The organism is Paenibacillus lacisediminis, assembly GCF_046567315.2.
The window spans coordinates 403146-460816 of sequence record NZ_JBKIAX020000001.1; the positions used below are offsets into that span (position 1 = coordinate 403146).

At 54.2% G+C, this 57671-nt stretch carries 43 protein-coding genes (2 of these 43 cut by a window edge); 34 read left to right on the forward strand and 9 right to left on the reverse strand.

Features of this window, described 5'->3' with window-relative positions:
• The 3 genes in view from ACLD72_RS01750 to pgmB are tightly spaced (at most 60 nt apart) and all read left to right on the forward strand, a layout consistent with a single transcriptional unit that may run on beyond the window.
• On the forward strand, positions 1-671 hold the 3' end of the coding sequence (locus ACLD72_RS01750) for a sulfatase (protein WP_410994891.1). Its footprint begins 880 nt before the window's first position; 671 of the gene's 1551 nt are visible here — the last part of the coding sequence; its start codon lies beyond the left edge, outside the window; it ends in the stop codon at positions 669-671.
• Between the two features lie 60 nt (positions 672-731).
• The gene (locus ACLD72_RS01755) at positions 732-2438 is read left to right on the forward strand and encodes a glycoside hydrolase family 3 protein (RefSeq protein WP_410994890.1); all 1707 of its coding nucleotides are present in this window, start codon (positions 732-734) and stop codon (positions 2436-2438) included.
• A gap of 41 nt (positions 2439-2479) precedes the next feature.
• Positions 2480-3121 carry a beta-phosphoglucomutase gene (pgmB, locus tag ACLD72_RS01760; protein WP_410994889.1) on the forward strand — a complete coding sequence of 214 codons (642 nt, stop codon included), beginning with the start codon at positions 2480-2482 and terminating at the stop codon, positions 3119-3121.
• A 21-nt stretch (positions 3122-3142) separates the two neighbouring features.
• Here pgmB and ACLD72_RS01765 read toward each other — a convergent pair whose 3' ends face one another.
• Complete coding sequence (locus tag ACLD72_RS01765; protein ID WP_410994887.1) at positions 3143-4258, reverse strand: GerAB/ArcD/ProY family transporter; 1116 nt, start codon at positions 4256-4258, stop codon at positions 3143-3145.
• 172 nt (positions 4259-4430) lie between these two features.
• On the opposite strand from ACLD72_RS01765, the gene ACLD72_RS01770 reads away from it, so the two are divergent.
• From ACLD72_RS01770 to ACLD72_RS01780, 3 genes are read left to right on the forward strand one after another with little or no spacing between them, the layout of a single operon-like run.
• On the forward strand, positions 4431-5957 hold the full coding sequence (locus ACLD72_RS01770) for a spore germination protein (protein WP_410994886.1): 1527 nt from the start codon (positions 4431-4433) through the stop codon (positions 5955-5957).
• Positions 5954-7168, forward strand: a complete 1215-nt coding sequence (locus tag ACLD72_RS01775; RefSeq protein WP_410994884.1) for a Ger(x)C family spore germination protein — start codon at positions 5954-5956, stop codon at positions 7166-7168. Before ACLD72_RS01770 ends, ACLD72_RS01775 begins: the two co-directional genes overlap by 4 nt.
• A 6-nt stretch (positions 7169-7174) precedes the next feature.
• On the forward strand, positions 7175-7408 hold the full coding sequence (locus ACLD72_RS01780; RefSeq protein ID WP_410994882.1) for a hypothetical protein: 234 nt from the start codon (positions 7175-7177) through the stop codon (positions 7406-7408).
• A gap of 13 nt (positions 7409-7421) precedes the next feature.
• On the opposite strand, the gene ACLD72_RS01785 is transcribed toward ACLD72_RS01780, so the two are convergent.
• Complete coding sequence (locus tag ACLD72_RS01785; RefSeq protein WP_410994881.1) at positions 7422-8612, reverse strand: ROK family protein; 1191 nt, start codon at positions 8610-8612, stop codon at positions 7422-7424.
• Between the two features lie 297 nt (positions 8613-8909).
• Here ACLD72_RS01785 and ACLD72_RS01790 point away from each other — a divergent pair, with 297 nt between their 5' ends.
• The gene (locus ACLD72_RS01790) at positions 8910-9521 is read left to right on the forward strand and encodes a chromate transporter (protein WP_458475498.1); all 612 of its coding nucleotides are present in this window, start codon (positions 8910-8912) and stop codon (positions 9519-9521) included.
• 13 nt (positions 9522-9534) lie between these two features.
• Complete coding sequence (locus ACLD72_RS01795) at positions 9535-10068, forward strand: chromate transporter (protein WP_410994878.1); 534 nt, start codon at positions 9535-9537, stop codon at positions 10066-10068.
• Positions 10069-10447: 379 nt separating this feature from the next.
• Here the strand turns inward: ACLD72_RS01795 and ACLD72_RS01800 are convergent, their stop codons facing one another.
• Genes ACLD72_RS01800 through ACLD72_RS01810 form a run of 3 tightly spaced genes read right to left on the reverse strand, consistent with a single transcriptional unit; the run spans position 10448 to position 12644 of the window.
• The gene (locus ACLD72_RS01800; protein ID WP_410994877.1) at positions 10448-11887 is read right to left on the reverse strand and encodes an erythromycin esterase family protein; all 1440 of its coding nucleotides are present in this window, start codon (positions 11885-11887) and stop codon (positions 10448-10450) included.
• A 19-nt stretch (positions 11888-11906) separates the two neighbouring features.
• Positions 11907-12107, reverse strand: coding sequence for a helix-turn-helix transcriptional regulator (locus ACLD72_RS01805; RefSeq protein WP_128632848.1), 201 nt, complete (start codon positions 12105-12107; stop codon positions 11907-11909).
• Between the two features lie 36 nt (positions 12108-12143).
• A complete protein-coding gene (locus ACLD72_RS01810) occupies positions 12144-12644 on the reverse strand; it encodes a DUF6773 family protein (RefSeq protein WP_328272350.1) in 501 nt (166 codons plus the stop codon).
• A 338-nt stretch (positions 12645-12982) separates the two neighbouring features.
• Between ACLD72_RS01810 and ACLD72_RS01815 the strand changes: the two genes are divergently transcribed.
• The 5 genes from ACLD72_RS01815 (at position 12983) to ACLD72_RS01835 (ending at position 18494) form a co-directional block, all read left to right on the forward strand.
• Positions 12983-14320 (forward strand): PTS sugar transporter subunit IIC, encoded by a 1338-nt coding sequence (locus tag ACLD72_RS01815; RefSeq protein WP_410994876.1) that lies wholly within the window; start codon positions 12983-12985, stop codon positions 14318-14320.
• A gap of 42 nt (positions 14321-14362) precedes the next feature.
• Positions 14363-14674 (forward strand): PTS lactose/cellobiose transporter subunit IIA, encoded by a 312-nt coding sequence (locus ACLD72_RS01820; RefSeq protein ID WP_410994874.1) that lies wholly within the window; start codon positions 14363-14365, stop codon positions 14672-14674.
• Positions 14675-14980 (forward strand): PTS sugar transporter subunit IIB, encoded by a 306-nt coding sequence (locus ACLD72_RS01825; RefSeq protein WP_410994872.1) that lies wholly within the window; start codon positions 14675-14677, stop codon positions 14978-14980.
• A gap of 173 nt (positions 14981-15153) precedes the next feature.
• Positions 15154-16611, forward strand: coding sequence for a sulfatase-like hydrolase/transferase (locus ACLD72_RS01830; RefSeq protein ID WP_458475499.1), 1458 nt, complete (start codon positions 15154-15156; stop codon positions 16609-16611).
• A 17-nt stretch (positions 16612-16628) separates the two neighbouring features.
• A complete protein-coding gene (locus ACLD72_RS01835) occupies positions 16629-18494 on the forward strand; it encodes a BglG family transcription antiterminator (protein WP_410994870.1) in 1866 nt (621 codons plus the stop codon).
• Positions 18495-19072: 578 nt separating this feature from the next.
• Here ACLD72_RS01835 and ACLD72_RS01840 read toward each other — a convergent pair.
• Positions 19073-20341 carry a helix-turn-helix domain-containing protein gene (locus tag ACLD72_RS01840; RefSeq protein WP_410994868.1) on the reverse strand — a complete coding sequence of 423 codons (1269 nt, stop codon included), beginning with the start codon at positions 20339-20341 and terminating at the stop codon, positions 19073-19075.
• Between the two features lie 136 nt (positions 20342-20477).
• On the opposite strand from ACLD72_RS01840, the gene ACLD72_RS01845 reads away from it, so the two are divergent.
• From ACLD72_RS01845 to ACLD72_RS01865, 5 genes are all read left to right on the forward strand, one after another.
• Positions 20478-22748, forward strand: coding sequence for a glycoside hydrolase family 3 C-terminal domain-containing protein (locus ACLD72_RS01845; RefSeq protein ID WP_410994867.1), 2271 nt, complete (start codon positions 20478-20480; stop codon positions 22746-22748).
• A gap of 429 nt (positions 22749-23177) precedes the next feature.
• Positions 23178-27155 (forward strand): hypothetical protein, encoded by a 3978-nt coding sequence (locus tag ACLD72_RS01850; protein ID WP_410994866.1) that lies wholly within the window; start codon positions 23178-23180, stop codon positions 27153-27155.
• Between the two features lie 25 nt (positions 27156-27180).
• Entirely contained in the window at positions 27181-29694 is a 2514-nt protein-coding gene (locus ACLD72_RS01855) for a Hint domain-containing homing endonuclease (protein WP_410994864.1), read from the forward strand.
• 529 nt (positions 29695-30223) lie between these two features.
• On the forward strand, positions 30224-31738 hold the full coding sequence (locus ACLD72_RS01860; protein WP_410994863.1) for a peptide MFS transporter: 1515 nt from the start codon (positions 30224-30226) through the stop codon (positions 31736-31738).
• Complete coding sequence (locus tag ACLD72_RS01865; protein ID WP_410994862.1) at positions 31738-31950, forward strand: hypothetical protein; 213 nt, start codon at positions 31738-31740, stop codon at positions 31948-31950. The genes ACLD72_RS01860 and ACLD72_RS01865 overlap by 1 nt, the downstream gene beginning before the upstream one ends.
• A 71-nt stretch (positions 31951-32021) precedes the next feature.
• Here the strand turns inward: ACLD72_RS01865 and ACLD72_RS01870 are convergent, their stop codons facing one another.
• The gene (locus tag ACLD72_RS01870) at positions 32022-32879 is read right to left on the reverse strand and encodes a helix-turn-helix domain-containing protein (protein ID WP_410994860.1); all 858 of its coding nucleotides are present in this window, start codon (positions 32877-32879) and stop codon (positions 32022-32024) included.
• Between the two features lie 144 nt (positions 32880-33023).
• Between ACLD72_RS01870 and ACLD72_RS01875 the strand changes: the two genes are divergently transcribed.
• Positions 33024-35312, forward strand: a complete 2289-nt coding sequence (locus tag ACLD72_RS01875; RefSeq protein ID WP_410994858.1) for a beta-L-arabinofuranosidase domain-containing protein — start codon at positions 33024-33026, stop codon at positions 35310-35312.
• A 67-nt stretch (positions 35313-35379) separates the two neighbouring features.
• Positions 35380-35604 (forward strand): aminopeptidase P family N-terminal domain-containing protein, encoded by a 225-nt coding sequence (locus ACLD72_RS01880; RefSeq protein WP_410994857.1) that lies wholly within the window; start codon positions 35380-35382, stop codon positions 35602-35604.
• A gap of 572 nt (positions 35605-36176) precedes the next feature.
• On the opposite strand, the gene ACLD72_RS01885 is transcribed toward ACLD72_RS01880, so the two are convergent.
• Positions 36177-37079: a transposase gene (locus ACLD72_RS01885; protein WP_458475500.1), complete on the reverse strand. Its 903-nt coding sequence runs from the start codon at positions 37077-37079 to the stop codon at positions 36177-36179.
• A 317-nt stretch (positions 37080-37396) separates the two neighbouring features.
• On the opposite strand from ACLD72_RS01885, the gene ACLD72_RS01890 reads away from it, so the two are divergent.
• Positions 37397-37618, forward strand: a complete 222-nt coding sequence (locus tag ACLD72_RS01890) for a hypothetical protein (RefSeq protein WP_411003796.1) — start codon at positions 37397-37399, stop codon at positions 37616-37618.
• A gap of 78 nt (positions 37619-37696) precedes the next feature.
• On the opposite strand, the gene ACLD72_RS01895 is transcribed toward ACLD72_RS01890, so the two are convergent.
• On the reverse strand, positions 37697-39235 hold the full coding sequence (locus tag ACLD72_RS01895; protein WP_411003795.1) for a sulfatase: 1539 nt from the start codon (positions 39233-39235) through the stop codon (positions 37697-37699).
• 124 nt (positions 39236-39359) lie between these two features.
• On the opposite strand from ACLD72_RS01895, the gene ACLD72_RS01900 reads away from it, so the two are divergent.
• The 13 genes from ACLD72_RS01900 to pdxA form a co-directional block, all read left to right on the forward strand.
• Entirely contained in the window at positions 39360-40220 is an 861-nt protein-coding gene (locus ACLD72_RS01900; protein ID WP_411003794.1) for an AraC family transcriptional regulator, read from the forward strand.
• A 69-nt stretch (positions 40221-40289) separates the two neighbouring features.
• On the forward strand, positions 40290-42089 hold the full coding sequence (locus tag ACLD72_RS01905) for a sensor histidine kinase (RefSeq protein ID WP_411003793.1): 1800 nt from the start codon (positions 40290-40292) through the stop codon (positions 42087-42089).
• A gap of 3 nt (positions 42090-42092) precedes the next feature.
• On the forward strand, positions 42093-43697 hold the full coding sequence (locus ACLD72_RS01910; RefSeq protein ID WP_411003792.1) for a response regulator: 1605 nt from the start codon (positions 42093-42095) through the stop codon (positions 43695-43697).
• 111 nt (positions 43698-43808) lie between these two features.
• Entirely contained in the window at positions 43809-45380 is a 1572-nt protein-coding gene (locus ACLD72_RS01915) for an extracellular solute-binding protein (RefSeq protein ID WP_411003791.1), read from the forward strand.
• A 35-nt stretch (positions 45381-45415) separates the two neighbouring features.
• Positions 45416-46375 carry an ABC transporter permease gene (locus tag ACLD72_RS01920; protein ID WP_411003790.1) on the forward strand — a complete coding sequence of 320 codons (960 nt, stop codon included), beginning with the start codon at positions 45416-45418 and terminating at the stop codon, positions 46373-46375.
• Positions 46376-46389: 14 nt separating this feature from the next.
• Positions 46390-47295, forward strand: a complete 906-nt coding sequence (locus ACLD72_RS01925) for a carbohydrate ABC transporter permease (RefSeq protein ID WP_411003789.1) — start codon at positions 46390-46392, stop codon at positions 47293-47295.
• A gap of 53 nt (positions 47296-47348) precedes the next feature.
• Positions 47349-49373: an alpha-L-arabinofuranosidase C-terminal domain-containing protein gene (locus ACLD72_RS01930; RefSeq protein ID WP_411003788.1), complete on the forward strand. Its 2025-nt coding sequence runs from the start codon at positions 47349-47351 to the stop codon at positions 49371-49373.
• Positions 49370-51133: a glycoside hydrolase family 2 protein gene (locus tag ACLD72_RS01935; protein WP_411003787.1), complete on the forward strand. Its 1764-nt coding sequence runs from the start codon at positions 49370-49372 to the stop codon at positions 51131-51133. The genes ACLD72_RS01930 and ACLD72_RS01935 overlap by 4 nt, the downstream gene beginning before the upstream one ends.
• Positions 51134-51570: 437 nt before the next feature.
• Positions 51571-53346, forward strand: coding sequence for a PrpR N-terminal domain-containing protein (locus ACLD72_RS01940; protein WP_411003786.1), 1776 nt, complete (start codon positions 51571-51573; stop codon positions 53344-53346).
• Between the two features lie 174 nt (positions 53347-53520).
• Complete coding sequence (dapA, locus tag ACLD72_RS01945; protein WP_411003798.1) at positions 53521-54402, forward strand: 4-hydroxy-tetrahydrodipicolinate synthase; 882 nt, start codon at positions 53521-53523, stop codon at positions 54400-54402.
• Positions 54403-54437: 35 nt separating this feature from the next.
• Positions 54438-55622, forward strand: a complete 1185-nt coding sequence (locus tag ACLD72_RS01950) for an iron-containing alcohol dehydrogenase (RefSeq protein WP_411003785.1) — start codon at positions 54438-54440, stop codon at positions 55620-55622.
• Between the two features lie 10 nt (positions 55623-55632).
• A complete protein-coding gene (locus ACLD72_RS01955) occupies positions 55633-56916 on the forward strand; it encodes a four-carbon acid sugar kinase family protein (protein ID WP_411003784.1) in 1284 nt (427 codons plus the stop codon).
• Positions 56916-57671, forward strand: partial view of a 4-hydroxythreonine-4-phosphate dehydrogenase PdxA gene (pdxA, locus tag ACLD72_RS01960; protein WP_411003783.1) — the 5' portion only. The gene runs 243 nt beyond the window's last position; the window shows 756 of its 999 coding nt (coding positions 1-756); its start codon is at positions 56916-56918; its stop codon lies beyond the right edge, outside the window. The genes ACLD72_RS01955 and pdxA overlap by 1 nt, the downstream gene beginning before the upstream one ends.

The window sequence follows — 57671 nt, forward strand, 5'->3', positions numbered from 1 at the left end:
TATACGGCGAGCATGCCACCGCGGATCAGGGAACCTGCCGGATTCCGATGATCATCCGCTGGCCGGGCATGAAGCAGGGAATCGTCGACGAGCGGCTACATTACCACCTGGACTTGCTGCCGACGATGGCCGAGCTGCTCGGACACGACCCGATGCCGGATTGGGACGGCATCAGCTATGCGCCGGTTCTTCGCGACGGAGCCGATTGCGGGCGGGATTACCTCGTGGTGTCGCAGTGTGCCCACGTGGTGCAGCGCAGCGTCCGTTTCGGCGATTGGATGTATATTCGCAGCTATCATGACGGGTATCATTTGTTTGATAAGGAGATGCTGTTCAACCTGCAGGAGGACCCGGATGAACAGCGCAATGTTGCCGCCGAAAACCGCGATATCTGTATGGAAGCCGTTTATCTGCTGAATCAGTGGCATGACGAAATGATGGTCCGTTCGGGTGACGACCGCGATCCATTGTGGACGGTGATGAAAGAAGGCGGGCCTTTCCATGCCAAGGGTTATTTGCCGGGATACCTGAAACGGCTGGAGGAAACCGGAAGATCCGAGCAGGCCGCCGAACTGGCGCGCCGTCATCCCCGGGAGTTTCCGCCGAAGCCGGCCAGTGAAATCGAGAAGCTGGTTAGAAAGCGGCTTACGGAACAGATGGGCCCGCATTGATTCGTGCGTGATCGTTAGGTATGACACAAACATCATTTTACTCCCAGGGAGCTGAAAAACATGGTGGATTTGAAAGCCAAACCGTTTAATTTAACCACTGAAGATATCGCTTGGGTAGAGCGGACGATCGCTGACATGACGCTGGACGAGAAAGTTGGCCAGCTGTTTTGTCTGGTCGGTTATTCCGATGAAGAAGAATATTTAAAGCGGCTGGCGGCGGATTACAAGGCCGGGGGGCTGATGTGCCGCCCCATGGCTGCGAGCAGTATCGTAAACACGGTGCAAACGCTGCAGCAGAACGCCAAAATTCCACTGCTGATCGCGGCCAACCTGGAGAAAGGCGGTTCCGGCATTGTCACGGAAGGCACCACCGTCGGATCGGTCATGCAGGTGGCCGCCACCGATGACGACGAAATGGCCTACAAGCTCGGCGTCGTCTGCGGCCGCGAAGGTGCGGCGGTTGGCTGCAACTGGGCGTTCGCGCCGATTATCGATATCGATTACAACTTCCGCAACCCGATTACCAATACACGCACGTTTGGCTCCGATCCGGAGCGGGTCCGCCGCATGGGCATCCAGTATGTCAAAGGCGTGCAGCAAAACGGCGTCGCGGCTTCGATCAAGCATTTCCCGGGCGACGGAGTGGACGAGCGCGACCAGCATCTGGTGGAAAGCATCAATTCCTTGTCCTGCGAGGAATGGGACGCTACCTACGGCGCCGTGTACAAAGCCTGCATCGAGGAAAGCGCGATGACGGTGATGGTTGGCCACATCCTGCAGCCGGCCTACAGCCGCAAGCTGAATCCGGCGCTCAAGGATCACGAGATTTTGCCGGCCTCCTTGTCCTATGAATTGGTGACGAAGCTGCTTAAAGAGCAGCTCGGCTTTAACGGCCTGGTAGTGACTGATGCTTCGACGATGGCGGGGATGATGATTTCGATGCCGCGGTCGCAAGCCGTACCGCGGGCGATCGCCGCGGGCTGCGATATGTTCTTGTTCTGCCGCAGCCTGGAGGAAGATTTCGGCTATATGAAGCAAGGCATCGAGGACGGCATCATCACCGAGGAGCGCCTGAATGAAGCGTTGACCCGGATTTTGGGACTGAAAGCGGCATTGAAGCTGCACCGCAAGCAAGCGGAGGGCACGCTCGCGCCCAAGCTGGAGGAAGCGCTCAAGGTGCTGGGCACGGAGGAACACCGGCAATGGTCGGTCGAGTGCGCGGATAAGGCGGTCACTCTCGTTAAAGAAGAGAACGGGGTGCTGCCGATCCATCCCGATAAATACAAGCGCGTCTTGTTCTATGATATCGAATCCCAGCAAGGGGTGGCGTACAGCGCACGCGTCGGGGCCGCCGAGTTGTTTAAGGAGAAGCTGAAGAACGAAGGATTCGAGGTGGCCACGTTCGAGGTGAATCCCGGGTTTGAAGGCATGATGTCATCCCAAAGCGAGGTACTCGGCAAGTATGATCTGATCATATACCTGGCCAATATGGTGACCAAAAGCAACCAAACGGTGGTGCGCATCGAATGGAAGCAGCCGATGGGGGCCAACGTCCCGGCTTTTATGACCACCATTCCGACTTTGTTCATTTCGGTCGAGAATCCGTACCACCTGCTTGACGTGCCGCGGGTGAAAACTTTTATTAACGCCTATAATTCCAACGACAACGTGCTGCAGGCGCTGATCGACAAGCTGATGGGCCGGTCGGAGTTCAAAGGGACAAGCCCGGTTGATGCCTTCTGTGGTTTGTGGGACGCCAGATTGTAAGTGTGCAGATTGTAAGTGAGGGATCAGGAGGAGAGAGCAGCATGAATCGGCGGTATCAAGCGGTGATTTTCGATTTGGACGGAGTGATCGTCTCCACGGACCATTATCACTTTCTGGCGTGGTCCCAGCTGGCCTGGCAAGAGGGGATTGAATTTAACGAGCAAATCAACCACCGGCTGCGCGGCGTCAGCCGCATGGAAAGTTTGGAGATTATTTTGGAAAAGGCAAGCAAACGTTATACGCCTGTGGAGAAGCTGGAGCTGGCCGAGCGGAAAAACGAGGTTTACCGCAGCCTGTTGGGCGATCTGACCGCTGGCGATATGCTGCCGGGGGTGGCGGATACTTTATCCGCTCTCCGCGAGCGGGGCTATAAAGTCGCCATTGGTTCGTCCAGCAAAAATACGCCGGTGATCCTGGAGCGGATCGGCTTGTCCGGTTATTTTGACGCGGTGGCGGACGGAAACGGGATCAAGCACAGCAAACCGGACCCGGAGGTGTTTCTGCTGGCGGCCGGCAAGCTTGGCGTTCCGCCCGCAGCATGCCTTGTCGTTGAAGATGCGGAGGCCGGAGTCGTCGCGGCCAAACGCGGCGGCATGGCGGCAGCGGCCATCGGCGAGGCGCGAAGCTGTAAAGAAGCGGATTATTCGCTGGAGTCGATAGCGGACTTGTTGCTTTATGTTTAGGGTGGGGATATCCCCCGCTACTTACGTTTTTTGCTGCTGCAATCGGCTCCTGGACTTTCTGACATAATAAACAATCATCAGCAGCAAAGGGAGCACAAAGCCGATGGTGAAATCCCAGTCCACCCAAGTGGCTGGGATTCTTTTCATGTAGAAAATAATATCTTCCGAGACCAGCTGCGAAAGTCCAAACAAGAGGAAACCAACCGGGAAAATTAAAGAACGGAAATTTTTCAGGTTAAACAGCTGGGCGGTACCGAGCGTAAAGGCGTAGAAATACAGCGCCGTTTTGAAATAAGTGGTGATGATCCACACGATGGCCATAAGCGCTTCGATTCTTTGCAGGAAGTTGCCGATGTTGATTTTTTGGGCCAAAATATAGGCGGCGTAAAATTGATGCTCGGACAGATATACTCCCAGAACGGTAATGGACAGAAATAAAATCAGATTCAGGATGGACGCTCCGATAATCATGGAGAGAAAGATATCTCTGTTGGTAGTCCTACTCAGCTTGACGTACGGATGCACCATCTGAAATACCATCATTTCGCCAAACGGATAACTGATGCCAAACAACACGGAGTGCAGCAATTTGGGCAAAGGCGTATTCATGATCGGGAACAGATGCTCCAGTTGGACCTGCGGGAGCAGCAGAATCATCAATGAAGCCATAAACAGCACGAACAGCGGCAAAAATATTTCGGCAGCCCTGCCAAGCGTCTCGAGACCAAGGCGGAGGCCGTATACCACCAGAATCAAAGTCATGACACGAAAAACGGCGCCAGGAGTCGCTTCAAAAATTTGCGTACACATGAAATCCTCGATTTCACGAAGGTAGATGGCTGTCGCTATCAGAAAGAAAAACAAATAAAACAGGTTGACTGCGGTTCCGGCCCATTTTCCTAATATTTTGTTAATTTTTTCGATAAGGTTCAGCTGGGGGTAAAAATAATGTACCCTGATCGGAATCGCTATGCCGGCGAGTCCCAGCGGCAGGCTGATTAAACCGGCGATCCAGGCGTCCTGATGCGAGTCGGTCGTCATGGTTAAGGGATAAATCAGCGCCATGTCGCCAACAAACACAAAAAGGGCAAGCACGGCCAGCTGTCTTGAAGATAAGCGCCCTTTTTCCAAGCTCATGTCCCATACCTCCTTCGACCTGTAGAGTTTTTCCGGCTGGGTACCTCATTTCAGCGGCAGTCTGTGCTAGTATGCCGGAAATGAACAGACAGTATGCTCCTGCCCTGGATTTTTTCGGAATAATAATGGCCGATTCGACCAAAATAAGCAAAAAGAACTTGGGTGAACTAGAGTGGATAAATCTACAAGCCTTAAAGGTCAATTGCTGTCCAGTCTGCAGGAGAACGAAATCCTGCTGCAACAAGCGCTTGGCGGGAGCACGGATCTGGTGAAAAAGAAGCTGATTTTGGGCACAAACACGGAGCTGGCCTTGTTTTATATCGATGGTCTGGTAGATACCGGCATCCTGCACAATTCCATCCTTTACTCGCTGACTGAACGGGGATTCTCCGAAAATGATGACCTGAAAAAGCGGAATGCCGAACAAAAGCTTGGGCTTCTCAAGGATTATATTCTGATGGCTGGAGATATAAAGGAAATCGCCGATTACGACAAGCTGCTGCATGATCTTTTGTCGGGATGCATCATCCTGCTGCTGGAAGGAGCAAACAACGCGCTGCGGATCGCGCTTCCCGGCTGGGAAGACCGCAATGTCGGCGAACCCAGCTCACAGGCGGTTGTACGCGGTCCGATGGAGGGGTTTACCGAGAGATTGCGTACCAACACGGCGCTGATCCGGCGGAAAATCAAGGATCGGCATTTATGGCTCGAGACGTTTCAAATCGGCAAGGTAACCCAAACCGATGTGGCCATTATGTATCTGGACAACATTGTCAACGCGGAAATCGTTAATGAAGTTAAACGGCGTCTGCATAAGATCGACACGGACAGTATCTTGGAAAGCGGCTATATCGAAGAATTCATTCAGGACACGGCCGTTACCCCGTTTCCCACGATCTATAATTCCGATCGTCCCGATACGATCGCGGCGGGGATTTTGGAAGGAAAAGTGGCCATTCTGGTGGACGGAACACCGTTTGTTTTGCTTGTCCCCTCTTTCTTTTTGAATTTCTTCCAATCCGCCGAAGATTATTACCAGCGGGCGGATATCGCCACTTTGCTGAGATTCATCCGGTATTTGGCATTTTTTATCGCGATGTTGGCTCCAGCGCTTTATGTGGCCATTACAACGTATCACCAGGAGATGATTCCCACCACCCTCGTGATCAGCTTGGCCGCGCAAAGGGAGACGGTGCCTTTTCCAGCATTTGTCGAAGCGATGCTCATGGAGGTCATCTATGAAGTTTTACGCGAGGCTGGCGTAAGAATACCGAAGAACATCGGCCAGGCCATCTCCATTGTAGGGACCCTGGTTATCGGACAAGCGGCCGTAGAGGCGGGTTTTATCTCATCCGCCATGGTCATCATCGTGTCCGTTACGGCGATTTCCAGCTTTGTGATTCCGGAGACGGGGATGTCCATCACCGCACGGATCATCCGTTTTGTCCTGATGGCGCTGGGGGCGTTTATGGGAGTGTTTGGCATTTTGTTCGGCATTTTTATGATCGTGCTGCATTTGGCCGGGCTGCGGTCTTTTGGCATGCCTTATATGAGTCCGCTTGGACCTTATATTCAAAGCGATTTGAAGGATTCCGTTTTCCGTTTTCCTTGGCCGAAGTTAACAACGAGACCCAAGCAAACTGAGCCAGGCGACCTGAACCGGCAAGGACAAACCGGGGGGAGGAACCGTAAGCCATGATGCGAACGCTGAAATCAACCCTGTGCGGGTTCATGCTGATTATTTTGCTGCCTGCTTTGCTGAGCGGTTGTTGGGAAAGGAAAGAACTCAATGAGCTGGCTTTTGTCCTGGGGTACGGATTGGATAAGGAAGGAGACCAATTTAAAGTATCGATGCAGGTGGTTATTCCTTCGGAGATCGCCACATCCACCACCGCAAAGGGAGGCGGAACGCCGGTCACCGTTTACGATTTTAAAGTTAAGACCATTTACGAAGCCTTGCATGAATTCACTTTAGCGAGCTCCAGGTCAAGTTACTTGGGGCATATCCGCGTATTGGTGCTTGGCGAGGAGTTGGCCCGGGACGGCATCGGCAAGGTGCTGGATGTCATTCTAAGAAGCCGCGAGCCACGGTCGGATTTCTATATCATGGTAGCGCGGGATGCCCAGGCTTCCGAAGTGCTGCAGTTTTTGACGCCGCTGGACAAATTACCGGCCAACCGGCTGTTTTATTCCTTGCAGAAATCGTCCAAGGCAACCGCCAGAACCACGCCCGTTACCATTGACAAACTGGTTGACCGTTTGGTATCCGAGGGGAGAAACGTCGCGCTGTCGGGCGTAGAGATTGTTGGCGACCGTTCCGTGGACGGGGGGGCGAAAAACCTAGAAAGCACGAGGCCCAAAGCAAGCTTGCTGCTTCGCGGCCTTGGCGTGTTTAGAAAGGACAAGCTGCTCGGATGGCTCAATGAAATGGAAACGATAGGTTATAACTATATCATGGGTGAAGTCAGCGGGAGTGCCGGTCCGGTAATGGGGGAGGACGGACAACCCATCGTGATGGAGGTGCTCCGATCTTCAACCAAACGCAAGGTCAAAATCATCGACGGGGAACCGCATATTTATATTACCGTCCGCGCTACAGTCAATATTGAGAGCACACAGAGCACGGATCGGCTGGATGACGACCGGATGATCAGAGAATTGGAGAAAAAGTCGGAAGAACGGATCATTTACCTTATGGAAAATGCGGCCGATCATATTATGGAGAAATACAATTCCGATATTTTGGGGTTTGGCCAACTGATTTACCAATCCCATCCGAAGGTGTGGGAGAAGCTGAAGGAAGAACGGGAAACTTACCTAAAAACGCTGCCCGTGCATTATCAAGCTTCCGTACATATCAACCGGATTGGCACCATCGATAAATCATTTCAGGATGACATAAAGGGGTGAGGCCAAATGAAGGACTTTCTGGCGGTGCTGCTGGTTGCCGCATGCTGTATAGCGATTGACCTGCCTTCCTTGGCCCGCTCCCGCCGATTCGGCCAGCTTGCCGTTTTCATCCTGCTCTGGATAGCCGGCATTTCGGCAACACTATGCACTGTATTCAAGGTGCAGGTTCCCAGCCCGCTTTATATCATCATTTGGTTGTATACCCCTGTCAATGATTTGTTTCAGCGTATGTTAGGATGAAACTTTTCGCGAGCTAGTTTCCTTCCCACTCCTGCAGCATCATCACGGCCGCCCCGGTGGCCACGGCCTCCTCAAGCAGCAGACCTTGCGTAAACACCGGGCTGTACTCGGGATAATGGTAGGTGTTTTTCTTGGCGATCTCCAGCGCGGTATCAAACACGAGCGGATGCGCGCCAACGAGCGGACCGCCTAATATGACGTATTCGGGATGCAGCGCATTGATCAGGTTGGCCAGTCCGATCCCCAGATAAGCGGCCGTTTCCATAAACTGCTCTTTAACCAGCGGATCATCTTGCGCCAGGGCGTCAACCAGTGTGGCAAAGTTGACCTGGTCCGGCGAAATGCCGGAGAGCAAGCCGCCACGTCCGATTTTTAGCTGGGTGCGCACGCGCTCCTCCAGCGCCGGCACCGACACGAAAGCCTCCAATGCCCCGTAATTGCCTTTTTCCCGCAGCCTTGGCCCATTGGCCTGAATGATCATCTGGCCGATCGCCCCTTCGGTATCCACGGCCCCGCGCAGAATCTGGCCGTCCGACATCGCGGCCGACCGAATGTTAACGCCGGAGTGTACGTAAAGGGCATGCTGGATGTTTTCGGTCCGCAGCGCCCAATGCTCGCCGATTAACGCGGTGTTTGCCCCGTTATCGAGTTTTGCCGGAAATTCCAGGCGCTCCGCAAGCATTTCGCAAATCGGCACATTGCTCCAGGAGGGGGCGGGGAAAAATTCCGGTTCAAGGATGATTCCTTTCCGCTGATCCAGCGGGCCGACCGCCCCGATCCCCATGCCCAAGACATCGCCGGGCGAGATGCCGTGTTGGGCCAGAAATTCGCGGGCGTTGGCCGCAACATGATCGACAAACAGCTCAGGCGTCATCTGGTCGTCCATTTTCCAACGGGTCAGGGACAAGGTGTTGATATGCATATCGTATAGTCCCAGCGTGGAATAAAGGCGGGAAATTTCCAAGCCGAACAGGTAGCGGTACGTAGGATTGGTTTGAAACAAAATCGGCTTTCTTCCGCCGGTGGAGTGGCCAAGTCCGGAGACGATGATCAGCCCCTGGGAGGTCATCTCCTCAAGCAAGCGCGTCATGCTGCTGCTGGTGAGCGAAAAATCGTTCAACAAATCAGCTTTGGAGACGGTCCCGAGATAGGAAATTCGATCGTAAACTTGTTTTTTTATCGAAGGATTGGAATGAGTAATCATAACGTTCGTTTCTCCATTTCCAAGTTAATTAGTCGGGATATCACAAGTATAACGGCAACTTTGTGTTATTTCCAGTTAATTTCATCAGAATAATCAACATAATTCCTATTTGAAATTATGTTGGGTGAAAAACGCCGCTCGGAAGCCTTTGGAATGAGCGTATTTTGATATATTTTATAAAATTATCATAACTTTAATCCAAAATGAAATTAATGTGTTATAATGCTTGTAGCTTCTAGTAAAACATGACGAGACAGAAAAGGGTGAGTTCGGATGAACCACACGCTAACCCAGCGCATGAACACTTTATGGCAAATCTTCTGCGTATTCTTAAAAATAGGGCCATCCACGTTTGGGGGCGGCTACGCGATGATCGCGACGATCGAAGAGGAGATCGTTCATAGAAAAGGGTGGATGAACCAAGAAGAAATGGGGGACATGGTGTCCATTTCAGGGTCCGCCCCCGGCGGCGTGGCCGTCAATTCCGCGGCTTTCATCGGCTATCGGCTGGGCGGAATCCCCGGCGCCGTGACGGCTGTGACCGCGATTACGCTGCCTACGTTTATCATCGTTTTTCTCCTAAGCCTATTAAATTACATTTTCAAAGATAACGCCAAAGTGGCAGCCGCATTAAAAGGCATTCACGCCGCGGTCGTTTCCCTGATCATCGTAGCCGCCTTTAAGATGTGGAAATCCTCCGTTCTGGATACGGCCACGCTGGTGATCGCGGGAATCGCGGTCGTGCTCCTCCTATTTACCGGCATTCATTCGTTTTATCTTATTCTGGGGGGGCCGATCGCCGGGATCATCGTCGTGTTGATTAAGCGAAAATTCGGGATGACCGTGCGGACGGAAAAGGCGCGGAACGAGGAAAAACAGGAGCTTCATTTCCCGGAATACTACATCTAAAGGGTGATCATCGATGCTTTGGCAGCTGTTTTTGGTCTTTATCAAGGTAGGGCTCATTTCCTTTGGCGGCGGTTACGCCGTCATGACGCTGATCCAGCGGGAGGTGGCCGCCATGGGATGGGTGGAAGCCGGGGAGTTTCAGGAGATCGTTGCTTTGGCGGGGATGGCCCCGGGTTCTATCGCCACCAATGCCGCCACGCTGATCGGGTATTCACAGGCGGGCATTTTGGGAGCGATCGTGGCCACGGTTGGCATCATTTTGCCGTCGCTTATTATCGTCATCCTGCTTACGGCCTTCTTCCTGAAACTGCAGAGCAACGATTGGGTCAAATCATCGTTTTATGGCTTGCGTCCAATCGTTACTGGCCTGATTATTTACGCCGCCATCCACTTCGGACTCAGCGGGCGGAGCGAACCTTTGCTGAGCTGGTCCATGGCCGGAACGCTGCTGATCATTACCGGAAGTCTTGCCTTGGTGACCAAATACAAAGTTCATCCCTTTGCGGTTATTTTGCTGTCCGCCGTCGCGGGAATCGTGCTGTTTTAAAACAGGGTCCTCCTAATTCGCTGATTAGGAAGCCCCTGTTGATTTTTTGCGTTAATTGGAGATTCAAAACCCAAAGCGGCGCTTGACCCAACAATCATAGAGACTTCTGCAAAAAACATAGGGGCAAAAAACGTCGTTATTTCAGAGATATCCGTCAAATGGAGGGGAATAGAGGAAATTTATGTCGCTATTTTCCCCCGTCGCAAGGAAATTCCAGCGTTCTGGACCATTCTTAGGAATATAAGTACATAAAATGCCGCTAATGGGGATGAACATGCCAGGCTCTGAATAATAAGCACATAAATGTCCGCTACTTTGAAGGCTGACGCTTGGTCCGCCCCAGTAGCCGGCTCTCAAGCGCCGGTTTCTAGGTTGAGCCTTAATTGGCTGCGCTCGGTTTCGAGGTTAAGTATTGCGGCGGGTTCACACCATCGATCAGCAAAAGGCCGTCGTATTGATCGCGGGGGACCAGGCCTTCCGGGATGATGCCCCAGCTGTAAGCAAACCGCGGCTCGAACATCCAGGAGTTCCCGCGCTCTCTGCTTTGGTAACGCAAATCGACGAACGTATACGGCGTCTTGGCCGCGGACAGGATCGATTCGACCGAACCGGGCTTCAGCGGAAGCACGTCGTGCACGGTTTTGCTGTTGTCCGCCGTTTTGCCGCTGGCTGGATACAGACCGATGACATAGCTGTATTTTTTCATTTCATCCGGGAGCAGTTCGCCCATCAGTTTCACCGGGTACGGCGTGCCCATGACTTCGCTGTGCGCTTTGCGGATATGGTCGTTATGCGCCCAGACGATAAATTTCTCCGTTGGATACACCTCGGTGACCAGCCACAGCAGATTGTCGAGCATCGTCTTGTCCCGCCATTCCATCGATTCGAAAAACGGGGCGTAGTCTCCTGTCTGCATCCCGAGATTGGCGCGAATCGAAATTTCGGCGTATTCTTTGGCGAAACGGATGCGTTCGTTTAGGCCTCGCTCCAGCAGCACCGGAAGTTTAGCGTTGTCCGGATAGCGCTCTTTCAAGGCAGCCTGCGTTTTCGCGGATTTTAAATCTTTTAAAATATCGCTATAAACCCGGATAATTCCGTTTTTGTCCTTCTTATATCCGTTCAGATCGCTGCCGTTCGAATAATCGGACAACTTCTGCTCCGTGTCCGCCAGGCGCTCTGCCATGGCCTTGTCCTGCAGCCAGCCACCGTCCAGCAGGGGATACTGCATCTGCATGTCGAATCCCGTTAAGGCGAGAGGCTGGCCGCTTTGTTGCGTAGCTTTGATGTAATCGAACAACGGCAGCGTCTCCTTGGACCACCAGACGCCAATAATCGCGTCCTTCATCGTCTGCTCCGCGCTTTGGGCAGCCGACTTGCCGTAGGCCAGCGAGGTGTCCGCCAGTCCGCTTTCAAAAGCGAGGACATTATATCCCATTTCTTCGTGAAGGAATTGAATCAGTCTCGTTTTGGCCAGATTAAATTCCCCCACGCCGTGGGAGCTTTCCCCGAGAAAAACGATCCGTTTGTCCAGCAGCAGCGGCTTTAACATGCTCAGATCTTGAAAAGCCTTGCTCCGGTCGGCGCTTGCGTCCACAGGCTGAATCGTCTCCAGCTTGTAGGCATGATCGTTAGCCCACGCTTCCCAGTCCTTGATTTTGTCTTCGGCCGTGCGGGCGGGACCGGAGGCGATGACTGTACCTTGAATACCCTGGCTGCTCTCGCCGGATGCGGCCTTCGTTTCCGGAATGAGCGCGGACCCCAGAAAAATCGCCGTAATTAAACTCAGCGTAAGCGTGCGTTTGAAAGTCTGTTGTTTCATAAACATAATTTCCTCCATCCTAAGAATCCTCTTCCCAAAACAGCTCGTCAAGCGTGCGGGACAACGCCTTGCAGATGGCGATGCACAAGCTGAGGGTGGGATTGTATTTGCCTAGTTCGATCAAGCCGATCGTTTGCCGCGACACGCCTACGATCTTCGCCAGTTCTTCCTGGGACAGGTCTTTTTCGACCCGGGCCATCTTTAATCGGATATTTTTCATGCAAAATCACCTGTCTCCCTTCCCTTGGCCGCCGGGTTACTCTTGGTCACTTTGCGATGCTCTGCGGCTCAGCTTGTTGGCCATAAAATGCATCAGCGTCAAGCCTCCGGCAAAAAGCGGAATATACATCGCGATCGAAAACAAAAATACCAACACAAAGTACTTTAGGTAAGTGTTCTCATCGCCGTACAGGGCGGCGCTCCGGATGCTAATCAGCAGCGCCAGCACAAGTCCGATGGCGAGCCCCGTAAATAAAGTGCGTTTACCGTAGGAACGCTTGCCGCTTTGTTCATAAACCTCGACCTCATCCGAATAAATGCCGAGCGCGATGCTGCGGACGCCGTAATACAAGCTGCTTGCCAGCAGGATGATGACTTCGAGAAGCACGGATTGTTCACCGCGGTAGGCAAAGGTCTTCCAAAGGACGGAGACGCTGCAAATGATCGCGATCAGCACGTAAATTTCCTTATAGATCCGGTTTTTTAACTGCTCAATGCGCTCATCGCGGACCGTTCCTTTTTTGTCGAACCATTTCATCGTGATGTCTCCTTTCAGATTTGCTTAGTCACAGTATAAAACATATATCGGACATTTTGCAATATATATATGTCATTTTGCTAATTTAAATATCGTTCGGCTGATGTGGCATTCATCGCGTTTTTTCCGTTTGATTCGGAAAAAACGCAAATTGAATGCGCTGTCATTGCTAATATAATTGAACTATAACAACAAAAGCTTATGCTTTCGAAGTGAGTTTTGCTTGAAGCTCATTCAGGAAGTAACGCTCACAAAACTAAGCCTATGCTTCCGAAGCGAGTTTTGTACGAAGTCGATCCAGGAAGTAAACGCTCACAAAACTTTAAGGAGGGTCTGCAATGTTCGACAGAATGTTGGAGCGTATTGAGGGAATCATGGCACCGGTTGCGGACTGGGCGTCAAACAATCGCTATTTGCGTTCGATCATGACGGCCATTTTATCCACGCTTACACTTACGATCGTCGGAGCGATCGCCGTGATCATCGGCAAACCTCCCATCCCGCAAGTCATTCTGGAATCATCCGGGTTCATTCCGTCCCTGCTCCAGGGCTGGGCGGCGTGGGGCGAACAAAATGCCTGGCTTCGCGGCATCAACGATATTTCCACGGGCATCATTGGCATCGCTTTCACGTTGGCTTTTACTTTTAACTTGGCGCGGCACTACAAATTAAATGAAACCGGAGCCGTCATCAACAGCGCGATGATATATTTCATGCTCGTCGGCCAGCCGCAAACGGTGATGATTAACGATGCGCCTACGCTTCAGGTGGCGATGTCGGCGTTTGGCTCATCCGGTATCTTTTCGGGAATTGTGATCACGATCATTACCGTCGAGCTGATCCGTTTCTTTCAAACAAAAAAGATCGGGTTCCGCTTTCCCGATTCCGTCCCAAATTATGTGCAGACGTCATTCAACGCCATTCTTCCCGGCATTGCGGCGGTCGCCACGTTCGTAGGTCTGGACAAGCTTTTGCTCGCTTTGACGGGCGCTCATTTATCGCAGTTGATCACCAATTTGTTCGGACCGCTCGTGCATAACTTTGACAACGTCTATATGGTCGGGTTTTTCATGGTGCTGATCAATTTGTTCTGGTTTCTGGGCATTCACGGCGGAAGCATTGTTATGCCGATCATACTGCCGATCGAAATCCAAAATATCGTTTCCAACCTGAACAATTATTCGGCGGGCCTGCCATATGACAAGGTGTTTACGACGCCTGTTCATTTCGGCTTTATCGCCATCGGCGGCGCCGGGGTGTTTGCTTTGGCCCTGCTGAACACCCGCAGTAAGTCCAAAGGGCTTCGCCAAGTCGGGAAGATTGGCATTTTGCCGGCCATATTCAATATCAGTGAACCGACGATGTTCGGTACGCCGATCCCGCTAAATACCAGACTGTTGATTCCGTTTCTGCTGGTGCCTGCGGTCAATACGGTGATTACCTATGCGGCTTTTCACTGGTTCGATATGCTTAACGCACCAATCCTGAACGTGCCGGCGCAAACGCCGGTGATCCTGATCGCCATGGCCGCGTCGGCTTCGGTGAAGGCCGGTCTGGTGGCGCTCTTCATCATTGTGGTGGATATGGTCATCTATTATCCGTTTTACAAACGCCTTGAGAGCAAAATGGTGGCCGAGGAACAGGAAGAGGAACGTCTAGCCGCGACAGGGGAATGAACGCCAAGCTACATCTTAAATTTGAATAAAGGATGAATGGGAATGGAGACTAATCATGAAATCAATCTGGAACAAATTTGCATGGAAATGATCTCGTCAAGCGGGATGGCCCGGGGACTTCTCCTGGAAGCGATGGACTATGTCAAACCGAAAAATGAAGAGAAAATACGGGAACTGTTCGAGGAGGCAAACTCCTTGCTGCGCCAGGCACATCGCAGTCAAACCTCGCTGATGACCGGCGAGTCCAACGGCCAAAAGGTCGAGCTGTCCGTATTGGTGGTTCATGCCCAAGACCATTTGATGACAACCCTGACGATTCGCGATTTGGTTGAAAAATTAACGGAGGTGCTTTAAATGAATATTTTGTTGGTTTGCGCAGGCGGAATTTCCACCAGTATTCTGGAGAAAAGCATTCGCGACGCATTCGGTCCGGAGCGGGCGGACTGGAAGGTAGAAGCGCATCCGGTGGATCAGTTGGAAGCTTTAATCGACGATTTCGACGTAGTGCTGCTTGGCCCGCAGATTCGCCATAAACTGCGCTCGGTGGACAAAACATGCGCGGCCAAAGGCAAGCCGTGCGAGGTGATCGACAGCCGCGACTACGCCCTGTCCAAAGGGGATAAGGTGCTTAAGCGGGCGCTGGAACTGGTGCAAGCTTAACTTTTAGAGGTTGTTCAAAAAGTCGTCCTCCTATGACGAAGTAGTTCGAGAAACCCGGCTTTTTGAACGCGCACTTTTTGGAGGTTTTGAACACGCAATTTTATAGAACAAAGGAGGGGAAAAGTCCAAGTGTGAAGCAAGCCGGAGGTGCAGCTTCACCACTTGGGCTACCTATGCCGAAGAAACCAAATATTGTCATGGTCGTCGCCGACCAATGGAGAGCCGATTCCATCGGCTACACCGGCTGCGCAGCGGCCGTCACGCCTAACCTGGACGAGCTGGCCAAGGAAGGGGTCAGCTTCTCCAACGTGTATTGCCAGCTTCCGGTCTGCGTGCCGAGCCGTTGCTCGTTTCTGTCCGGATGGTATCCGCATACGCGGGGATTCCGCACGATGCATCACTTAATGGGGCCGGAAGAGGCCAATATTTTGCGGACGCTGAAACAAGGCGGTTATCATGTATACTGGGGCGGAAGGAACGATTTCCTGCGTGCTGACGCGGACGCCTTCGACTACTGTTCGACCAGGGACGACCGGTACAGAGCATTTTTTCAGCAAATGAGGGAACGAAAAGCGCAGCAGCAAGCAGCGGCAGCTGAGCCGGGGATCAGCTCCAAGGAATACGATTATTCCCACTTCCGCGGGGTGATTGAGGACGACAAGCGGATCGACCGGGAGCAAATGGAACATGCGATTGAATTTGTGGAAGGTTATGAACAGGAGGATCCGTTTTGCCTTTATTTGGCGCTGGCGTTGCCGCATCCCCCGTACGCCGTAACCCGGGAGTGGTACGACCGGATCGATGGGGAGAAGGTACCGGCCCCCGTTCGCCTCACCGAAGACGAGTGGGCCAAGAAACCGGCGATTTTGCGGGGCATCCGCCGCAATCAGAAGCTGTACGAATGGTCTGACGAGCGTTTGCAGGAAATGAAGCGGGTATACTATGCGATGGGTACGGAACTGGACGCCTATATCGGACGGCTGCTGGAGGCGCTTAAGGCGAAAGGTATTTATGACGACACGCTCGTTGTTTTTTTCAGCGATCACGGCGATTATACGGGCGATTACGAAATTGCCGAGAAAAACCAAAATACGTTTGAAGATATGCTGACCCGGGTCCCACTCATCATCAAGCCGCCGGCAAGCATCGAAGTTAAGCCGCGCAATACCTCCGCGCTGACCGAACTGATCGACATCCAGGCTACATTGCTGGATTTGCTGGAAATTACGCCGGACTATACCCATTTCGGCAAATCGCTGCGCCGGGTGCTGGAAGGGGAGGATGAGCTGCGGGACGTCGTGTTTGCCGAAGGCGGGCGCCTTGAGGGAGAAAACCATTGCATGGACGCCGGGCACGCGCCGGGCAATGAATATTGGGCCAGAACGGTAGAGCAGGAGCAGTTGCCTCAGCATACCAAAGCGATGATGATTCGCGATCAGAAATATAAATACGTTTACCGGCATTACGAGCAAGACGAGTTTTACGATATGGAGCAGGACCCTTATGAACGGAACAACTTGATCGATGACCCGGCATACGCACCGCTGGTCGCCAAGTTTAAAGAACGGATGCTTAAGTTTTTTTTCGAAACGGGGGATGTCGTTCCGCACCGGTATGACCAGAGGACATAAATGATCGACACGTAAGGATGATCCAGGTGAACTTAACCGAAAAAGAAATGAACCTCTTAAAGCTGTTTCTGGGTAACGAGCAGCCGCTGGCACTCAAACAACTGATGCTCAGCTTAGACGTCAGCGACAAAACGCTGCGCAGCATGGTCCGGAAAATCAACGTATCCCTGCGGCAGTATGCAGCGGAAATCGCATTAATACGCGGCAGAGGATACGTGCTCGAAGGCGGGGACAAACCGGCGATCAAGCGGGCCGCCGAGGAGGCAGGGGCTTCAGAGCAGGCGCTGGCGGTGCAGGTGTTCCGTCTGATGATCGATCTGCCGGGTTATGTGACGATGGAGAACATCAGCGAGCGTTTCTATATCAGCAAAAGCAAGCTGAACGGCGTGCTCGGCAAAATGAAGGAGCAGATGAAGCCGTTTGGTCTTAGCCTCAAGGCCAAGCCGCACCACGGTATGAAAATCGCCGGCGAGGAGTTGGGCAAAAGGCTGGCGATCGCTTCGCTGCTGCATGAGGAACAGTATCTGCGGCCGGGTGAATTTCAAGCCGTCGAACGCATCGTAGTGGGTGAATTTCAAGCCCGCAGCATCCGGTGCTCGGACATCATGCTGGAGAATTTGATCTATCATATCAAAATCATGCTAAGACGCTGCGCCATCGGCCATGTCATCCTGCTGGAGAGGAGCGGCGGGTATGAGGACAGCCCCGATTTTCAACTGACGGACGCCATTCTCGGCGGTTTGGAGCGGGAACTCAAGCTAACGCTTCCGGTCTCCGAGAAGACGTACTTGTACTCGTATCTAATCGGCCAGATCAGTTCGATCAAACAGGATGCGTTAAAGGACACCCGGGTGAAGATCGAGATGATCATCGACGCGTTTCTGCAAAAGATCGAGCAGGTTTACGATGTGTCGCTATGGGATGACAGCCGGCTGCGCAGCGGGCTGGTGTTCCATTTGGAGCCTTTGATCGGCCGCCTGCACAACGACGTGCATTTGAAAAATCCGATTCTGCGGGAGATCAAGCAGCAGTTTCCGTTTGCTTTTAACCTGGCCGTGCTGCTGGCCGAAGAAATTCAGCGGATTTACCAGAAGAAGCTGATCGACGACGATATTGCCTACCTGACAATGCATATCGGTCTGGCGCTCGAGCGCGACGTCCAGAGGGGAAAAATCCAGTTTGACCGGATCGCCATCGTCTGCACGACGGGCCAGGGAACGGCGGAACTGCTTAAGTTTAAAATCGAGCATACGTTTCCTAACGCCCATTACGTCAAAACGTTTTCGCTGTTCAACAAAGAGGAGGTGGTGAAATTTGCCCCCGATATCGTCTTTTCCACCGTGCCGGTGGAGATCGGCGGCATTCCGGTGGAGATTATCAGCCCCTTTTTTACCGATGAAGATAAAGCGAAGCTTACGGTTTACCAGAAGCGGAAGGAAAAAGAGCGGCTGATCGGGCGGTATTTTTCCGAGGACTTGTTTTATGGGGCGTTATCCGCCGGGACGAAGCAGGAGGCGATCCATAAAATGTGCGCCCGCATCGCCGAAACCGGTATTACCCCGCCCGATTTCGAGGAACTGTGCCTGATCCGCGAAAATTTGGGCAGCACCGCTTTCGGTAATTTGATCGCGCTCGTGCATCCGATCGAGCTGTGCTCGGCGGTCACCAAAGTCGGCGTGGGCATCCTGAAGAAGCAGATCGACTGGGAGGGCGTCCCGGTGAAGGTCGTCTTCATGATCGCCCAGGCCAAAAGCAGCGAGGCGCGGGATTTGCTGCTGCTGATCCAGGAAATCGTCCATGATTCGTCCCTGATGATCCGGCTTTGCGAGGCCGAAATGTTTGGGGAGTTCAAGCGGATTTTGCTTAAGGACGCGGGGCGGTAAGGGTAGGACATATGGAAATCTAACGGTTGTACCAGTCGCTATTTTGCCAAAAAAGGCTCTTTGTAAATTCTAACGGTTGTGAACGTTGTTATTTGCCCTAATCCTAGCCCAAATAGCCGAGTTTTAACGAAATAAGCGCCATGGCAACCGTTACAATTTGAAATCGATGTTATTGGAGCAAATAGCCGTTGTGGCAACCGTTAGAATAAATACGCAACATCAAAATAGGAGCCCGCCGATCAGTCGGCGGTGCTTTTTTGTGTTGCGCAGAGAGAACTTGTTAAAACCAAGCTACCTAAGAACCTCCAGCAAAAATAAGTACAAAAAATGGCGTTATCCCGGCGGTATCCATCCATTTGAGAGAAATAGAGGAAATTTATGCCGCTATTTTCCCGCGCCGCAAGGAAATGTCCATGTTCTGGACCATTCATAAGAAAATAAGTACATAAAATGCCGCTAATGGGGATGAACATGCCTGGCTTCGGATCATAAGTCCATAAAGTTCCGCTATTTGCGAGGACGGAAGCATTTTGAAGACGTGGCAGTTGGCAGGGCGTCAACGCTTTGCTTTTGTAGGGTCACTTGCCCGGGGCGGCGGTTCCGAGCCGGCGGTGCCGGTATTGTTTTGGCGTTACGCCGGCGTATTTTTTGAACACTTTGGTAAAATAGCTCTGGTCGTGAAACAGCAGCCGGGCAGAGATGTCGGAGAGGGAGTTGGCGGACAAGGACAACAGTTGTTTCGCTTCCTCCACCCGCTGCCGTTGAATATATTTGGTCATGCTGATGCCCGTTTCCCGCCGGAACAGCCGGGAGAGGTGGACGGCGCTGACACCGGAAACCTTCGCCAAAACCGGCAGGGAAAGCTCCTCGTACAAATGGTCGAAAATGTAGCGCTGGCAAACCGCAATCGGCCGGGATACGCGCTGATCCAGGCCGCGCTTTACCCCGTCGGCGAAGTCGCCCAAGGCGGCTTGCAGTGCGCTTTCCACTTTGCTGACCTCCCCAAGCTCCTCGATATGCTGAATATGCATATCGCTCAAAGTGTAAGCTTCCTCAGGAAACATGCCGCCTTCCATAGCCGCCCGCGTCGCCAGCGTGATGACGGTGATGGCGATGTTTTTTTGGTGCCGCAGCGGGCTGCGCCGGGACAAAATGCCCACCCCCTGGTCCGCGAGGGCGGCGAAGGCCCGAAACAGCTCTTTTTTGTTCCCGTGTTGGATGTGCTTCAGAAACAGCTTTTCGGTGTCCGGCGAATGGTGGTAGACACCCGCTTCCCGGGTGCCGGAAAGACGGAGAGAAGCTAGGGCGGCCGGTTTCATGGCGGACCGCTCATCCACAGGTTCGGACGCATCGATCAAATCGTCCGGATCCAGGGATTGCCCGGTAAGCCATTCATGGACGAGCAGCCCAGCGTACAGCAGCCGGCTCTTGTCGATCACGGGCAGATTTCGGTAATAAGCGATCCAGGCGGGGCGCTGCCGCTGCGGGATCTTGAGATCCTGCAGCAGTCCGGCCAGCAACTCCTCCGGCCAAGCCGCCGAAACCACCGGACCGATCATGATCCACCCGCTGGCCAACTCCTCTTCTGCTCCAGTGGAGACGAGGAGGAAGTTTTCCAGGAAAGGGGTAGAATGCAGCATCGGAACGGCGGTGGGGGAGAGTTCGCCGATCCAGCCTTCGACCTGCTCCTGCAGGCTGCCGTATCTTGGATTTACCGGGAACGTGTCCGGGCGGCAGCTTTGGATCAGGCCCGCTTGATCCGTGCGGATAAGGGGCAGCAAGGTTGCTTCATAAAGCAAGCGGCAGAAGTGGTCCAAGCGATCTTCGTGCTCCGGCCGTCCAGTCATAATCATCCTCCTGACAGGTTAAATAAATACTATAATTGCAAAAATTATACCATAATGGACGAAAGAATGTCCTTTAGAATAAAGGCAACGCGTATTGAAAGCGATACCAATCCATGAGGGAGAGTGCGTGCAACCTATGAAACCGAATATCAAGGACATCATCGCCAAGCTGACTTTGGAAGAAAAAGCGGGCCTGTGCTCCGGCCTGGATTTTTGGCATACGAAAGGCGTGGAGCGTTTGGGGATTCCATCCGTCATGATGACGGACGGCCCGCACGGCTTGCGTAAACAAAGCGCCTCCGCCGATCACCTTGGCCTCAATGACAGCGTACCGGCCACTTGCTTCCCGTCGGCCGCCGGACTGGCTGCGTCATGGAACCGCGACTTGATCCGCAGCGTCGGCGAAGCGCTGGGCAAGGAATGCCAGGCGGAAGGGGTGGCCATGCTGCTGGGACCGGGGGCGAATATTAAGCGCTCGCCGCTGTGCGGGCGGAACTTCGAGTATTTTTCCGAGGACCCTTATCTGTCTTCCGAAATGGCCGCCCACCATATACAGGGGGTGCAAAGCCAGGGCGTGGGCACCTCGCTGAAGCATTTTGCCGTCAACAACCAGGAGCATCGCCGAATGTCTACGGATGCGGTAGTGGACGAGCGGACTTTGCATGAAATTTATTTGCGGAGCTTCGAAGGGGCGGTTGTGCAGTCCCAGCCGTGGAGCGTCATGTGTTCCTACAACCGGGTGAACGGGGAATACGCTTCGGAAAATCATGATTTGTTAACGAAAATTTTACGTGAAAAATGGGGCTTTGAAGGCTTCGTCGTGTCCGATTGGGGAGCGGTCAACGAACGGGCCCGCGGGCTGGCCGCCGGACTTGAGTTGGAGATGCCGTCCAGCGGCGGCGCGGGAGACGCCAAAATCGTCCAGGCCGTCCAAAACGGCAGCTTGTCCGAAGCGGTGTTGGACCAGGCGGTGGAACGGATTCTTTCCTTTATATTCAAGGCGGCCGAAAACCGCAAAGAGCAGGCGGCTTTCGATGCGGAGGAGCATCACCGGCTGGCTCGGATCGCGGCCCAGGAGAGCATGGTGCTGCTGAAAAATGAGGGTGGCATTCTACCGCTGCGCAAGGCGGGAACGATCGCCGTGATCGGCGAATTCGCCGAAAAGCCCCGCTATCAGGGGGGCGGAAGCTCGCACGTCAACCCGACACGCCTGGATCTGGCCTTGGACGAGTTGACCAAAGCGGCGGGCGGCAGCGCGAAAATTGTGTATGCCCAAGGCTTCGAGCTGGAGCGGGACGACGTCAACGCTGAACTGCTGCGCGATGCGGCCGATAAGGCGGCGAATGCGGACGCGGCGGTGCTGTTTATCGGCCTGCCGGACCGCTACGAATCGGAAGGCTACGACCGCACGCATTTGCGGCTGCCGGCCAACCAGGTCGCGGTGCTGGAGGCGGTAGCCGCAGCGCAGCCTAATCTGGTCGTGGTGCTGAGCAACGGCTCGCCGGTGGAAATGCCGTGGATCGGCAAGGCCAAGGCCGTTCTGGAAGGGTATTTGGGCGGCCAAGCGGCGGGCGGCGCCGTGGCCGATGTCCTGTTCGGCGATGCGAACCCGAGCGGCAAGCTGGCGGAAACGTTCCCCGTGCGGCTGGAGGACAATCCTTCCTACCTGTTTTTCCCCGGCGAGGGCGACCGCGTGGAATACCGGGAGGGCATTTTCGTCGGCTACCGGTATTATGACACCAAACGCGTGGAGCCGCTGTTTCCGTTCGGTCACGGCCTGAGCTATACCGCGTTCGAATACGGCGATCTGAAGCTGGATAAAAACCGGATACGGGACGATGAAAAAGTCGCGGTCAGTCTGAAAGTCACCAATACCGGGGATCGGGCGGGCAAGGAAATCGTTCAGCTCTACGTCCGGGACGCCCGAAGCAGTGTCATCCGGCCGGACAAAGAGTTGAAGGGCTTCTGCAAGGTGGAGCTGCAGCCGGGAGAAACGAAGACGATCACTTTCGAGCTGGATAAAAACGCGTTTGCCTACTACAATGCCACGCTGAAGGATTGGCATGCCGAGTCCGGGGAATACCGGATTCTCATCGGCAAGTCGTCCCGGGACATCGTGCTTGAAGCGGCGGTTGAAGTCGTTTCCACGACAACGCTGCCCGTCGTCTATACGGCCAATTCGCTGATCGGCGACCTGATGGAACAGGCCTCCACCCGGGAGATCGGCAAGGAATTGATGGCGGCCACCGGACTGCTTGGTGCGAGCGAAGACGAGCCGGATGATATGATGCTGGCGCTGATGAAATACATGCCGCTGCGCGGCGCCGTCGCGTTCAGCCAGGGCAAGTTTACGGACGCGATGTTGTCCGAACTGCTGGAACGGCTGAACGGAGGCGCAGGAGCCTAGGGGCGGATGGAATAACGGAAATAAAAAGGCGCTAGTTTCGCGGAAGTAATGGACTTTCCGCGAGACTAGCGTCTTTTTTTCACCGAGCTTGGCGGCTAAAGGACTCCAGAAGCGCTATTTGCGGCAAAACGAAGCTGCCAAAATTTTAACGGACTGAGATGCCGTTATTTACCACAAATTGGCCTGAGTGAGCTCGTTTAGAGCGAAATAAGGTCAACTGGGTCCGTTAGGCTGGGAAATACCCGGGAAATGGGCGGATAGGGTCGCTGGTGTCCGTTAGAGGCTTGGCATAGGAACTCGGCACAGAAACTCGGCACTCGGCAAATAATTAAAATTTCAAATGAAGGAATTTTAATTAAATTGCAGAAATAAACAATTGAGCTATTTAATAGGAGGCTCAGATCGCTTTTAATCCAAGGAGGAATATGGATGTCCGTTGATACGAAGTCTGCTCCCGAGATTTCCGCACTGATTAAGCCTACCCCCGAAATGCTGGCCTCGCGCCGGGCCCAAGTCAAGCAGATGTATCCTCATGCCCGCGTCTTTACGCTGGATCATCTGGAGCCGGTGCTGCAGGCCGAAACGCATACCGCGCTGCTTGCAGCCGCCCCCAAAACGATTACGTTAGTGACTCCCGATCATGATGACTACGCAAAGGATCAACTGTACGTCGGCCATGTGCCGATTGCGCGGAGCAATTGGAATTACGATCCGGTCATGTGTGTGCTTACGTTCCGTCAAGGCAGCGGCACCGATCATCTGAGCGGAGAATTCCGGCTTGTCCGGGACCGCACTTCCGGTTACGGCGCACTGCAGGTCGGCGCGGCGGCGTTTGCCGCCGAGTTTCATGCCAAGCCCGTGACGTACACGATGAAAACAGGGCTGGATGCGGCTTATGCGGCTGGGGACAATCTGGCTCCGCAATTGAAATGGGATAAAAATTCAACGCGTTGGACCGAGGCCGCGTGGACTGGATCGACCATGACATTAACCTATGGAATCATCAAAGAGGGCAGTATTGCCGGACAAGATGTCTACTATGTTTCCTGCGTGTTCACGGATACCGACACCAATGAAACCTGGGATCCGGGCTACGGCAATTATTCCGCCTACATGACCTCTGATTTTGTTCTGAACTTCGCCTTGAACAACGGCGTCACCCCTCAACCTGACCCCTCCAACCCATTCGCCAAGTTCAAAAGCACGCGGTTTCCGTATATTTTTACCGCCAAGCTGGATGCTTTTGCGCAGCATTTTGCCGGTTCCATGCTGTGCGGACAACGCAATTTGGAAGGCAGCGTCTACGGCGTACAGGGCGTTTACGATCATTCCGCGCAGAACGGGATGTACGAGCTTCGTCATGACGGCATGCCGGAAGGGACTGGGAGCCATCTCATCGGGCTTCATGGCGGAAGCCTGGTCATCGATCAAGAGCCGGTGGAGAATACCGTCCAGACAGGCAATCGCATCGAATGGAGCGGATTGCCGGCCGATTTGATGGCCAAAACCGGGCTGCCGGAATCCGGCTACTTCAAGCTTAGCGCGGATGGCAGCGCGATTGAGGACGGGGTGAACGGCGCGCAGGGGCAGCGCGTATCTCCCGATGAAGCCGTGGAGATGGCGCAGAATATCGGTCATCTTCCGGCATTGCAGGCCGTGCTTCAGCGTGCGGCTTCTCCCGCTGTGGCGGCCGCGGACACCAGCCTGAATTTTATGGATCTCGTCAATATGGACCAGTTCGCGCGCGACGAGAAAGGCGGGTGGTATGATGCCGTGCAGCAGGATTCGATGGAAGACTTCTATTCCGTGGTGCTGTACAACATGGATGATGCCATGCGCAAGCAATTTGTGACGCCGAATCCGCCGGACCTTGATCCGACCGTCAAGGGGATCGCGGGATTGAAGGGCAGCAAAGGTACGAATCCGGCCGATTGGTACAACACGCTTAGCACCGCATATCTGACGAGCTTGCTGTCCAAAACGCAAAACGATCCGGCCGCAAAATATCTCAACGCCAGAAGGGCGGACAAATGGCTGCGGAAGCAGACGGGCCTTAGCGATGTGTTCTCCGTGCAAGGGCCGGCGCTGTACAATAACCGTTGGCTTCAGAAGTTCCCCCAAACCACAGCGTTTAAAAAGGATCAATTGGCGAACAAAGCGAAATACGCGCCGCTGATCGATCAGGATCTGGCCGCGTGGAAGCAGCAAATGAAGGATTCCGTGGAAGCGACGGATAGCCAGATGGCCGACCTGATGAAGACGCTAGACGAGATTGGGACCAAAGCGAAAGAAGGGAACTACTGGACTTATGTGGTGTTCAAATATGCGACCAATCCCGCGTTTCTGAACATGCTGCAAACGATCTCGTTCAACCCGGACGGCGTGGACGGCTCAGAGTTTATGCGCCGGGTGCAGCGTACGTCGGCGGTGCTGAATGTACTGGATGAGAGTTCTTTTTTTACCAAACAATTCGTCTATATCATTCAAATGTTCCAGACCGCAAACATCCTTCCCCAACTGATCGATTATTCCGGCAATCTGGAGGATTACAGCTACGCCGTCAACGCCATCATCACCAAGTTTATCGAGACGTATCTGAACGGCACGGACCCGGATATGCAAAAAGCGGCGGAGGCGTTCTCCAAGCTGCAGGAACAGAAATTGGTCAGCGATCTGCTCTTGCTGTTCCAACAGACCTCCGTCCATTCGGGGGGATTGTACAATTGGGGACAACTCATGTCCAATTTCGAGAGCAAAGTGGCCCAGTTCTTCGGCAACAACATCCCGAGGATGGCGGTGCTGGGGGTTGGTATGGCCGCGGTGGCGTACGGGATCGTCGGATTTGCGACCGGCCAGATCAAATGGAACGATCTTCCTTGGCAGCAGCAGGCCAGTATCGTGATGATCGGCGTCGGCGTGCTTGCGCAGATGATCGTGCTGGTGGTGCGTCGGGCCGTGGCGGTCAGCGTCCTGTTCAGCGCCAACAGCGGCTTCACCCAGGCGCTGCGGCTGTTTTTCTCGCCGAAGCTGCTCGGCGAGGCACAGATGCAGGCGACCTCCGGCTTCCGCCGCTGGCTGCTTAGCGATGGAGGCGTCCCGCAGGTGAGCCAGGGCTTCGATGAGTTCGGCATCGCCGCGATGGTGGCGCGCGTGGAGACCGAAGCGGATATCGCCGCGAGCTCCGGGGCGGTGCGATGGTTATTCGGGCGCAATATGAACGAGTTTATCGCCACGCGGATCGGGGCGATCATGGCGGTGGCGGGCCTGGTGTACAGCGCCATCTCGCTGCATGACGCGCTGAGCTCCGCACATCCGAACGACCTGGAGGTTGCCGCAAACGCGCTGTTCGTCGCGGCCGCCGCGCTGGAGGTCATCGCGGTCGGCGGGGCCTGGATCGCCGGGGGCCTGGGCGTGGCCTCGTCCGCAATCGTCGGGGGGCTTACGGTCGGCGCGTTTTTCTCGATTTTAAGCGGCATCGCCATCCTGGCGATGATCGCGGGGGCGATCCTGCTGCTCGTGTTCCTGTCCCAGCCGCAGCCTTCGCCGATCGAAGAATTCGCCAAAAAGCAGGCCAAAGCCGCCGGATACTACATGCCATACGGCACTGAGATCGACTATTTTGCGATTTTCCAGCCGGACACCGGTCCGCAGTTGGCGGGCCTCTCGCTCCTTGTCGGCGGCGGTCCCGCCAGTCTGCAGATGAAAACGGACGGCAGCGTAAGCATCGGGGTGATGGATCATACCGCCGCCACCGCTTTTTATCTCGAAGTCGATGAGTTCGGGCGGGCGTCGTTCGTCGCTCCGCTGACCGACGAGAACGGGCAAGCCGCTTCCCGGGTGCTGACCTTGAACGAGCAAGGGCTGGTGGTCGCGGCCGCGTCCATCAGCGATCCGCAGAAAATCGGTCAGCAGCAGTGGTATGCCGAGGTGCAATCCGCTCCGGCGCTGGATGCCAAAGGGCGGCTCGTATCGGCGAAGTTTGCGCTTTATGCGAAGGCAGCGGATAGCAATGGTTCCGTGGAGAAGCGTTACCTTGCCGTGACGGGTGGGGTGGACGTCGTAACGAGTCCGGAACCGTACGCTTGGACGCTGCAAATGGTTTCTACAGGGCCGCAAGGACTGCACATGTCGGATATCGAGTTAAAAACGTACAACAAGGATGTGGCCAAAAACCCGGCCTTGATCATGCCGGGGAGCTCGCCGCGAAGCTGGAGCGTAACGCCAAGCTTGCCGGACTTTATGACATTTGATGCGTCGACCGGTACGGTTGCCCAGAAACTGGGTGTGGTGCCGCCCGTGTACGAGCGAACGGCTTTTACGCTCAGCGTCAGCAATGCGGTCGGAAGCGCGAGCACGATGTTTAACCTGTCGGTGGTGAAACCGCCGCAGCCGGCTCCATCCCTATAGCTTATCCGGAAAAAGGAGGATGAATATGTCCAGTTCTTCCGCAACGACTCAACCCCGTTTATTTGGGGACACCGATTTGGACCGGGCCGTAGAGCGGCTATTTGCCGCCCTGCCGAATCTGGGGACGAACGAAACCGGCGCGATGGCCCGGCGCGTTTTGGTAAACCGCATGAAAGGGGCGACGCCGGGGCGGGCAACGACGCCGTATATCGGGGTGCAGGGGAAGAAGTTTATCGATATTTTTTTTCCACATTATTCGCCAATGGATTATCAAGGCTCCGTGACCAACGTGACCGGGCTGCGGGACGATTTCTGGTCAGGGCTTAGCGTGGCGGTGCTCTGTGATGCGATGTGGAACATCACTTCGGATCTTCGTCCCCAACTGCGGATTGAGCGGATTCGCCAAACCATCGCCGCGTCCATGAACCGGATTTATGGATCGGCCACATCGTGGTACACGTACATGCTCTATCAGATCGGCGTGCGGAGCGAGCTGGCGGCGATTCCGGTTAGCCGTTATCCTGAAGCCGTAACGATATACGTTAACGCGCTGCGGAATCCGGCTTGGATTCAGGCCAAAATCGTGCAGTACGAAAGCGGCAACTGGGCGAACCGGGACTGGGAACTGTACCATCATTGGGTGAAGCTGGCCGCTTTGGGGGCGCTCGATCCGGTGATCGACGAAACGATACAATATCTCGTGTCGCGGCAGCTGCCCGTTCCGGATGAAGTTCGCTCGGGCGCATGGCGAACCTACCGTCGCTGGATGAGCGGGGACATCGGCTGGGGCGACATCCGCGGAGAGGCGACAGCGGGCATTCTGCAGGAGGAATGTTATGTTTATGGCGGAGTTCCGTCATGTATGAAAGAGAGCAACTCGTTCGAATTCACCGCCAACTCCCAACCCGGCAATACCTATAGACAGACGCCCAGCAGCAGCTGTTTTGAACGGGGAACGCTGGTTCTGATGGCCGATGGGTCCAGGCGGCCGATTGAGGAGGTAAAGTTGGGCCAAACCGTGATGACGCCGGACGGGCCGAAACCCGTTTTGCTGGTTTCAACACCGCTTAGAGCCCGCCGGCAGTTGTATCGATTCGAAAATTGCGGGTTCCGGTTTGCGGCCACGCATCCGTTCGTGAACTATCGGTCCCTTCGGGACAGCACCCAGCCAACATATCTGTGCGCCGATCCGCTGGCCTTGATCAACACGGTGCCCACGTTGTCGTCATTTGGCGTTGCTTCGCTGCGGGAAGCAGAGGGAGAGCTGTGCAGGTATGCCGAAGGTGGCGGTATTTCCGGGCTGCCCGTTCCGCCGATCACAGGCAGCACGGATGAGGATGAATCCGAAGTGTTATATGACCTGATTGTCGATTTCAGCCCTTCCGGACGGTCGGAATATTTTGCCGGTGATGTCAACCTGATGGTCTTGGCCAGTTCCGAGATTCCCAGGTTCAACAGTTCGCCGGAAGGTTCGCATGCCATACTTGCGATGCTGCAAGGTTCCGCCGATGCGGTGCTGAAAGCGATGGAGCCGGTCCCTGACCAGGATTTCGCCGATGTACTGCACGTGGCGCTAACGGCGGTATCGCAGGGATTGCTGCCCGCAGTATTGCATGAATTGCAGTGCGAAGCGAGCGGGGAAACGGGTAATGGAGTTCCTGGCAATTCTCAGGCAGCAGCCTCCGCGGATACGGCTCTAGAAGCCCGGGAGGAGCTGAACGTGCTAAACGCGCTGGAAGCAAGGGTCATGGATACACTGGAGACGAAGGTCCTGGATGCGCTGGGTTATTTTGCGGAGGGAGATGGACCGGATTCCGTATATAACGGCAGGATGGGGACCTTGTATGATCTGCTGGCGGCGCAGTTCGGCATGCCGTTTATCGCGGCCATCGATCTGGGCTGGCGGAATATGACGAAGCTGGACGAGGCGTTGGCCACGATGCTGGCGGTAACCGTGTACGCGCTTGAGCTGGATGGCGCTTTCCGGCTGCCGCAGGGTGTTCCGCTTGAGCTCCGGTGTACGCTATCCAGTGGCGGGGCGGGGTCCGGGTCCGGGGCAAGTTTCGAAAACGCGCTGCCGGGTTTTAAGGCCAGCGATGTTTTTTGCCATACGTTCGACCAGTCCATCTATTTCGATATGTGGAGACCGCCAGCGGATGACGCACCGTGGAACCTCCGATTTCAACTGGTCGACGGTTCCACGGGCGAGCCCGCCGGGGCTACCGGCTTGCTGCCGCTGCCAAATTCGCTCGGGGATGAACTGCGTGTGATGAAAGCCCTGGTCCAAGGAAAAGACGGAAATCCCTGCGGCCAGATCACCTTTGACGCGCGCCCGCTAAACGATCTGCTGTACGCCCGGGAAACCGCGGCCAGAGGAGAGTGGACGCCGGAGAAGAAACATATCCTGGCCGCTGCCTTTGGCCCTAAAGCTGCGGAATATCTGAAGCGGAACATATCTTCCGCGCTCTTGTTATTCGGGAATAACGCCAATGCACAAGCCGGACGGATTTTTCCGCCGCTACCTACTCCCAAAAGTTAAACGGTTTATGCTGAAGGCCAGGAAATTATTAAATATCGGGCGAGCCAACTGCAAAAGTACATTTGATTTCTCTTGAAATTCCGTTTTTGAGCGATTGAAATGCAAAAGTGCATTTGTTTTGGGGCTGTGGGAAAAAAAGTAGCTTTTAGCCGGAAATGAACTGCAGTTTTGCATTCGGTGAGCCATTTTCGGGGGATTTCGACGAAACTCGCATGCACTTTTGCCTTTGACCACCACTTTTCAAGGGCATTCTGGTGAAACCCGCCTGCACTTTCCCCACGGCGTTTCGCAGGACTTCGCATCACCTGTATCCGTTTAGTACTTTAAACTATGTAGAAATTCTGACAAGGACCTCGCCAGCGGCGGGTCTTTTTCATCTCTATTGCGACGCCCCCCAATCCCCCACTTTTCGCCTCCCAGGTAACAAATGTCCACCTATCCCAACTTTACGCTACCGTTTTGAAATAGGGAATCTGCTATATTTTTAAGTGAAAACGGTAACATACTACTCACGAAAGAAGGAACTACGATGAGCGACGAGTTGCGGCAGGGGCCTGATTCCAACAAAACGAGGCTGGAGGAAGTGCTTGACGACAGAAAGTTTTTTGGGCATCCAAAGGGAGTGGGAGCTCTGGCGGCGGGTAATTTTTTTAATTCATTCGCCTGGGGAGCGCTGTATGCGATTTTAATTTACTATCTCTATTCTCCGTATACGCATGGCCTAGGATTTACGCAAGGTCAGGCCGCGTCTATGGTTACGGCGATGGGCGCGTGTAATTCCATCTTCGTTATATTGGGAAGCTGGCTGGCGGACCGGGTGCTGGGCATGCGCAAAGCCTTGATCATCGGGAACATCGTCAAAGGGACGGCCTTCGGGCTTTTGGCCATTCCGGCCTTCACCCTTACCCAAGGCAGGATTTTTGCCATCATCGGCTTGTTTTTGATGTCCCTTCCCATTATGGGGGCGAGCAATGCCTCGCTGACCGGTCAATTGTACCGTAAAAACGATAATGGCAGACGCGACGCCGCCTTTACGATTCATACCATAGGCAACAATATCGCCGGCCTGATCGCTCCGGTATTGGTCGCTCAAATCGGCATGAAAAACTACCACGTTGGCTTTCTGATCGCTGCCGTGGCCGCGTTTCTCTATGGCGCCGTGATCTTTTTCACCCAACACAAGTTTTTTGGCCCCCTGGGTGAAAAGCCGATCAAACCGCTGGAGCCAGGGAAGTTCGGAAAAATGTTTGTCCGGTTTATGCTGGTTCTGATTGCGGTTATCGGCATTATTGTCGCTTTGGTGCTGACCAAAGTTATTTCCTTCCAGGGCGTGTTGAATATTATTACTTCAGCGACCTTTATTATACCGATCGTCTTCCTGGCCAATTTGCTGAGTAAAAAAGACTTAACAGCTGTAGATCGAAGAAGAATGAAACCTTTCCTCAAATTGTTTGCGGCGCAAATCGTGATGGCGCTCTGCGGAGTTATGTTGACCTCGATGGTGGCTATTTTCATCGACCAGAAAATCGACCGCCACATTTTCGGCATTGAGGTCGCTCCCGGATCGGTAGGGACCATTTACACCGTGTTAGGGTTGGTGCTGGCCCCGGTTTTTGTATGGCTTTGGACCAAGACGCGCGCAACCCATATTCGGACGACGTATAAATACGGCTTGGGCATCCTTTTTACGGCGCTTGGCTACGGCTTATTAACCATCCCGATTGTTCTGTTTAAGGACCAGGCGCCGTACAGCTTGCTGTGGATGGTGTTTTACTACCTGTTCCTGACCTTTTCGGACAATTTGGTCGGGCCGATCGGTTTATCTTTTGTGGTTAAATTGTCGCCGGACGCCTATCATACCCAGATGCAGACCGCTTGGGGACAAGCGGGTACGATTGGGAACGGCATCGCCTTAGTTTTGTTCAACTTTTATCAGACGGCGGATCAGCAAGTGAATTTGTTCCCGATCATGACCGCGCTGCTAGTGGTGACGGCTTTGTTCATCTTTGTGTTCTCCAAAAATATCGAGAAGGATATGGTCTAATGCCCATCGTCTATCATGAAAAGTCCCGGCAATTTCATTTATATAATGGTGAAATCAGTTATATTTTTGGCATCATGCCCAATCATCAGCCGGGACATTTGTATTACGGCAAAAAAATCCGCGACCGCGAGGACTTTTCACATCTGCTGGAACTGGGCTTCCGCGATATGTCCCCCTGTGTGTCCAGACTGTTTATTCTGGAAGCGGAATAAACCCCTAAGGTAGTATAACAGGGCTGCACCGATGGGGCAGCCTTATTTTAAGTGGACTTTATGACAGCAAATCATTTCTTGTTATAGTGCTTGCAATAAAAAGTTTTGCGGTACTCTGTGGGGGTGACATTCACATATTTTTTAAACAGGCGCATGAAATATTTCGAATCCTCATACCCGACTTCGGAGGCGATTTCAATAATGCTTAGGTCGGTTTCGGTCAACAATTCTTTCGCGTGCTTCAGCCTGAATTTGATAATCTGTTCCGAAATTCCGATTCCCGTGTTTTCCTTGTAAATTCTCGACAAATAGTTTTTGTTGTATTTGAAATGATCGGCGATTTGTTCGAGCGTGATGTCTTCAAAGGCATGGATGCGGATCCAGTCCTGAATCGGCTGCAGCCGGTTGCCGTGAGACGCTTTTTGGATCAGATAACTCTTGATTTCCGCGGTCAATTCATATAAAAGGCAGGTTAAATAGGCGTCTAAGTAGCTCCTCGGTTTCTTTTCCTGATATAAATCAAGCAGTTGGTTGAACATGACATGAAAACGCCGGGAGTCTATTTTGTTGGTGTATATGGGCAAAATGATCATCTCGTCCGGGTCTTTTTCGTTGATTTTCCGGATGACTTCCTCTTCGGTTTTAGGACCCAAATGGGCCCCCGAAAAATGCAGCCAGTGAAATTTCAGGCGGCCTTCGCAAACCTTAAGCCCACGGTGAAACGTGTGCGGGGGTATGAGCAGAATCTCTCCCGCTTCAATGGCGTAGGGAACATGGTTGCTTTCGATATACAGGGTCGAATCGACAGGACAGATGATCTCATAACTATCGATGACCCTTTCTTTGTGGATCCAGGGTTGATTGGTAAGAAAGGTGCCCGCGGACAAAAAGGCCGCCTGTTCCGAATATTTTTCATCAACAAAGTACATGCTGCCAACGCCTCCAATTTCGAACTCGGATATATAGTAAATATAATCCACCTATTCTTTTTTTGAACTACTTACTTCAAAAATGTTTTCTTGTAACATGAATGGTGTGAAAGCGATTAAAAGCTTAGTTTAGGGGGAAAGCCGATGTCAAGTAAACGGAGTGATCTGGAAATCGTTCAAGAGGATATGGAAGCCCTGCATCTGGGCAATTTGAAGACGGTGGAGTTCGATATTCATTTGCCGCACGAAGGTAAAAACGGCTCCCAAATTACTTGGGTGTCGAAAGATGACCGTTGGATCGACGGTTCCGGGAAAGTGCACCAGCCCGAGTACGGGAAGGGGGATCGGGTCGTTCCGGTTACCGCTACCTTTCAGTATGGAGAGGCCAGCCTCCAGAAGGTTTTTGAAGTGACGATCTTGGAGGAGAAAAATAAAATCCAGGTCGATAAGATCTTTCCGATCGTGATCAAGCAGGAGCCAAACCAGGAATTTTATTTGCCTTCCGCCGTCTCGATTCAAACCGTAAGCGGGGATGTGCTTGCTCATTCCGTGACCTGGCATGGGGGAGAAAAACGTGTGTTTTCGGAAAACGGGGAGTACAATGCTGCCGGTCACCTGACGGATACGCTGTATGAGGTGGAAGCGGTTATTCTCATCGAGAACGGAAACAACAAAATTGCAAAATTGAGCCATACAAAACTTCAACTGCACCCCATCCCGGTCCGGAACGTGCGTCTTCAAGGTCCTTCCTTGCTCAAAACCGCGCAGGATCGGAGATTGCAGTTTCTACTTTCGGTCAATGATGACCAGATGCTCTACAATTTTCGCCAAGCCGCCGGCTTGGATACGTTAAACGCGCCGGCCATGACCGGCTGGGATGCGGATGACAGCTTGCTGAAAGGGCACACCACCGGGCATTATCTCTCCGCCCTGGCGTTATGTTATGCAGCATCCGGCAATGAACAGATTCATCAGAAGCTGGCTTACATGATCGCAGAGTTATACAAAGTGCAGTTGGCTTTTGAGGCGGATGATCGCTATCACTATGGATTTCTAAGCGCTTATTCCGAAGAACAGTTTGATTTGCTGGAAAAATATACGCGATATCCGGCAATCTGGGCTCCTTATTACACCTTGCATAAAATTTTGGCCGGTTTGCTGGATAGTTATCAGTTCGCGGGCATTGAACCAGCGCTAACTATTGCCGACAAAATAGGGGACTGGATTTACAACCGGTTAAGCGTACTGCCGCATGAGCAATTGAAAAAAATGTGGGGCATGTATATCGCCGGCGAATTTGGCGGCATCAACGAATCGCTGGCCGAATTGTACACATATACGCATAAGGAACACCATATTGCCGCCGCAAAGCTGTTCGATAATGATCGCCTGTTTTTTCCGATGCAACAACAAGTGGACGCTTTGGGCGCGCTGCATGCCAACCAGCATATCCCGCAAGTCGTCGGGGCCTTCAAAATTTTCGAAGCTACGGGAGAGCAAAAATATTACGATATCGCCAAGTTTTTCTGGGAATCGGTGGTGAATGCGCATATTTACTCCATCGGCGGAACCGGGGAAGGGGAAATGTTTAAGCAGCCGCACAAAATCGGCGCCCATCTGACCGAACATACGGCGGAGACCTGCGCTTCGTACAATATGCTGAAACTGACCAAGCAGCTATTTGGGGTTGAGAAGGACGTAAAGTACATGGATTATTATGAGCTAACGATGCTCAACCATATCCTTTCCTCGACGGATCATGAGTACCTGGGCGCCAGCACCTACTTTATGCCGACCAGCCCCGGCGGACAAAAAGGATTTGATGAGGAGAACTCCTGCTGCCACGGGACGGGATTGGAAAACCACTTCAAATATGCCGAGGCGATTTATTTTGAGGATGCCGATTCCTTATATGTCAATCTGTTCGTTTCGTCGGAATTAAACGATGAGGATAAGGGTGTGCAGGTGGTACAATCCGTGCCCGAGATGTTTGGCGGCGAAATCGAGCTTCACATTGAAAGTTTGGCGCGAGCGAATTTAAAAGTCCGTAAACCTTATTGGCATGAAGGTGAGGTTAAAGTCTTTGTGAACCAGGCGGAAGTGACAGCAGCGGAAGAAAACGGTTATATCGTCCTGTCGCAAAAATGGGGCAAAGGGGACAAAATAACTATCAAGTTTGCACCACGGTTGCGTTTAGAATATACGCCGGATCAAGCTGACGTTGCTTCTTTGGCCTTCGGACCCTATATCCTGGCTGCGGTCTCGGAGCAAAAGGATTATTTTGAACTGCCGGTAAGCGAGGGGAATCTTGCTGAAAAGTTTGCGCGGGTAGCCGGTTCCAATCGTTTTATCTATAAAGATCAGCAGCTTGAATTTGCGCCGTTGGCTGAGCTGAACCATGAGCACTACCATTTATATATCAAGACCATTTAATCGGAGACGGGGAGGATAACGTAAATTCCTCCCTTTTTCCGTGTAACGAAGGGGATGACGAGAGACCATGAAACGCATCGAACGTTTACTGAAGAAAATGGCTGAAGAAAACCTGCCGGCCATGTACGTAAGTAATCCGAAAAATGTCCGTTATCTGTGCGGGTTTACGGGGGAGGATTCCGCGTTGCTCCTTACCGAAAACGCCGTATTTTTCCTTACCGACAAACGTTATGTGGAACAGGCCCGGGGAGAATTAAACAACCCGATTCAGATTGTGTGCTGGACTCAATAGGGCATCGGCGGAGTGAGGATTGAGGATGATGTACTGGTAGGCAAAGAGAAAAGCCGGGTGTTAACAAGATCTCCAAAGCGGGATTTGATCATATTACCATTTTTTGCCTGAGTTTATTCTAAAAAACTCAACTTTCGCAAAGCAAAAATCAGCTTGAGTCCTTGAGCAGAAGGTTTTCAAAGAATTAAGATAGTGAAAACCGATCGTGGCAAGAAACACGGAGGGGGGGCGGCGGATCAACACTCGCTGTCCGGAGACTTTGCACGATTATCCCATTTGATCAGGTAGCAGAGAAACAGACAAGCTCGGGAGAAGAAAATATTTGGTGGAGAAGCAGATAGATTCGGGATAATTTAGACGGTTTAGGAGAAGAAATCGGGTTTAGGGAGGTGAAACAGACCGGACAAGAGATCAAGACAAGAGATCAAGGACAAGACGCGAGGAAAACGAAAAACCGTGATTTTGCTGTAACCTGAACCCTTCCATCTGCAGCAACGCCCGCACTGTTCATGCTAACCCCTACCCATTAAGTTGATCTGCATCAAACTCCCCCCACCGTTCCAGCGTCTCGATCAGGCCGCAGCCGCAAGAGGCTGGTTCGGTTGGCGTGCGATCAGCCGGCGGTAAGGGATCGCCGGAATCGCCACACACATGTGCAGCAATTTCTGCCGCATCGTTTCTTTCGCTCCGGGCAGGTGTAGCCGGCGGCGTCCGGTGTACTCGTTCAGGTACGCCTGCAGATGCTTTAGTCCCAAGGCTATATATGTACTCTTCAACGATTCCCACGCCTCTCTCACCACTTTCCGCAAAGGCGCATACAGACGAAAGGCTAGAGGGAACGACTGTACAGACGATGTACGGACATCCACGTGCCCGTTGATGAACGCAGCGAGTTCGTGACGGTCTGCTCTTTGTCCGTCTCCTCTCTTATGCGGCACCAGGCGGATTTTGACCTGCTCCGGCTCGCCCGACTCCGTGACCGTGCATCCCGCTACGACCGCCGTAGCATATGGATGCGAAAACTGACACCGGGACGGATCGCGCCCGTACAGATCGCTGTTCACCTTCACATCTCCACAGAGCAGTTCCTGGGCATCGAACTCCCCGACGGCATGGCGTATTTTGTGCAGCATCAACCAGGCGGTTTTGTAGGTGACTCGGATCACCTGGCTCAGCCGAATCGCCGAGATGCCGCCCTCAAGCAGGAATAAATCCAGGGCCTCGAACCACTTGAGCAGGGGCAAATGCGTTCGTTCAAAAATCGTGCCGACCAAAGCCGACGTTTGATGCTTGCACTTTCCGCACTCGAACAAGGGGATATGCCGGGAGGTCAAACGACTGCACCGGGTGTGAGCGCAGCGCGGGCAGACGAAGCCGTTCGGCCACTTCATCGCGATCAGCGCCTCCATGCAGGCCTGCTCGCTGTTATAACGGCTGGTGAATGGTTGAAGTTCCGTTCCCGCATTGACCTCCATGTTCGCTCGCCCCCGAATCAAGAATTCACGTACATATGTTCGATTTATTTCATTATACCAAACGTGCGTTCCCTTATCAAGCCGAAAATCTCACCTGAAACTCCTCATTTTTTCCTCATCTCTTTTTCTTCTCTCTTTTTTGGACCCTTTATTCTAGCCCCCCCCTGCTCCCTGCTCTCTGAACGAAGGGGATAATCGTGCAAAGACTGCAGGCAGGGGACACCAAGACACCAAGACACCAAGACACCAAGACACCAACTCTTTAGACAGCCCGCTTACCCGGCGTCGATTTGTGATACTGCTCGAGGGCGGCTACGGTGCAAAAGGTAGATGCGCTGATCTCGGCGGATCGTGACGTCCTCTTCATCGTTGACGCTTCCATGCTTCCCATGTTTGAGCGGAATCGCAGCAAAGCGGTCGAGTTGCTGGGCCTGAAAGCATCGGCAAAGTACAACGCACCGCTCTTTCGGCGGCTTGTTTTATTAGCTGTGCGGCCAAGTCGGACACTCGAATTGGCTGGTTGCTTTACAACAGGTTAAATCAAGGCTTGTCTGCCGCCGAAAACCTTAGTCTTGCCAGGTTATCGGCCGGGTAATCTCAGGCCGGGTTCCGGCTGTCTACGCATGATGGATTCTCGGCATCGGCATCGGCTCTTTGCCCAGCTCGGCCCACACGTATTTGAGCAGAAGCTGCGATTTCAGCCCTTCATAACCAGCTTCGTCCCACAGGTTGTAAAGTTCTCCCGGGTCCTCCTGCAGATCGAAGATCTCCCCATAGGACTGATTGTAATAAACGGTGATTTTGTAACGGGCGTCGACATACGTTTTTTGATGAATCGTCGTCGGTTCGTGCCGGAACTCGCAGATCGCGTGATCCCGCGCTTGTTCTCTTACGCCAAGCCACACGTCCTTTTGGTCGACGCCGGTCATGGACGGGGGAATTGGCAGCCCGCCAAAGGACAGAAAGGTCGGTGCCAGATCGACCAACGATTGAATCGCGTCCGAGCGTCTGCCGGCGGGAACACGGCCCGGGTACCTGACGATAAACGGCAGTTTGATCAAATCCTCGTAATGGAATCCTCCCTTGGCCTGGAGGCCGTGTTGGCCAAAGAAGTGGCCGTGATCCGTCGTAAACACGACGAGGGTGTCGTCGGCCAGTCCCAGTTCGTCCAGCTTATCGAGAATTTTTCCGATATATTTATCCATCAGGCTGATCATGCCGTAGTATACGGCGACCAGCTTCTTTTTGTCGTCGTCCGTCAGCCGTTTCTTAGCCCCGTATTCGTAATAGTGGTGGGACCGGTAGCCATGGATGCCGAAGCCCGTCTCCATTAAATGCGAAAAGTCCGGGTCTTCCTCCTGCGTCAGGCGGAAATGCGGGGGATTCCGGTCATGCTCTCCCGGGACAACGGAAGGAATCGTCAGCTGCTCCGGGTCGTACATCGTATCCCACGGCTCCGGTGCCAAATATTCGGGATGCGGGTCAAAAAAGCTAGCCCACAAGAAAAAAGGCTGCCCTGATGTTTTGTGCTCCTCCAGGCGGGCGTTCGTCCGTGCCGCAATCCACGTGTTGTAATGGTATTTTTCCGGGATTGGCCACGTGTATGTCTGCTCGGGATCCATCGTCCCGGTCGGCGGCAGGAAATAATCCCGCCAATTGGCGCAGCCTTGTTCTTCGAGCCAGATGGCGTAATGCTGCCCCACATGGGCTTCATTCGTATGGTTCCGCGCCAGCTCGACGTGATCGAAGCCGTAAAACGGGCCGTGGAAATTTCGCCAATAATCCAGGTCCTGGAGCAGCGGATAAGCTTCCTGCGATTCGTATGCCGGCGCCGATTTCAAAGGCTGAAAATGCGCTTTGCCGATCAGCGAGGTTTTATAACCGGCCCGGTTGAAATCTTCCCCCACGGTATGGCGGTCCTCAAGCAGCTTGGTCCCCAAGGTCCAGGCGCCATGCTGGCTCGGATACATGCCGGTGATGATCGAAGAACGGCTTGGCGTACAGGTCGGATTCGGACAATAAGCCCGGCTGAACATCGTTCCCTGCCGAGCCAGACGATCCAAATTCGGCGTGGAGATCTCCGGCTGAAACGCGCCGATCGTGTCCCAATGCTGCTGGTCGCTCGTAATTAGTAAAATGTTAGGTTTACTGGACAAAGTTAATCCCCTCCCCTTATGATATTATTGAAATTGAAGCGTTTTAGAAATGGCTTTCTGTTATTTTTGAGTTGTCATTTTGTTGTCTTTAGAAATGATTTCAATTGCGGAGGGGTAACGCGAGATGATGCAGGAATACGACCACGAGTTTGCCGAGTTTATTTACTATACGCCGGGGTTTGTGGATAAAGAAGCCCAGCTTTGGCCGGTGCGGGCCGGCCGCAGCATCGCCAAACCCCATTACCGGGTGGGGCCGAAGCGGATTGAATGCTACAGCCTGCATTTTGTGCTGGAGGGGAAGGTGTGCCTTGAATACGCCGACAAGCGGGTGGAACTGCAAAAGGATGATTTGTTTTGCCTGTTTCCCGGGCGGACTTACCATTATTACGCGCTGCCTGCGGAACCGCCGCTACGGATGAATTGGCTGGCGCTGGACGGCAGCCGGGTGGGGCCGCTGCTGGAACTCTTAGGGGTCACGCCGGAAAGACCTTTCGGCCGGCGGCTGATTTCTCCCCCTGCGCAGGAAACGCTGGACCGTACGATCGAGGCGCTGGCCGGCATGGAGCGGTGGAACCCGGCCATATCGCTACAACTTCAAGGATGGGTTTGCCGGCTGCTCGCCGAACTTATCCCCGACACGGTGCCGGCGGGCGCCGCCGAGCCTTCCGCCTGGATTCGCGAGTGCATGGATTTTATGGATCTGCACGCCACGGAAGGGATTACCGTGCAGCAAGTGGCCGCGTTTGCGGGCGTGCACCGTTCGTATTTTTCCAATGTGTTTACGAGCCAGATTGGGCTGCCGCCGCAGAAATACCTGCAAAATATCCGCATGGAGAAGGCCAAGCGGCTGCTCTCCGAAACGGACGCGAGCGTGACGGAAATCGCCTTGTCGCTGGGGTATCCGAATCTGTACACCTTCACCAGAGCTTTCAAAATCTATTACAAGGTTTCCCCGCTCGCCATGCGGACGGCAAAAAACGGGTAGCCGCGGCGGCTCATTTTAGCAAGCGCTTACAAACCTGATCTAAGCCCGAATGAAAAAGGAGAGCCTGATATGAGACTGACATCGCTGCGCAAATGGATATCCTCACCGAAGTTAAGCATTCAGGGGAAAATATTTATCGCCTTCGGGCTGCTTTCGCTGCTATCCATCGTCTCCGTGACCGCCATCGTTTACGTGAACATGCGCGAGACGATTAAGGCTAACGCCATCACCTCGGTGTCGGACAGCATCCGCCAGGCTGATGAATCCCTTAACGTGATGTTAAAGGAGATCGACCGGTTGAACACGGTGGCCGTGACCAACAAAAATACGGTCATCGACACGGTATTGAGCCCGAGCGAGGAAATCAGCTACGAATGGTTCCAGGAGCAGAAGCGGATCACCGAGTTTCTGTCGGGGCTGATCGATTATAAGCCTTATATTTCGCGGATCGCCGTGATCGGCCTGAACGGGAAGGTGTTCTTCGCGGGCGGTCCATGGATCGACCGGACGTTCCTGGATACGAAGACGATGGAGTATATGCTGCAAAACGGGGAACGCCACGCCTATTTGAAGCAAAGCGGCCCTACGGACGCCATCTCCGTCGGCCGCGTTCTGCGTTATAACCGGGAAACGATCGGCGTGGTGATGGTGGATTTGAATTATGATTTTATCCGCAACACATACGGTGTGAAACCAACTGCGGACAGCATTCTGTATGTGCTCGATGAGCAAAATGAGCTCGTCTACCGCTCGGACTCGGCACCCTCCTCCCTTTCTCCCCAAATGGAAAAAACGATCTATGCCCATCCGGCTTCGGCAGGCCTGGCCGAGCTGGCGACGGAACAAATCATCGACGGCAAATCCTATATCGTCGTCAGCCGCCGTTCCGACTATACGGGCTGGACCACGCGGGCGCTGATCCCGCTTGATTCGCTGCTAAGCGAGTCGGTCCGCATCCGCAATCTGATGGTCGAGGTCTCGGCCGTCGTGTTTATCGCTGTATTGATCGGTACGCTGCAGATGTCCTCCCGGACCACCCTCCACATCCGCCGCTTGAAAACAATGATGACGCGGGTCAAAGACGGAAATCTGGATTTTCCGAAAACGGAAATCGGCACCAAAGACGAAATCGGCGAATTGTACCGGGTTTTTATCAGTATGGTTGATGAATTGAAACGGCTGATGGAAGGGATTCGCGTCAGCGAGAAGACCAAGCGCGAGGCGGAGCTGACCGCGCTGCAGGCACAGATTCGCCCGCATTTTTTGTACAATTCGCTGAACACGATCAAATATTTGGCCAAGCTGAACGGGGCACCCAATATTGAAGAGGTGTCCGGATCGTTAATCGAACTGATGCGGGGCGTGCTCGGCAACTCGAATGAATTGCTTACCGTGCGGGAGGAACTGGACTATGTTTCCTGCTACGTATCGATCGTGAAATACAGGTTTATGGAGCCAATCCCGGTTCATATGCAAATTGAGGATGACGCCCTGCTGGAGTGTCGGGTGCCCAAACTGATGCTGCAGCCGATCGTGGAGAACGCACTGATACATGGACTCGGCGCAGCGGCTTCCGGGGGATTTGTGCTGATTCGCGTTTACGGGGAGGATGACACCCTGAAAATCGAGGTGATGGACAACGGCAAGGGGATGTCCCAGGAACAAATCGCGGCCTTGCTCGGGAAAAAAGGGGAAATCCCGTCGCGTTTTAACGGTATGGGCGTGCGCAACGTGCATGAGCGGGTCGTACGCATGTACGGGGAGCCCTATGGCGTCAAGGTGTACAGCGAAGAGGGGCTGTATACGAAGGTGGAGATTCGCTTTCCCCGGCTGGAGAATACGGAAACTCAAGCGAAGGAGGTGGGCTGAATTATGTTTCAAGTGCTGTTGGTTGACGATGAGCCTTTGGTCCATCAACATGTATGGACCTTGTCGGATTGGCGAAGCCACGGTTTCGAGCTGTGTGGTGAAGCCTATAACGGGGAAACGGCGCTGCGGATGATCGAACGGACCCGGCCTCATGTCGCCATCATCGACGTGAATATGCCGGGGATGAACGGGGTGGAACTCCAGCGGGCGATCGGGGAGCGTTTTCCTTCGGTCAAAACGATTATGCTCAGCAGCTACGACGATTACGACTATGTACGCGAATGCCTGAAAAACGGAGCGGCCGATTATTTGCTGAAGCACCGGCTTGACGGCGAAACGCTGATGGCCGTGTTGCGCAAGGCGGTCCGGGAAGCGGAGCAGCGGGAGCGGCTGACAGAGAGCCAGGGCGGGGAACGGGAGCTGGCGGCAAGCGCCAGTCCGCAGATGATTCGCGAGCATATCGCAGGTTTGCTGCGGGGAAAACCCGGCGCAGCCCGAGAACTGGAAGCCTATGCCCGGCAAAATGGCCTGTTTGCGGGCGTGGTTTGCTATATGGCGGCGGCGGTGCAAATTGTCTCCTTTCTGCTGCTGACGGAGTCGCACAGCGATGTGGAAACGAACCGGCTGATGCAGCAGGCTGTGGACGTCATGCAGCAGAGCTTGAGCGATCTCCCGGAAGCCACAGCGGCTTACGTTGGAAATGGACGCTTGGCTGTTGTCCTGGCGTTCCAGGGCCGCAGCGAACAAGCCGCCGCAGGCGAGGCCGCCAGGCTGATGAGCAAGCTGCGCCACTCGCTTGAGCTGTTCCTGAATCTGAAGTGCACCTATGCTATCGGTCACTTCTGCACCAGCTTGCCGCAGCTCGTTGCCAGCTACGGCTCGGCCGAGCGGGCCCTGGACGCCTGCCCGGCCGGGGAGAAAACGGGGAGCAGCAGCGAGCGCGTCGCTTTAACCATCGAGGAGCAGAAGCAGCTATTGCTTTTCATAGAAAATCTGGACAAGGAAGGCGCGCTGCGGTTGATCGCGTCCGTATTTTCCAGCGTGCGCCAGCAGCCGGTCCATACCCAGCCGGTGCAGATGATCGTCAGCGAGCTGCTTTCGATCGGGGACAAGGTGCGGAAAAAATGGCTTCCTGAGGACGAAGTCACTGCAGGCGGATGGCCATCGCGCACAGCTTTGGGGCAGATCGGCACCGTGGAGGAGCTGGAGGGGTGGCTCTCGTCCTATTATGAGACCTTGCTGGAACGGCTGAAGCGGGAGCGTGCGGCCGGTCCGTATTCGCGGCATGTGTCGCAGGCGATCATGCTGATTCTGGAACGGTACCAGAGCTATATTACCCTGGAGCTGGCGGCCGGGGCGATCGGGCTGAACCCTTCGTATTTGAGCCGGATTTTCAAAGAAGAAACGGGGGCAACGTTCTCCGAGTACGTCAACCGGGTGCGTATCGATGCGAGCCGCAAACTGCTGGAAAGCGGACGCAATTCGGTCAAGCAAATCAGCAGTCAGGTGGGTTTTACGACGTACAATTATTTTTTCAAGGTGTTCAAGGAACTGACCGGGATGACGCCGCACGACTATATGAACCGTCCCGTAAAAAAAGTGGAGTAAATAGTCATATTTTTATAATTCGCGGTCTCCGGCGGCTGAACTATAATGAACGCACACCACAGCAAACGCTTACATCATTCGTTTGGTGACAAGAAAAGGAGGTCGTAAACAATGCGCAATCACTGGAGAAGATCGGCACTCAGCATAATGGTTATCGCCGGTTTGGTGCTGGGCGGGTGCAGCTCCGGCGCCGGTAAAAACAACGAGGCCGCCCCGCAGGCGGCGACGGCTAATGAGGTGAGCAAGGACGGTTTTCCGATCGTGCAGGAACCGCTTCAGTTGACGATGTTCACCCGGATTGCCCCGGTAAACGGGCCATTTAAAGATATGCCGGTGTTTCAGGACTACGAAAAAATGAGCAATGTGCAAGTGAAATTCATTGAAGCGCCAACGGACGGTTTTCAAGAGAAGAAAAACCTGCTGTTCGCCTCCAATGAGCTTCCCGACGCTTTGTACCGGTCCGGGCTGACGCCTTTGGAAGCGGTCCGCTACGGGGCGGGCGGCCAATTGATCCCGCTGGAAGAACTAATTGCCGAATACGCCCCCAATTTAACGAAGCTGATGGAGCAGTACCCGGAAATCCGCGCGGGGATCACGACGCCGGAAGGGCATATTTACGCGGTGCCGGGCATCGTGACGCTGGCCTCGGCGCGTACGGACAAGAAATGGATCAACAAAGCATGGCTGGAAAAGCTGAACCTGAAGGAGCCGGAAACGACGGATGAGCTGTACGATGTGCTGGTGGCTTTCCGCGATCAGGATCCAAACGGCAACGGCCAAAAGGACGAAATTCCGCTGACCGCCCGCGTCGGGCTGCATGTCGTTACGATGATGAGCGGGTCGTTTGGCCTCGACCAGCAGCTTGGTTATAACATTAACATCGTCGATGGCCAGGTGAAAATTTGGATGGGCAGCGACCGCAACAAAGAGATGCTGATGTACCTGAACAAGCTTTATAAAGAGAAGCTGCTCGACCCGGAAGTGTTTTCGCACACGGAAGCGCAATATTTGGCCAAACAGGGCTCGGGCAAAACGGGCGTGTTCTTTGACCAAACGAACAACAACTTCCTGCCGATTGCCGATCAATATGAAGGAATCGCGCCTCCGGCAGGGCCGCACGGGGACCGGCTGCAAGCCCAGGCATTGCCGGTGCCGCGGGATTTTGGGGCTTTCGCGATCACCCCGGTCAATAAATATCCGGAAGCGACGATGCGCTGGATCGATTATTTTTATAGTGACGAAGGTTCCACCCTACTGCGGTTCGGCCGGGAAGGCGAGCATTATGAATTGAAAGACGGCATTCCCTATTACAAGGAGGAGTACTCGACTTCGGAGACGCAGCCGAAAATCACCCCGTACGCCGGAGGCGGAGCGCCGCACCTGATCAGCGAAAAGGTCGCTTCATACATCAATCCTCCGCAAGTGCAGGAGGCGCAGCAGAAGCTTGATCCTTATATGCCGCAGGTTCGTTACGCGGCTCCGATGTTTGACGAGCAGACGGCGCAGGAGGTCAATATCCTGCGGACCGACATCGACAAATATTACGAAGAGCAAAGCACTAAATTTATCGCCGGGGCGCTCAGCTTCGACAAATGGGATGAATTCCAGTCCACGCTAAAGAAGATGAAGCTGGATGAGCTGGAGAAGCTGTATCAGGAAGCTTACGACAAGATGCAGAAGTGATGCGGAGCTTGTGCGGATAAGGAGTGTGGATTCCCATGAAAAACACAGAGGCCCCATTAGCGGCTGCGGTGCCCCGGAATCACCCGAAACGGGGCCCCCGGTTGGCCCGGGAGATCGCCAAAAGGTACGACCTGTACCTCATGTTGCTTTTGCCGTTAGCCTGGTATTTGTTATTCCACTACGGCCCGTTATACGGGTTGCAGATCGCCTTCAAAAATTTCAATCCGGCAAAAGGGATCGCCGGCAGCGAATGGATCGGCTTCGATCACTTTACGCGCTTTTTCGATTCGTATTATTTCTGGCGGCTGCTGTGGAATACGCTGTCCATCAATCTGTTTTCTTTGGCTGTAGCCTTTCCGATTCCGATTTTACTGGCCTTGCTGATCGGAGAAATCCGGAGCAAAACGTACAGCAAACTGCTGCAGAACATCACTTATATCCCGCATTTTATTTCGGTGGTCGTCATCGTAGGCATCCTGACGGTGCTGCTGTCGCCCGCCGGCCCGGTCAACCAGTTGATCCAGGCGTTCGGCGGCGAGCCGGTCCGGTTTATGGAATCCGCCGGCTGGTTCAAGACCGTTTTTATCGGTTCGAACATCTGGCAGAACATGGGCTGGCAATCGATCATCTATATTGCTGCGCTTAGCGGGATCAATCCGCAGTTGTACGAAGCGGCCAAGATGGACGGGGCTTCCCGGCTGCGGCGCATCTGGCACGTTTCATTGCCGGGGATCGTGCCGGTCATCGTGATTTTGCTGATCCTCGACGTGGGGCAGTTTATGAACATCGGGTTCGAAAAAATATTGCTGATGCAAAACAATCTGAATCTCGAATCAAGCGACGTGATCTCCACGTTCGTGTACAAGACCGGGATTTTGCAAGGGGAATACAGCTACACCGCGGCGATCGGGCTGTTCAACTCGGTGATCAACCTGTCGCTGCTGCTTCTGGTGAACCGTTTTGCCCGCAAAACGTCGGAGACGAGTTTATGGTAAAGGAGGCGGGGCAGATGTCCAAACGAGCTGCGGCACCCAAGGCGCAGGCAGGCCCGGCCGATGAACGGTGGTTTGATTGGCTTGTGTACCTGATCGCGGCGGTTATTATCGTCATCGTGTTGTATCCGCTGTTGTTTGTGATCAGCGCTTCCTTCAGCGATCCGGCGAAGGTGCTGGGCGGGGAAGTGTGGCTGCTTCCGAAAGGCGTTACGCTTGACGCTTACGCCAACATTTTGGCTAACGATAAAATCTGGCGAGGGTATGCCAATTCGATTCTTTACACGGCGGTCGGCACGCTCGTCAATATCGTCATGACGCTGCTGGCGGCGTACCCGCTATCGCGGCCGGACCTGCCCTTGCGCAAAGGGCTGATGCTGATCGTGACGCTGACGATGTTTTTCAGCGGCGGGCTGATTCCGACCTACCTGCTGGTCAAAGACCTGGGGATGGTCGATACGATGTGGGCCTTGATCGTGCCGGGGGCGATTTCGACGTACAATCTGATCGTCATGCGGACGTATTTCCAGTCCAGCATTCCCTGGGAGCTTCAGGAAGCCGCCCATATGGACGGCTGCTCCAACTGGCGGCTGCTCGTTAGCATCATTTTGCCGTTGTCGAAGCCGATCCTGGCGGTCATGGTGTTGTTTTACGCGGTTGGTCACTGGAATTCGTTTTTTAACGCGCTCATATATATCCGCAGTGAAGAGTTGTATCCGCTGCAGCTGGTGCTGCGTGAAATTTTGCTGATCAGCCAGTCGGACGCGGTGGACGGACTTGTGGGGATGGAGGACAAGGTTTTGCTGGCGGAGAGCATCAAATACGCGATTATTATCGTCTCCAGCCTGCCGGTGCTGATCATGTATCCGTTTGTGCAGCGGCATTTTGTCAAAGGGGTAATGATCGGTTCGATTAAAGGTTAAGCGGCTCATAAGCTTATACTCTCTGATAACTAAAAAAGCTGGGAGGGATCAGGTTGAAGGCAAACGCGAAGATTACGCTAGACGGCAGCAGGGCCAGCGGGCATACGGTGAACCCGTACCTGTTCGGGCATTTTGTGGAGGATATCCGCGACCATATGGAGGCGATGCTGGCCTATCCGCTGAAGGACATGGATTTTGAAAGCGATGCCGAGGGGAGGGGTGCGGTTTCCGGGGCTTGGAGCGCTTATACGAACGGGCGGAACACCCGGTACGCGTTGGAGTCTCCGGCGCCGAAGCATTCGGGCCGCGCCGTGCGCATCCGCGTCTTGAGCGACGACGAGGCGGATGCCGGGATCGCGCAGGCGGCCGCTTTGCACGGGCCGGTCGAATATGCGGTGCGCATGGTGGCGCGGGCGTCGGTCGAGCTGAAGTACGTGATCGTCGAGGCGGCGGACCGGTGCACGGGAGAGCTGCTTGGGCTTGTTAGGATCGATCTGGGCAGCCATAACTGGCGGGAATACGAGGCGAAGTTGTCCGTCTCCCGCGCCTGCGCCAACGCCGAAATCCGGGTGTACGTACCGGACGAACATCCGAGATGGAACGATCACGTATCCACCGGCATGCTGTGGCTCGATCACGTATCCCTGCTGCCCGCGGACCATATCGGCGGGGTGAAGCGCGAGGTGATGGAGATGACGCGGGCGCTGAACGCCGGCATGATGAGGCTGGCCGGCAATTACATCAGCGCTTATCATTTCGAGCATGGCATCGGCCCCGTATTGGAGCGGCCGGTGATGTACAACGAGGCGTGGGGCGGGTGGACATGCAAGTATTTCGGCACGGACGAGTTTGTCCGCTTTTGCCGGGAGCTTGAAGTGGAGCCGCTCATTTGCGTCAACGACGGGTCGGGGACGCCCGAGGAGGCTGCGCGGTGGGTGGAATACTGCAACGGCGGCAGCGATACTCCGATGGGGGCGAAGCGGGCGGCGAACGGGCATCCCGCGCCGTACAACGTCCGGTACTGGGAGATCGGCAACGAAGTGTGGGGGGATTTTCAGGTCGGAACTTGTCCAGCGGACCGGTTTGCAGAGCGGTGCGTAACGTTTGCCAAGGCGATGAAAGCGGTGGACCCGTCGCTTGTGATCTTGGCCTGCGGGCATACCGATCAGGAATGGAACCGGGCGGTGCTCGATATCGCGGGTGAACATATCGATTATTTGACCCTGCACTTGTATCACGGTTACGGGCGCTTCGGAATGAACCGGGATACGCCGGCCGAGGAGCGTTACAAAGCGATCGCTTCCTTTTCCGAGTGGACTCGGGAGGACCTCCGGCGGACGGTGGAGCAGATCCGCGTAAACGAGAAGCAGCGCCATGTGAAGCTGGCGATTACCGAATACAACACGATGTATTATCCCAACACGGTGCGGAAAGGGCTACCGGATGAGCATACACTGGGGGCTGCGGTAGCAAACGCCGCCAATCTCAACGAGATGCTGCGGGCCAGCGATCTGGTGCACATTGGCAGCTTCTCCGACCTCGTGAACGGCTGGCTCGGCGGCTGCATTCGCGTGGGCGATTATTACGCCGACCAATATTGCGGCAAAACGCCGGGCTGGAGCGGCCATCCTTTGACCGTATACGGTACGCCGACCTATGAAGTGATGAAGCTGTACGCGAACCGGGACATCCGGCGGCTGCTTCCCGCCGACGTGGCCTGCGGCACCTTCTCCGTGCGCGCGAACAAGCCGGCTCCGTTTGATCTGGGTGCGCTGCCTGATTTGGACGCGGTAGCGTGCGTGAATGAAGATGGGAGCGTAGTTACTGTCTTTATCGTCAACCGCAGCCTCGAGGAAGTCCACGCCGAGCTGAATCTGCTTGGCATGGAGCCGTCCGGGGAGACACTGTTGCTGCACGAAATTACGGGCGATTCCTTCGAAGCGATTAATTCCGTCTTCGAACCGGACCGCATCGCCTGCAAATCGCGAACGGTGCCGCTTGATGCCTGGCGCCAAGGCTACCCGCTGCGCCCGGCGTCGGTGTATGCGCTGGAGATTAGAACAGGAGGAGAACAGTGACAACCAGAGCTTATGCGAAGGATTATCCCAGGCCGCAATTCGTCCGGGAGAATTGGCTCAATTTGAACGGCGAATGGGACTTCCGTTTCGACGACGGCAATGTCGGCGAGCAGGAGAACTGGCCGGAAAAGTTTGCGGGAACGCATACGATTACCGTTCCTTTTACGTACGAAACGCAGGCGAGCGGGATCGGGATCGAGGAGTTCCACCCGCAGGTGTGGTACGGCAAATCGGTTCATGTCCCAAAGGAGACCGAAGGCAAGCGGGTGATCCTGCACTTTCAGGCGGTGGATTATATCGCCAAAGTATGGGTCAACGGCAGGATGGCCGGCAGCCATCAAGGCGGTTACGCGGCGTTTGGCTTTGATATCACCCCTTATCTGGTTTTCGGGGCAGACAATCAAATTACGGTAAAAGTAGAGGATAGCGACGATTGCACACAGCCGCGGGGTAAGCAGCGTTGGACCAAGGACAGCTTCGAGTGCTTTTATGTCCAGACAACCGGCATTTGGCAGACGGTTTGGCTGGAATTCGTGGAGGCGCAGCGGCTGGACGCGGTCAAAATTACGCCGGATATCGACCGCTCCACGGTCCGTTTCGATTACCGGATAAGGGGTGCACGAAAGGCTGGTTCTTTGCGGTTGGAGGCGATTGTGACGCTGAAGGGCAAAGCGGTGAAGCGGGTCGCGCTGGCGGCGGATCGCCCGAACTTGTCGGTGGAAGTTGATTTGGTGCACGAGGCGAACGGGCCGTGGAAGAAATGCCTCTGGTCGCCGCAGCATCCGAATTTGTATGACGTGGAATTTGTGCTGTACGCGGAAGATCAAGTGGTTGACCGGGTCTTTTCTTACTTCGGGATGAGAAAGATTTCGATCGAGAACGGCCAGGTGCTGCTGAACAATACGCCGATCTATCAAAGGTTGATTTTGGATCAGGGTTATTGGACGGACAGCCATTTAACGCCGCCCAGCGAGGAAGCGATCATTGCCGATATCGACTGGATGCTGGAAATGGGCTACAACGGTGTGCGCAAGCATATGAAAATCGAGGACGCCCGCTTTCTCTATTGGTGCGACGTCAAAGGGCTGCTGGTCTGGTCGGAAATGGCCGCGACCTTCGAGTTTCACGACCGCGCGGTCGAGGCGTTTACGAAGGAATGGCTGGAAATCGTCGATCAGCAGTACAATCATCCCAGCATCATTACCTGGGTGCCGTTTAACGAGTCGTGGGGCATCCCGTCCATCCTCCGCGATGCGAGGCAGCAGAAATTCACCGAAGGCATCTATCATCTCACCAAAGCGCTCGATCCCTACCGACCGGTCATTACCAACGACGGCTGGGAGCATACCGTTTCCGATATTTTGACGCTGCATGATTACGTCGAAACGGGCGACGGGTTTTTGCGGCGGTACAAAAATAACAAGGATGCTATCGCGAATAGGGAAACGACCTGCAACCACTGGAAATACGCTTTGGCCGAAGGCTACGGATATCGCGGGCAGCCGATCATCATCAGCGAATTTGGCGGAATCGCCTTTAGGTCGGACAAAGGCTGGGGTTATGGCCGCCAGGTCGCAACGGAAGCGGAATTCCTCGAACGGTTCGAAGGTCTGACCCGGTCGATCAAAAGCGTTGACTATATTTGCGGCTACTGCTACACCCAGCTTGCCGATGTGCAGCAGGAAATCAACGGACTGCTGACGGAGGACCGCAAGCCGAAAATCCCGCTTGCCCAAATTAAAGAGATCAATTTGGCCTGAAACAAGAATTTATAAAATTTCCGGCGGGGCAGAGGAGGATGCGTGGGTATAGAAAAGTGGAGAAGAGGAATCTGGAGGCTAAGGGACTCCAGAGCCGTTATTCGAGGAAAAATGGAGGTTTGCAAAATTTGACGGACACAGATGCCTCTATTTACCTCGAATCGGCCTGATTGAGCTAGTTTAGAGCGAAATAGGGTCGCCTCTGTCCGTTAGGCTGGGAAATACCCGGGAAATGGGCGGATAAGGTCGCTGGTGTCCGTTAGACCCTCCCGCGCATCCAAGGTATGGGATTAAACGATTAAACGGCAAAGGACCTCGCCAGCGGCGAGGTTTTTCTGAATTGTTGCGCGTTTGACTGTAAGTTATTGAAACAGTACGTTCATCTTGTTTATAGTGTAACTAAGAAATGTTTATCTTTGAAACAGAGGATGATGGACGTGAAGGTACTGGCGATTGCGCCGTATGAAGGACTAAAGGAAATGATTCTCAGCTTGGCGGAAGGCCAGGATATGGAGCTGAGGGTGGAAACCGGGGATTTGCAGCAGGGGTTAAAATATGCCGAGGAAGCGGCGCGCAACGGGACGGATATCATTATCAGCCGCGGTGGCACGGCCAAGCTGATCCAGTCCAGGGTCGCCATTCCTGTCATTGAGATTGAAGTGTCCGGCTACGATATGCTGAGGGTGTTGACGCTGGCCAAAGGATATCCCGGCAAGGTGGCGATTGTTGGCTTTGCCCAGGTGGTCGCCGGTGCGGCGGCGGTGTGCGAGGTGCTGGATATGAAAATTTCCTCCTACACGGTCCAGGATGAATCCGGGGTTGGCCAGGTGCTGCAGGAGCTGCTGGAGCAGGGGTATCAGATTATCGTCGGGGACGTCATTACCGTCAAGGAAGCGGAAAAGCTCGGTTTGATCGGTTTTCTGCTGACCTCAGGCAAAGAGAGCGTGCTGCGTTCATTCCAGCAGGCGCGGAAGTGGCATGCGCTGTTTGAAGCGTGCAAACGGGAATACGGCATGGCCCACCAGGTGCTTGCGGCAGAGCAGGCGGGGGTGACTGTTTATGACCGCGAGCAGCGGCAGGTGTTTGGCAATCCGTATTTCAACCGGGAGATTGCCCCTTTTATGGATTCAGAAAAAATAGGGCGTATCGTCCGCGAGATCCTAACGGAGGGGACGTTCCATACCATGCTGGAGCAGGCGGAGCAAATCTGGCGGGTCAGCGGTTACATGCTGCCGGGCCCGGATGGACCATTGGCGGTATTGCGGGTCACTGGCGGCAAAAGCCGGGATGAGATCAGGCTGCGAGGGGTTTCCCTTGTACCGGCAGAAGCTGGCTTTCGCGCGGCGCAGGTGGCCGGCAACATCGTCAGCCATAACAGCAGGATGAGACATGCGCTGGACAAAGCGCAGAGCTATCGCGATCAGGAGCTTTCCGTCTGGATTTCCGGGGAAAAAGGGACGGGCAAGGAGCTGCTGGCTCAGTTTATTCATTTTGGCGGCGAAAGAGGGCAGCGGCCGTTTCTGAAAATCGAATGCGGGCTGGTTTCACAGGATCTGTGGGACACGCTGCTGAACGAGGAGCGGAATGAGGAACTGCTTGGCAGTCTTGGGCGCGGCACTGTATTTTTGCGCGACATTGACACCCTTGGTGAAGCTGAGCAGAAGAGATTGGCGGACTATTTGGACAAGCAAACGCCTGCTTTTCAATGGATTGTGTCCTCCAGGGAGGATATTTTGGAGCGGACCGAGAGCGGCGGATTCAGCGCGGAGCTGTATTACAGGCTGGCGGAAGTCACGCTGCCGCTGCCTTCGCTGAGGGAACGCAAGGAGGATATTGAAGGCCTCTCTCTGCTGTACATCAACGAATATAATGCCAAGTACGGCAAGCAGGTGGTCGGGCTCAGAGATGAGGCGAGAGAGGAGCTTGAACGGTTTGAATGGCGCGGCAATATCCATCAGCTGCGGCAGGTGATCGAAGAAGCCGTGCTGCTTGCCAAAGGCTTGTACGTTGAGCAGGAGGAAATCAGCGCGGTGTTGTCCACCAGACGGATGCGGACCGAATACGGGAAACCTGACGTTGATCTCAGTGGAACGCTGGAGGAAATTGAGCAGCGGATTATAGAGCAGGTGTTGCTGGAGGAAGGCATGAACCAGGTGAAAACCGCCGAACGGCTGGGCATCAGCCGCACCACGCTGTGGAGGAAAATAAAGTAACTAGCTAAACAAAACAACATGTTTCATAATGAAACATGTTGTTTTTAATTTGAACATTTTATCAAAAGGTGTTGTTTAATTGAACATTCAGGACTATAATCACATTTGAAAGCGCTTGTATATGAAAACAGTTCAATTCTGAAACAGGAACAAATGAATATAGGAGGCTTAACCATGGAATTCAAAGGCATTATTCCCGCCATGCTGACTCCTTTGACAAAAGAGCAGCAAGTGAATGAGCAGGTTGCCCGCCAGCTCACGCGGCGGATGATCGATGCAGGTGTTAACGGTGTGTTTGCCCTCGGAACGAACGGGGAGTTTCATCTGTTGGATGAACAGGAGAAGCTGAAGCTGACTCAAATTGTCGTGGATGAGGTGAACGGCGCAGTTCCCGTTATCATGGGCAGCGGAGGTAACGCGACCGCGGACGTCATTGGACTATCGAAGAAAATGGAAGAGCTTGGCGCAGATGCTTTGTCGGTCATTACCCCGTTTTTTATCGCTCCTACACAGGAGGAGTTGTACGTCCATTTTGCCAAAATCGCCGAATCCACTTCACTGCCGGTACTCCTGTACAACATTCCTTCACGCACAGGCGTTCATTTGGAAGCGGATACGGTGGCGCGGCTGGCCAAAATCCCCAATATTGTCGCCATTAAAGACAGCAGCGGCAAGTTTGAGAATATTCAGCAGTATATTCAGGCCACGCAAGGCGAAGATTTTTCCGTGCTGGCAGGCACCGATTCCCTGATTCTGCAGACGTTAAACGCCGGAGGCAGCGGAGCGGTGGCGGCTACGGCCAACATGCTGCCTGAGGTCGTCGTGTCCATTTACCAGAACTGGCTCAAGGGGGATCTCGAAGCAGCGCAGAAGGCCCAGGACCTGCTGAATCCGCTGCGCGATACGTTCAAATACGGCACCTTGCCGTCCGTACTGAAGAAAGCGGTGGAATTGTCCGGCATTCCTGTCGGTCCGCCGAAACTGCCGGTCAGCGAGCTGTCCGGCGAGGCCCTGGCGATTGTACAGGAGATGGTCAGCAGCTACATGCTGAGATAAACATTAGATACAGATAATGGGAAGGAGAGTTAACGATGCAGGTTTTGTATCAGTTTCAGACCGCGGGCAAAATCATCGCCGGCAGAGATAGTCTTCACACTTTAGGCGAGCATTTGGACTCGGTGGCTGCCGGAATCCGCAGCGCTTTGGTTGTGGCGCAGCCGTTTATCCAAAGCTCCGGCATCCTGGACGGCTTGCTGAAGCAGCTCACGGAGAAGGGCATTCAGGCGCGGGTGACGCTGGATGTTTTGCCGGAGCCAACGCTGGAAAACATTGAAGAGGTATATCAAAAAACATTGGGTGCAGCGGGTGCGAGTTGTGATGTCATTATCGGCATCGGCGGCGGCAGCGTGCTGGACGCGGCCAAAATATTGTCCGTGCTGCCGGCCAACGGCGGCTCGATCCGCGGCTTCCTGGGCACGAACCTGATCAAACAGGCGGGCATTCCAACGGTGCTTATCCCTACGACCTCGGGAACCGGCGCCGAGGTGACACCAAATGCGATTGTGACGATTCCGGAGGAAGAGCTGAAAATCGGGGTGGTCAGCCCCTATCTGCTGCCGCAGCTTGTCATCCTTGATCCGATGGTAACGCTTGGTCTGCCGCAGGCGGTAACCGCCGCCACCGGGATGGACGCCTTTACGCATTCGCTTGAATCCTTGATTTCCAACAAGGCGAATCCGCTCAGCGATATGTTTGCACTGGAGTCGATCCGCCTGATATCCTCCAGCATTCTTGAGGCATATCATCACGGTTCATCCATCGAGGCCAGAGAGAACATGCTGCTTGGCTCAATGTACGGCGGCATGGCGCTAACCAGTGCCGGAACGGCAGCGGTGCATGCCCTGGCCTATCCGCTTGGCGGCAAATTCAAGATAGCGCACGGGGTGGCGAATTCCATGCTGCTGCCGCATGTGATGGAATTCAACATGGACGCGGCGGCTCCCCGCCTGGCGCTCGCCGGCGCGGCGATGGGCCTGGATGTGAACGGGCTGTCCGAGCAGCAAGCCGCGGAGGCCGTCATCCGGCGCATTGCCGAATGGACACAGGAACTGAACATCCCGCAAAATCTGCAGCAGTACGGCGTATCCGAGGAAGATGTCGAGGAGTTGTCCCTCTCCGCCGCGAAGGTTACCCGGCTGCTGAACAACAATCCGAAGCCGGTCAGCGTGGAAGAGATGAAAGTGATCTACCGCAAGCTGCTCCCGCAAAGCATCTGAAGGTGATGGCATGAGGATAGCAGTCATTGCCGACGACCTGACAGGCGCCAGTGATTGCGGGGGACAGCTCGTCCATTACGGCCTGCAGGTGTCGGTTGTCCTAGGGCGGCGGGAGCCAAGTCCGCTCCCGAACGAAGCGGTGATCCTCAATACGGACAGCAGGGCCCTGTCCGGGGAAGAAGCCTACCGGACGGTTCAGGAAGCATGCCGGCAAATCCGCAATGAGCCCTTTGACGTGCTGTACAAAAAAATGGATTCCACCATGCGCGGGAACGTAGGGCAGGAGCTCAACGCGGTATATGACGTGTTTGCACCGGATTTTGTCATCATTGCTCCAGCTTATATCGGGAATGGGCGGCAGGTGGTCGACGGGATTCATTATGTGAACGGCATAAAGCTGCATGAAACGGAAGCTGCTCATGATCCCAAGACACCGGTGAAGGAAGCGCGGCTGGTCAAGCTGATCAGCGATCAGGCGCAGCGGAAGGTGGGACATCTGTCCAGAGCCGATCTGGAGCAAGGAACGGAGCATATCGCAGCCCGGATGGCTGCGTTCAAGGAACAGCAGATTGCTTATATCGTCGCGGATTCCGCAACGGAAGCCCACATGGAGGCGATCGTGAAGCATATCGCGCCGCTATCCTATTCGGTCATTTGGGCCGGCTCATCCGGGCTGATCCGGTATCTGCCCCAGGCCTACGGCTTGTCCCGCGTGCATACCGAGGAGGCTTTGCCGAGATCGGAAAAGCCTGTCCTGCTGGTGGTCGGCAGCGTAAGCCCGGCTGGCCGCAGGCAGCTGGAGCGGGTGCTGCAGGTGACCGGGGTGACGGGCATCGAAATGAACGCAGTTCGGGTGATCAGCGGCGAAGCGGCTATGGAGGCCGAACTGGAGAGGCTGCGGCGGCTGGCGGATGATGCCTTGGGAAAAAACAGGCATGTGGTGTTATTTTCGTCGGATAAAGTGGAGGAAACAAGAAGGGCCGGGCAGCGGTTCGGCTTTGGCGCAGTGGAGATCAGCAACCGGATATCGCAGGCGCTGGGGAAATGCGCCGCAGAGCTGGTGCGCAGGCACGGCCTGCAGCATCTGTTCCTGACCGGAGGAGACACGGCGCATCAGGTATTCCAAAGGCTGAACCTGCATGAATTCCGGCTGCTGTCGGAGGTGGAGAACGGCATACCGCTTGGTAAGCTTTCCGGAGAACAAGATATTTTTGCAGTGACCAAGGCGGGCAACTTCGGCTCGGAAGCTGTAATGGAGAAAGCGGTGCTGAAACTGCAAGGAGGAGGGGCATAATGAAACCAATTATCGGGATTACGATGGGCGACGCGGCGGGCGTCGGACCGGAGATTATCGTGAAGGCGTTAGGACATCGGGAAGTATATGCGCAGTGCCGGCCGGTTGTGCTTGGGGACGCCAAGATCATGAAAAGGGCCTTAGGCGTGACGGGCTCTGATCTGGTGCTGAGCCCCGTGCATTCCATTCAGGAATGCCGGTTCGAACCGGGAACGATCGATTGTCTGGATCAAAATCTGCTGCCGGAGGATCTGCCCTTCGGCCAGCTTTCGGCGGCTGCGGGAGATGCAGCATTCCAGTTCTTGAAGCGGTCGGTCGAGCTGGCCAAAGCCGGAGAAATTCAGGCGATCTGTACAGCTCCGCTGAACAAAGAAGCCTTGCATATGGGCGGCCACCGCTATCCTGGGCATACGGAGATTTTGGCGGATTTGACCGGGACGGAAGACTATTCCATGATGCTGTCCTCGCCCAAGCTGAAGGTGATTCATCTAACGACACATCAGGGGCTGATTGAAGCCATTCAGTCCATCACACCGGAACGGACTTATAAGGTGATCGCACTGGCTGATGAAACGCTCAAGCGCGCCGGATACGAGAGCCCGCGCATCGCCGTCTGCGGCATTAACCCGCATGCGGGCGAGAAGGGTCTGTTCGGCAACGGCGAAGAGGAAAAGCAGCTTGTACCGGGCATCGAAAAAGCGCGGGCGGAAGGCATCAACGTGGAAGGCCCGCTGCCGGGAGATACGGTGTTTTTC

Excerpts from the sequence above, each read along its gene's own strand:
- ACLD72_RS01755 (WP_410994890.1), top strand. The coding sequence starts at position 732 with ATGGTGGATTTGAAAGCCAAACCGTTTAATTTAACCACTGAAGATATC.
- pgmB (WP_410994889.1), top strand. The coding sequence starts at position 2,480 with ATGAATCGGCGGTATCAAGCGGTGATTTTCGATTTGGACGGAGTGATC.
- ACLD72_RS01765 (WP_410994887.1), bottom strand. The coding sequence starts at position 4,258 with ATGAGCTTGGAAAAAGGGCGCTTATCTTCAAGACAGCTGGCCGTGCTT.
- ACLD72_RS01775 (WP_410994884.1), top strand. The coding sequence starts at position 5,954 with ATGATGCGAACGCTGAAATCAACCCTGTGCGGGTTCATGCTGATTATT.
- ACLD72_RS01780 (WP_410994882.1), top strand. The coding sequence starts at position 7,175 with ATGAAGGACTTTCTGGCGGTGCTGCTGGTTGCCGCATGCTGTATAGCG.
- ACLD72_RS01785 (WP_410994881.1), bottom strand. The coding sequence starts at position 8,612 with ATGATTACTCATTCCAATCCTTCGATAAAAAAACAAGTTTACGATCGA.
- ACLD72_RS01790 (WP_458475498.1), top strand. The coding sequence starts at position 8,910 with ATGAACACTTTATGGCAAATCTTCTGCGTATTCTTAAAAATAGGGCCA.
- ACLD72_RS01795 (WP_410994878.1), top strand. The coding sequence starts at position 9,535 with ATGCTTTGGCAGCTGTTTTTGGTCTTTATCAAGGTAGGGCTCATTTCC.
- ACLD72_RS01800 (WP_410994877.1), bottom strand. The coding sequence starts at position 11,887 with ATGAAACAACAGACTTTCAAACGCACGCTTACGCTGAGTTTAATTACG.
- ACLD72_RS01805 (WP_128632848.1), bottom strand. The coding sequence starts at position 12,107 with ATGAAAAATATCCGATTAAAGATGGCCCGGGTCGAAAAAGACCTGTCC.
- ACLD72_RS01810 (WP_328272350.1), bottom strand. The coding sequence starts at position 12,644 with ATGAAATGGTTCGACAAAAAAGGAACGGTCCGCGATGAGCGCATTGAG.
- ACLD72_RS01815 (WP_410994876.1), top strand. The coding sequence starts at position 12,983 with ATGTTCGACAGAATGTTGGAGCGTATTGAGGGAATCATGGCACCGGTT.
- ACLD72_RS01820 (WP_410994874.1), top strand. The coding sequence starts at position 14,363 with ATGGAGACTAATCATGAAATCAATCTGGAACAAATTTGCATGGAAATG.
- ACLD72_RS01825 (WP_410994872.1), top strand. The coding sequence starts at position 14,675 with ATGAATATTTTGTTGGTTTGCGCAGGCGGAATTTCCACCAGTATTCTG.
- ACLD72_RS01830 (WP_458475499.1), top strand. The coding sequence starts at position 15,154 with ATGCCGAAGAAACCAAATATTGTCATGGTCGTCGCCGACCAATGGAGA.
- ACLD72_RS01835 (WP_410994870.1), top strand. The coding sequence starts at position 16,629 with ATGATCCAGGTGAACTTAACCGAAAAAGAAATGAACCTCTTAAAGCTG.
- ACLD72_RS01840 (WP_410994868.1), bottom strand. The coding sequence starts at position 20,341 with ATGACTGGACGGCCGGAGCACGAAGATCGCTTGGACCACTTCTGCCGC.
- ACLD72_RS01845 (WP_410994867.1), top strand. The coding sequence starts at position 20,478 with ATGAAACCGAATATCAAGGACATCATCGCCAAGCTGACTTTGGAAGAA.
- ACLD72_RS01850 (WP_410994866.1), top strand. The coding sequence starts at position 23,178 with ATGTCCGTTGATACGAAGTCTGCTCCCGAGATTTCCGCACTGATTAAG.
- ACLD72_RS01855 (WP_410994864.1), top strand. The coding sequence starts at position 27,181 with ATGTCCAGTTCTTCCGCAACGACTCAACCCCGTTTATTTGGGGACACC.
- ACLD72_RS01860 (WP_410994863.1), top strand. The coding sequence starts at position 30,224 with ATGAGCGACGAGTTGCGGCAGGGGCCTGATTCCAACAAAACGAGGCTG.
- ACLD72_RS01865 (WP_410994862.1), top strand. The coding sequence starts at position 31,738 with ATGCCCATCGTCTATCATGAAAAGTCCCGGCAATTTCATTTATATAAT.
- ACLD72_RS01870 (WP_410994860.1), bottom strand. The coding sequence starts at position 32,879 with ATGTACTTTGTTGATGAAAAATATTCGGAACAGGCGGCCTTTTTGTCC.
- ACLD72_RS01875 (WP_410994858.1), top strand. The coding sequence starts at position 33,024 with ATGTCAAGTAAACGGAGTGATCTGGAAATCGTTCAAGAGGATATGGAA.
- ACLD72_RS01880 (WP_410994857.1), top strand. The coding sequence starts at position 35,380 with ATGAAACGCATCGAACGTTTACTGAAGAAAATGGCTGAAGAAAACCTG.
- ACLD72_RS01885 (WP_458475500.1), bottom strand. The coding sequence starts at position 37,079 with ATGGAGGTCAATGCGGGAACGGAACTTCAACCATTCACCAGCCGTTAT.
- ACLD72_RS01900 (WP_411003794.1), top strand. The coding sequence starts at position 39,360 with ATGATGCAGGAATACGACCACGAGTTTGCCGAGTTTATTTACTATACG.
- ACLD72_RS01905 (WP_411003793.1), top strand. The coding sequence starts at position 40,290 with ATGAGACTGACATCGCTGCGCAAATGGATATCCTCACCGAAGTTAAGC.
- ACLD72_RS01910 (WP_411003792.1), top strand. The coding sequence starts at position 42,093 with ATGTTTCAAGTGCTGTTGGTTGACGATGAGCCTTTGGTCCATCAACAT.
- ACLD72_RS01915 (WP_411003791.1), top strand. The coding sequence starts at position 43,809 with ATGCGCAATCACTGGAGAAGATCGGCACTCAGCATAATGGTTATCGCC.
- ACLD72_RS01920 (WP_411003790.1), top strand. The coding sequence starts at position 45,416 with ATGAAAAACACAGAGGCCCCATTAGCGGCTGCGGTGCCCCGGAATCAC.
- ACLD72_RS01925 (WP_411003789.1), top strand. The coding sequence starts at position 46,390 with ATGTCCAAACGAGCTGCGGCACCCAAGGCGCAGGCAGGCCCGGCCGAT.
- dapA (WP_411003798.1), top strand. The coding sequence starts at position 53,521 with ATGGAATTCAAAGGCATTATTCCCGCCATGCTGACTCCTTTGACAAAA.
- ACLD72_RS01950 (WP_411003785.1), top strand. The coding sequence starts at position 54,438 with ATGCAGGTTTTGTATCAGTTTCAGACCGCGGGCAAAATCATCGCCGGC.
- ACLD72_RS01955 (WP_411003784.1), top strand. The coding sequence starts at position 55,633 with ATGAGGATAGCAGTCATTGCCGACGACCTGACAGGCGCCAGTGATTGC.